This is a genomic window from Pseudomonas sp. MLB6B (genome assembly GCF_054508135.1).
Map to the genome: position 1 here is coordinate 4,264,485 of NZ_CP199313.1, position 56,773 is coordinate 4,321,257.

50 protein-coding genes (2 of these 50 only partly in view) are annotated in these 56,773 nt (G+C 65.0%); 15 read left to right on the forward strand and 35 right to left on the reverse strand.

The features are described 5' to 3' along the window. On the forward strand, window positions 1-519 hold the 3' portion of the coding sequence (gene metR, locus ACSMEV_RS18865; protein ID WP_296263616.1) for a transcriptional regulator MetR. It extends 399 nt beyond the left edge of the window; 519 of the gene's 918 nt are visible here — the last part of the coding sequence; the start codon falls outside the window, past its left edge; its stop codon occupies window positions 517-519. On the opposite strand, the gene ACSMEV_RS18870 is transcribed toward metR, so the two are convergent. After that, on the reverse strand, window positions 503-916 hold the full coding sequence (locus ACSMEV_RS18870) for an NUDIX hydrolase (RefSeq protein ID WP_459206486.1): 414 nt from the start codon (window positions 914-916) through the stop codon (window positions 503-505). The genes metR and ACSMEV_RS18870 overlap by 17 nt on opposite strands. Window positions 917-992: 76 nt before the next feature. Continuing rightward, window positions 993-1,256: a type B 50S ribosomal protein L31 gene (locus tag ACSMEV_RS18875; RefSeq protein WP_459206487.1), complete on the reverse strand. Its 264-nt coding sequence runs from the start codon at window positions 1,254-1,256 to the stop codon at window positions 993-995. Between the two features lie 268 nt (window positions 1,257-1,524). Between ACSMEV_RS18875 and ACSMEV_RS18880 the strand changes: the two genes are divergently transcribed. From ACSMEV_RS18880 to ACSMEV_RS18890, 3 genes are all read left to right on the forward strand, one after another. Further along, entirely contained in the window at window positions 1,525-4,689 is a 3,165-nt protein-coding gene (locus ACSMEV_RS18880; RefSeq protein ID WP_459206488.1) for a transglycosylase domain-containing protein, read from the forward strand. A gap of 87 nt (window positions 4,690-4,776) precedes the next feature. After that, window positions 4,777-5,310 carry a PadR family transcriptional regulator gene (locus ACSMEV_RS18885; protein WP_459206489.1) on the forward strand — a complete coding sequence of 178 codons (534 nt, stop codon included), beginning with the start codon at window positions 4,777-4,779 and terminating at the stop codon, window positions 5,308-5,310. After that, window positions 5,307-6,068, forward strand: coding sequence for a siderophore-interacting protein (locus ACSMEV_RS18890; protein WP_459206490.1), 762 nt, complete (start codon window positions 5,307-5,309; stop codon window positions 6,066-6,068). The genes ACSMEV_RS18885 and ACSMEV_RS18890 overlap by 4 nt, the downstream gene beginning before the upstream one ends. Before the next feature lie 5 nt (window positions 6,069-6,073). Here ACSMEV_RS18890 and ACSMEV_RS18895 read toward each other — a convergent pair whose 3' ends face one another. Together ACSMEV_RS18895 and ACSMEV_RS18900 are read right to left on the reverse strand one after the other, a co-directional pair. After that, window positions 6,074-6,715 (reverse strand): Pr6Pr family membrane protein, encoded by a 642-nt coding sequence (locus tag ACSMEV_RS18895; RefSeq protein ID WP_459206491.1) that lies wholly within the window; start codon window positions 6,713-6,715, stop codon window positions 6,074-6,076. Continuing rightward, window positions 6,715-6,936, reverse strand: coding sequence for a VF530 family protein (locus tag ACSMEV_RS18900; RefSeq protein ID WP_313739891.1), 222 nt, complete (start codon window positions 6,934-6,936; stop codon window positions 6,715-6,717). Before ACSMEV_RS18900 ends, ACSMEV_RS18895 begins: the two co-directional genes overlap by 1 nt. Before the next feature lie 207 nt (window positions 6,937-7,143). Here ACSMEV_RS18900 and ACSMEV_RS18905 point away from each other — a divergent pair, with 207 nt between their 5' ends. The 4 genes from ACSMEV_RS18905 (at window position 7,144) to lon (ending at window position 15,860) form a co-directional block, all read left to right on the forward strand. Then, entirely contained in the window at window positions 7,144-9,186 is a 2,043-nt protein-coding gene (locus ACSMEV_RS18905) for a TonB-dependent receptor (protein WP_459206492.1), read from the forward strand. 221 nt (window positions 9,187-9,407) lie between these two features. Continuing rightward, complete coding sequence (locus tag ACSMEV_RS18910; RefSeq protein WP_459206493.1) at window positions 9,408-10,781, forward strand: carbohydrate porin; 1,374 nt, start codon at window positions 9,408-9,410, stop codon at window positions 10,779-10,781. 34 nt (window positions 10,782-10,815) lie between these two features. After that, window positions 10,816-13,227, forward strand: a complete 2,412-nt coding sequence (locus ACSMEV_RS18915) for a glucose/quinate/shikimate family membrane-bound PQQ-dependent dehydrogenase (protein ID WP_459206494.1) — start codon at window positions 10,816-10,818, stop codon at window positions 13,225-13,227. 209 nt (window positions 13,228-13,436) lie between these two features. Beyond that, window positions 13,437-15,860, forward strand: a complete 2,424-nt coding sequence (lon, locus tag ACSMEV_RS18920; RefSeq protein WP_459206495.1) for an endopeptidase La — start codon at window positions 13,437-13,439, stop codon at window positions 15,858-15,860. Window positions 15,861-16,045: 185 nt separating this feature from the next. Here the strand turns inward: lon and ACSMEV_RS18925 are convergent, their stop codons facing one another. Together ACSMEV_RS18925 and ACSMEV_RS18930 are read right to left on the reverse strand one after the other, a co-directional pair. Continuing rightward, window positions 16,046-16,987 (reverse strand): alpha-xenorhabdolysin family binary toxin subunit B, encoded by a 942-nt coding sequence (locus ACSMEV_RS18925; protein ID WP_459206496.1) that lies wholly within the window; start codon window positions 16,985-16,987, stop codon window positions 16,046-16,048. 3 nt (window positions 16,988-16,990) lie between these two features. Next, window positions 16,991-18,166, reverse strand: a complete 1,176-nt coding sequence (locus tag ACSMEV_RS18930) for an alpha-xenorhabdolysin family binary toxin subunit A (RefSeq protein ID WP_459206497.1) — start codon at window positions 18,164-18,166, stop codon at window positions 16,991-16,993. A 398-nt stretch (window positions 18,167-18,564) separates the two neighbouring features. Here ACSMEV_RS18930 and cmoA point away from each other — a divergent pair, with 398 nt between their 5' ends. Further along, complete coding sequence (gene cmoA, locus ACSMEV_RS18935) at window positions 18,565-19,308, forward strand: carboxy-S-adenosyl-L-methionine synthase CmoA (RefSeq protein WP_459206498.1); 744 nt, start codon at window positions 18,565-18,567, stop codon at window positions 19,306-19,308. Next, window positions 19,305-20,261 carry a tRNA 5-methoxyuridine(34)/uridine 5-oxyacetic acid(34) synthase CmoB gene (gene cmoB / locus ACSMEV_RS18940; RefSeq protein WP_459206499.1) on the forward strand — a complete coding sequence of 319 codons (957 nt, stop codon included), beginning with the start codon at window positions 19,305-19,307 and terminating at the stop codon, window positions 20,259-20,261. Before cmoA ends, cmoB begins: the two co-directional genes overlap by 4 nt. Window positions 20,262-20,267: 6 nt before the next feature. Here the strand turns inward: cmoB and ACSMEV_RS18945 are convergent, their stop codons facing one another. Then, window positions 20,268-21,059 carry a class I SAM-dependent methyltransferase gene (locus tag ACSMEV_RS18945; RefSeq protein WP_459206500.1) on the reverse strand — a complete coding sequence of 264 codons (792 nt, stop codon included), beginning with the start codon at window positions 21,057-21,059 and terminating at the stop codon, window positions 20,268-20,270. A gap of 91 nt (window positions 21,060-21,150) precedes the next feature. Between ACSMEV_RS18945 and ACSMEV_RS18950 the strand changes: the two genes are divergently transcribed. Further along, complete coding sequence (locus tag ACSMEV_RS18950) at window positions 21,151-21,771, forward strand: energy transducer TonB (RefSeq protein WP_459206501.1); 621 nt, start codon at window positions 21,151-21,153, stop codon at window positions 21,769-21,771. A gap of 1 nt (window position 21,772) precedes the next feature. Here the strand turns inward: ACSMEV_RS18950 and ACSMEV_RS18955 are convergent, their stop codons facing one another. From ACSMEV_RS18955 to ppc, 6 genes are all read right to left on the reverse strand, one after another. Continuing rightward, a complete protein-coding gene (locus tag ACSMEV_RS18955) occupies window positions 21,773-22,462 on the reverse strand; it encodes an extensin-like domain-containing protein (RefSeq protein WP_459206502.1) in 690 nt (229 codons plus the stop codon). A gap of 10 nt (window positions 22,463-22,472) precedes the next feature. Next, a complete protein-coding gene (locus tag ACSMEV_RS18960) occupies window positions 22,473-23,327 on the reverse strand; it encodes a DUF72 domain-containing protein (protein ID WP_459206503.1) in 855 nt (284 codons plus the stop codon). An 18-nt stretch (window positions 23,328-23,345) separates the two neighbouring features. After that, window positions 23,346-23,636: a hypothetical protein gene (locus tag ACSMEV_RS18965; RefSeq protein ID WP_459206504.1), complete on the reverse strand. Its 291-nt coding sequence runs from the start codon at window positions 23,634-23,636 to the stop codon at window positions 23,346-23,348. A gap of 144 nt (window positions 23,637-23,780) precedes the next feature. Then, a complete protein-coding gene (gene tsaB, locus ACSMEV_RS18970; RefSeq protein WP_459206505.1) occupies window positions 23,781-24,455 on the reverse strand; it encodes a tRNA (adenosine(37)-N6)-threonylcarbamoyltransferase complex dimerization subunit type 1 TsaB in 675 nt (224 codons plus the stop codon). An 87-nt stretch (window positions 24,456-24,542) separates the two neighbouring features. Continuing rightward, complete coding sequence (gene adk / locus ACSMEV_RS18975) at window positions 24,543-25,190, reverse strand: adenylate kinase (RefSeq protein WP_296263413.1); 648 nt, start codon at window positions 25,188-25,190, stop codon at window positions 24,543-24,545. Between the two features lie 257 nt (window positions 25,191-25,447). After that, the gene (gene ppc / locus ACSMEV_RS18980) at window positions 25,448-28,075 is read right to left on the reverse strand and encodes a phosphoenolpyruvate carboxylase (RefSeq protein WP_459206506.1); all 2,628 of its coding nucleotides are present in this window, start codon (window positions 28,073-28,075) and stop codon (window positions 25,448-25,450) included. Between the two features lie 130 nt (window positions 28,076-28,205). Between ppc and ACSMEV_RS18985 the strand changes: the two genes are divergently transcribed. The 3 genes from ACSMEV_RS18985 to ACSMEV_RS18995 all read left to right on the forward strand — a co-directional run bounded on the left by ACSMEV_RS18985 (window position 28,206) and on the right by ACSMEV_RS18995 (window position 30,147). After that, complete coding sequence (locus tag ACSMEV_RS18985) at window positions 28,206-28,541, forward strand: pilin assembly protein (protein WP_459206507.1); 336 nt, start codon at window positions 28,206-28,208, stop codon at window positions 28,539-28,541. 359 nt (window positions 28,542-28,900) lie between these two features. Next, the gene (locus tag ACSMEV_RS18990; RefSeq protein ID WP_459206508.1) at window positions 28,901-29,314 is read left to right on the forward strand and encodes a DUF4398 domain-containing protein; all 414 of its coding nucleotides are present in this window, start codon (window positions 28,901-28,903) and stop codon (window positions 29,312-29,314) included. Window positions 29,315-29,364: 50 nt separating this feature from the next. Beyond that, entirely contained in the window at window positions 29,365-30,147 is a 783-nt protein-coding gene (locus ACSMEV_RS18995; RefSeq protein ID WP_459206509.1) for an OmpA family protein, read from the forward strand. Between the two features lie 91 nt (window positions 30,148-30,238). On the opposite strand, the gene ACSMEV_RS19000 is transcribed toward ACSMEV_RS18995, so the two are convergent. The 19 genes from ACSMEV_RS19000 to ACSMEV_RS19090 all read right to left on the reverse strand — a co-directional run bounded on the left by ACSMEV_RS19000 (window position 30,239) and on the right by ACSMEV_RS19090 (window position 51,029). Beyond that, the gene (locus ACSMEV_RS19000) at window positions 30,239-30,556 is read right to left on the reverse strand and encodes a hypothetical protein (protein WP_313739872.1); all 318 of its coding nucleotides are present in this window, start codon (window positions 30,554-30,556) and stop codon (window positions 30,239-30,241) included. Continuing rightward, complete coding sequence (locus ACSMEV_RS19005) at window positions 30,553-31,476, reverse strand: alpha/beta hydrolase (protein WP_459206510.1); 924 nt, start codon at window positions 31,474-31,476, stop codon at window positions 30,553-30,555. The genes ACSMEV_RS19000 and ACSMEV_RS19005 overlap by 4 nt, the downstream gene beginning before the upstream one ends. Next, window positions 31,448-32,725, reverse strand: a complete 1,278-nt coding sequence (locus ACSMEV_RS19010) for a flavohemoglobin expression-modulating QEGLA motif protein (protein WP_296263398.1) — start codon at window positions 32,723-32,725, stop codon at window positions 31,448-31,450. The genes ACSMEV_RS19005 and ACSMEV_RS19010 overlap by 29 nt, the downstream gene beginning before the upstream one ends. Window positions 32,726-32,749: 24 nt before the next feature. Then, window positions 32,750-33,301: a hypothetical protein gene (locus ACSMEV_RS19015; protein WP_459206511.1), complete on the reverse strand. Its 552-nt coding sequence runs from the start codon at window positions 33,299-33,301 to the stop codon at window positions 32,750-32,752. 29 nt (window positions 33,302-33,330) lie between these two features. Beyond that, window positions 33,331-34,035 carry a TetR/AcrR family transcriptional regulator gene (locus ACSMEV_RS19020; RefSeq protein WP_459208384.1) on the reverse strand — a complete coding sequence of 235 codons (705 nt, stop codon included), beginning with the start codon at window positions 34,033-34,035 and terminating at the stop codon, window positions 33,331-33,333. 94 nt (window positions 34,036-34,129) lie between these two features. Further along, entirely contained in the window at window positions 34,130-35,632 is a 1,503-nt protein-coding gene (lysS, locus tag ACSMEV_RS19025) for a lysine--tRNA ligase (protein ID WP_459206512.1), read from the reverse strand. Between the two features lie 109 nt (window positions 35,633-35,741). Then, window positions 35,742-36,837, reverse strand: a protein-coding gene (prfB, locus tag ACSMEV_RS19030; RefSeq protein WP_459206513.1) for a peptide chain release factor 2 whose coding sequence is annotated in 2 segments (ribosomal slippage) — window positions 35,742-36,764 and window positions 36,766-36,837 — 1,095 coding nt in all. Because the reading frame shifts where the segments join, the coding sequence is not laid out codon by codon here. Window positions 36,838-36,945: 108 nt separating this feature from the next. After that, complete coding sequence (locus ACSMEV_RS19035; RefSeq protein ID WP_459206514.1) at window positions 36,946-37,950, reverse strand: diguanylate cyclase; 1,005 nt, start codon at window positions 37,948-37,950, stop codon at window positions 36,946-36,948. Between the two features lie 48 nt (window positions 37,951-37,998). After that, window positions 37,999-39,012 (reverse strand): chemotaxis-specific protein-glutamate methyltransferase CheB, encoded by a 1,014-nt coding sequence (gene cheB, locus ACSMEV_RS19040; RefSeq protein ID WP_459206515.1) that lies wholly within the window; start codon window positions 39,010-39,012, stop codon window positions 37,999-38,001. Continuing rightward, complete coding sequence (locus ACSMEV_RS19045; RefSeq protein ID WP_459206516.1) at window positions 39,009-41,288, reverse strand: response regulator; 2,280 nt, start codon at window positions 41,286-41,288, stop codon at window positions 39,009-39,011. The genes cheB and ACSMEV_RS19045 overlap by 4 nt, the downstream gene beginning before the upstream one ends. Beyond that, on the reverse strand, window positions 41,285-41,950 hold the full coding sequence (locus tag ACSMEV_RS19050) for a chemotaxis protein CheW (RefSeq protein WP_459206517.1): 666 nt from the start codon (window positions 41,948-41,950) through the stop codon (window positions 41,285-41,287). The genes ACSMEV_RS19045 and ACSMEV_RS19050 overlap by 4 nt, the downstream gene beginning before the upstream one ends. Next, window positions 41,947-43,377: a CheR family methyltransferase gene (locus ACSMEV_RS19055; protein ID WP_459206518.1), complete on the reverse strand. Its 1,431-nt coding sequence runs from the start codon at window positions 43,375-43,377 to the stop codon at window positions 41,947-41,949. Before ACSMEV_RS19055 ends, ACSMEV_RS19050 begins: the two co-directional genes overlap by 4 nt. Next, window positions 43,374-43,892, reverse strand: a complete 519-nt coding sequence (locus ACSMEV_RS19060) for a chemotaxis protein CheW (protein ID WP_459206519.1) — start codon at window positions 43,890-43,892, stop codon at window positions 43,374-43,376. The genes ACSMEV_RS19055 and ACSMEV_RS19060 overlap by 4 nt, the downstream gene beginning before the upstream one ends. Window positions 43,893-43,898: 6 nt before the next feature. Further along, window positions 43,899-45,521: a methyl-accepting chemotaxis protein gene (locus ACSMEV_RS19065; RefSeq protein WP_459206520.1), complete on the reverse strand. Its 1,623-nt coding sequence runs from the start codon at window positions 45,519-45,521 to the stop codon at window positions 43,899-43,901. Between the two features lie 354 nt (window positions 45,522-45,875). Further along, window positions 45,876-46,841, reverse strand: a complete 966-nt coding sequence (locus ACSMEV_RS19070) for a 2-hydroxyacid dehydrogenase (RefSeq protein WP_459206521.1) — start codon at window positions 46,839-46,841, stop codon at window positions 45,876-45,878. 8 nt (window positions 46,842-46,849) lie between these two features. After that, window positions 46,850-48,142, reverse strand: a complete 1,293-nt coding sequence (locus ACSMEV_RS19075; RefSeq protein WP_459206522.1) for an MFS transporter — start codon at window positions 48,140-48,142, stop codon at window positions 46,850-46,852. A 59-nt stretch (window positions 48,143-48,201) separates the two neighbouring features. Further along, window positions 48,202-49,152: a sugar kinase gene (locus ACSMEV_RS19080; protein ID WP_459206523.1), complete on the reverse strand. Its 951-nt coding sequence runs from the start codon at window positions 49,150-49,152 to the stop codon at window positions 48,202-48,204. Beyond that, a complete protein-coding gene (locus ACSMEV_RS19085) occupies window positions 49,145-49,924 on the reverse strand; it encodes a sugar phosphate isomerase/epimerase family protein (RefSeq protein ID WP_459206524.1) in 780 nt (259 codons plus the stop codon). The genes ACSMEV_RS19080 and ACSMEV_RS19085 overlap by 8 nt, the downstream gene beginning before the upstream one ends. Before the next feature lie 82 nt (window positions 49,925-50,006). Beyond that, the gene (locus ACSMEV_RS19090) at window positions 50,007-51,029 is read right to left on the reverse strand and encodes a LacI family DNA-binding transcriptional regulator (protein WP_459206525.1); all 1,023 of its coding nucleotides are present in this window, start codon (window positions 51,027-51,029) and stop codon (window positions 50,007-50,009) included. Between the two features lie 228 nt (window positions 51,030-51,257). Here ACSMEV_RS19090 and ACSMEV_RS19095 point away from each other — a divergent pair, with 228 nt between their 5' ends. Further along, window positions 51,258-52,694 (forward strand): sensor domain-containing diguanylate cyclase, encoded by a 1,437-nt coding sequence (locus tag ACSMEV_RS19095; protein ID WP_459206526.1) that lies wholly within the window; start codon window positions 51,258-51,260, stop codon window positions 52,692-52,694. A gap of 155 nt (window positions 52,695-52,849) precedes the next feature. Here the strand turns inward: ACSMEV_RS19095 and ACSMEV_RS19100 are convergent, their stop codons facing one another. The 3 genes from ACSMEV_RS19100 to recJ form a co-directional block, all read right to left on the reverse strand. Further along, window positions 52,850-53,593, reverse strand: a complete 744-nt coding sequence (locus tag ACSMEV_RS19100; RefSeq protein ID WP_459206527.1) for a tellurite resistance TerB family protein — start codon at window positions 53,591-53,593, stop codon at window positions 52,850-52,852. A 239-nt stretch (window positions 53,594-53,832) separates the two neighbouring features. Further along, entirely contained in the window at window positions 53,833-54,939 is a 1,107-nt protein-coding gene (locus ACSMEV_RS19105; protein ID WP_459206528.1) for an NADH:flavin oxidoreductase/NADH oxidase, read from the reverse strand. Between the two features lie 162 nt (window positions 54,940-55,101). After that, on the reverse strand, window positions 55,102-56,773 hold the 3' portion of the coding sequence (gene recJ, locus ACSMEV_RS19110) for a single-stranded-DNA-specific exonuclease RecJ (RefSeq protein ID WP_296263366.1). The gene runs 38 nt beyond the window's last position; only the last 1,672 of its 1,710 coding nucleotides appear in the window; its start codon lies off the right edge, out of view — the gene reads right to left on this strand; its stop codon occupies window positions 55,102-55,104.

Consider the following 56,773-nt stretch of genomic DNA (forward strand, 5'->3'; position numbering starts at 1 on the left):
TTGCCGGCCCTGGCTCGTGGCGATCTCGACCTGGTGGTCACCTCCGACCCGCTGGACCTGGCCAACATCACCTACGTGCCGCTGTTCACCTACGAGGCCATGCTCGCGGTAGCCAACCAGCACCCGCTGGCCAGCAAGCCCTACGTGGTGCCCCAGGACCTGATCGACCAGACGCTGATCACCTACCCGGTCGAACGTGACCGGCTGGAAATCTTCACCCGCTTTCTCGAACCTGCCGACATCGAGCCTGCCGCAGTGCGCAACTCCGAACTCACCGTGATGATGATGCAGCTGGTGGCCAGTGGTCGGGGCGTGTGCGGCATGCCGCATTGGGCGCTGCACGAATACAGCGACCGCGGTTACGTGAAGGGCAAGCGCCTGGGTGAGAAGGGTCTGTTCGCGACCTTGTACGCCGCGGTGCGCACCGACATGCTCGATGCGCCCTACATGCGCGACTTCCTGCTGACGGCCAAGGACACCTCCTTCGCCACCCTCGACGGCGTCAGCGCGGCGCGTTGAGGCGCGCGCGGTACAGCGGCAGGATCTGCTCGGCGGTCAGCGGGGCCAGGTCCACGGCGGGTGTGTCATCGGCAGCCAACCACAGCACCTGCTCGATCTCGGCCGCAGGCATCACGGCCTGGGTGGTGAGCACTTCGAACAGCTCGGCCTGCACTTGGCATCCGGGTTCATTGGCGGCCGGCGCGCTGAAACTGCCCAGCGCCACGGCCTGCTCGGGGTCGATGCACAGGCCCAACTCTTCGAGCAGCTCGCGGGCCAGGGCCTGTCTAGGGGTTTCACCGGCGTCGATCTTGCCGCCCGGCTGCATGAAGGCTTGGGTGCCGCGTTTGCGTACCAGCAACGTGCGCTGGTTGGCATCGATCAACAGCGCTGCGGCAACGCGAATGACAGTGGACATGATGGAGCGACCTCGAACGATGGGGCGGGCGAGCTTCCCATGCCCGCCCTCTCCCGGCAACGTCGGTGCGGTCGCTTCACCCGTTGCGCTTGGCTGAAAACCCGGCGAAGCGCTTGTTGAAGCCGGCCACCCGTCCTTCGACCGTGGTTTTGCGCTGCTGGCCGGTGTAGACCGGGTGCGAAGCACTGGAGACGTCCAGGGCCACGTAGGGGTACGTCTGGCCATCGCTGTGCATGTGGGTGCGGTCTGTGCCTACGGTGGAACCGATCAGAAAGTAGACGTCGGCGGCGGTGTCGTGGAACAGCACGGTGCGGTACTGAGGATGGATGTCTGGTTTCAAGGCGAGAGTCTCGAATGATTTATTGATACTATATAACATAATACTCAAGAATCGTTCTCGACAAGTTTTACCCGATTAACGACAACATCCGCCTGCCTGCATGCTGTCTACGCACGAATGAGCGAAATGACGCAAAACCCGCGCAACCTCTGCGAGGCAACGACGGTCACAGTAAGTCGCGACAATCATTGACAAAATTTTCACATCAGCCGCTCACCGTCTAAGCTTCAGACCAGTACGATGAAACCACTCGGTCGGATCTTGAACTATGGGTAAACTGCGGCACACGGAACCTCCCCGAATGGAATCCCCCGATACCGAGCAGGCCTCTACAACCGCGCCAAAGCCCCGCCGTCGGCGTTGGCTGTGGTGGCTGCTGCTGGCCTTGATCCTCCTGCTGGCCGTCGCCGTGGCGGGCAACGCCGTTTACGAGGAGGTCCAAACGTCCAAGCTGCAAGCGCGCACCTTCAGTCGCTTGGCCAGTACCCTGACCTATTCGTTGCAGCCAGGCCCGAGCGACGCGGTGGTCTATCCCGGCGAAGGCCCGTTCGACAAGCGCCTGGGCTACAGCAGCATCGGCGAATTCCTGCCGCGCCTGCTCAAGCGCGACTACGTGATCCAGGCACAGACCCGCTTCTCCCCTGCCCTGATCGATTACGTTGGCCACGGCCTGTTCGTGCCCTACGAAGAAAAAGGCCAGGCCGGGCTGTCGATCACCGATTGCCGCGGCGACATCCTCTACCAGTACAACTACCCGCAGCAGCTCTACCCCACCTTCGCCGACATTCCTCCGGTGATGGTCAAGAGCCTGCTGTTCATCGAGAACCGCGACCTGCTCGACACCCGCAACCTGCAGAGCAACCCCGCCGTGGACTGGCCCCGTTTCGCCAAGGCCGCCTACAGCCAGATCGCCAAGTACCTGGCCCTGCCCGGTCAATCGGCCGGCGGCAGTACGCTGGCCACCCAGCTGGAAAAATACCGCCACTCGCCCGACGGGCTGACCGTGTCGGGCGCCGAAAAGCTGCGGCAGATGTTCTCGGCCAGCGTGCGCGCCTACCAAGGCGGGCCGGACACAACCCTGGCGCGCCAGCGCATCGTGCGCGACTACCTCAACAGCGTGCCGCTCTCGGCCGTGCCCGGCCACGGCGAGGTGCACGGTATGGCCGAGGGTCTGCGGGTCTGGTTCGGTGCCGACTTCGACCAGATCAACGCCTCGCTCAACGGCACCGCCGTCGATGCCAAGAGCCTGGCCGAACGCGGGCTGGCGCTGCGCGAAGTGCTGTCGTTGATCATCGCCCAGCGTCGCCCCTCGCATTATCTGTCCAAAGGGCGGGTGGAGCTTGCCGAACTGGTCGATGCGCACCTGCGCGTACTGGCCGCCAACGGCATCGTCACGCCGCCGCTGGCCGACGCGGCGCTGGCCAGCAAGGCGGTGTACCGCGACTGGGTCGCACAACCGACCATCGTGCCGATCGTCACCAACAAGGGCATCAGCCTGGCGCGCAATCGCCTGGCGGCCATGTTCAGCCGCCCGCTGTACGATCTCGACCGCCTTGATCTGTCCGCTACCAGCACCCTTCAAGCTGGCCTGCAAGTGCAGGTCAGCCAGTACCTGAAGAACCTCGCCGACCCGGCCTTCGCCGCGCAGATCGGTCTGATCGGCCACCGCCTGCTGACCGCCAGCACCACCGACCAGGTCAGCTACAGCTTCACCCTGTTCGAACGCACCGCCGACGGCTCGCGGGTCCGGGTACAGACCGACAGCACCAACCAGCCCTTCGACATCAACGAAGGCAGCAAGCTGGAGCTGGGCTCGACGGCCAAGCTGCGGGTACTCACCACCTACCTGGAAATCATCGCCGAACTGCACGAACGCTACGCCGGTAAGCCGGTGGCCGAGCTGCGCAAGGTCGAGGTGGCGGATCTGGACCGCCTCAGCCGCTGGTCGCTCGATTGGCTGATGCAGAACGGCCGCGACCCGAACCTCGACGCCATGCTCGACGCCGCCTTGGAGCGCAAATACTCGGCCAGCACCGGCGAAGGCTTCTTCACCGGTGGCGGCATGCACCGCTTCAACAACTTCCGCCGTCAGGACGACGGTCGCAACCCCAGCCTCAAGGATGCGTTGCGCGAGTCGATCAACCTGCCGTTCATTCGCCTGATGCGCGACGTGGTGCGCTACGTCACCTACCAGCAGCCCTATAACCGTGAACCGCTGCTCAAGGACGACGCCGACCCGCGGCGCCAGGAGTACCTGGCCCGCTTCGCCGACCGCGAAGGCACCAACTACCTGTTGCGCTTCTGGAAGAAGTACCAGCGCAAGACCTCGCAGCAACGCCTGGACACCTTTCTCGACAGCCTGCGCACCACGCCGCAGCGGCTGGCGGCAGTGCACCGCTATCTGTTCCCCGAGGCGCGCCAGGAAACCTTCAACGCCTTCGTGCGCGCCCACAGCCAGGACAACAAGGCTGCGCTGGCCAAGCTCAACGACGGTCGCCTGGCCGAGATGTACGAAGCCTACGGCCCCGGCAAGTACGACTTGCCCGACCAAGGCTACATCGCCAAAGTGCACCCGCTCGACCTATGGCTGCTCGGCTACCTGCTGAAGAACCCCGGCGCCAGCCAACGCGAGGCGATCAACGCCAGCCGCTTCGAACGCCAGGAGGTCTACGGCTGGCTGTTCAAGAGCCGTCATCAAGGCGCGCGCGACAGCCGCATCCGCACCATGGTCGAAATCGAGGCCTTCCTCGACATCCATCAGCGCTGGAAGCGCGTGGGCTACCCGTTCGACCACCTGGTGCCGTCGCTGGCCACCGCCATCGGCAGTTCCGGCGACCGCCCGGCGGCGTTGTCCGAACTGGTCGGGATCATCCAGAACGATGGTGTGCGCCTGCCCACCCTGCGTATCGACACCCTGCACTTGGCCGCCGACACACCCTATGAAACCAAGCTGGTCAGCGACCCGGACCGCGGTAAACGGATCCTGCCGGTCGAGGTGGCGCGTGCGCTCAAGGGCGCGATGTCGCAAGTGGTCGATGCCGGTACCGCGCGGCGCATCGCCGGCAGCTTCATACGGCAGGACGGCACCGCGCTGGTCATGGGCGGCAAGACCGGCACCGGCGACAACCGCATCGAGAGCTTCGGTGCCGGCGGGCGCTTGATCGGCTCGCGTTCGCTCAACCGCACCGCCACCTTCGTGTTCTTCCTCGGGGACACCCACTTCGGCACCTTGACCGCCTTCGTGCCAGGGCGCTCGGCCGAAGCCTTCACTTTCACCTCGGCGCTGCCGGTGCAGGTGCTCAAAGGCATGGCACCGATTCTAATGCCCTACCTCGAGCCCAATGGCCAGACCGAATGCAAGGCACCCGGATTCATCGCAGCGGGGGCCCTGCGCCCCGGGTCGACGGGGGCAAGTGAGCATCCATCGATCTAGTCGATGATAATCATGCGCATTTAGAACTGACAAAAAGATATATCTTGAGTAATATCTCAAGCTTCTTCTGATGTTCAGGTGCCTTAAATGCGCTCCACTGCTTCCCCAGACCCTTTCGAACGCCGAGGCGGCCGCGGCCCCCGGATGTTCGCAGCGGGCGACCTCAAACTGTTGCTGCTGTCGTTGCTGGCCGATCAGCCCGGTCATGGCTACGACCTGATTCGTCAGATCGAGCAGCTGTTCGATGCTGGCTACAGCCCAAGCCCCGGCGTCATCTACCCCACCTTGAATTTTCTCGAGGAAGCCGAGCTGGTGCGCGGCGAGGCGCAAGGCAGCAAGCGCCTGTACACCGTCACCGAGCAGGGTCGCGAACGCCTGCGCGAGCAGGCAGTGGCCTTGGAGGGCGTGCGTACGCGCATCGAAGTCAGCAAGCGCGCCTTGAACGGGCACGAGCGTCCCGAGCGCATTCATCAGGCCGTCGGCAACCTGCGCCATGCCTTGCACCTGCACAACGGCCATTGGAGCGAAGAGGAAATCGAGCGCGTCAGCCGCCTGCTCAACGACGCCGCCAAGGCCATCGCCAGCGGCCCCCACCCCAAGCCTGAGGAAATGCCGCAATGACAGAGGCCATCTACCGCGTGAACCACACCCTCCATCGCCGTGCACTGCAGGTGCTGAGGGTCACCGACCTGACCCCACGCATGCGCCGCGTCACCCTTGGCGGTGCTGCGCTCGAAGGCTTCGTCAGCCTGGGCAGCGACGACCACGTCAAGCTGCTGTTCGCCAACGACGCAACGCAACAAGCGGCCCTCGACGCCGGCGAACTGGGTGCGGACGCCAGCGCTCGCCCGACGATGCGCGAGTACACGCCCCGGCGCTTCGACCCGCAGGCCCTGGAGCTGGACATCGATTTCGTCCTGCATGGCGACGGCCCGGCCTCGACCTGGGCCGCGCAGGCCGCACCCGGTCAGACCCTGCACATTGCCGGGCCTAGGGCGTCGCTGGTCGTCACCGATGCCTTCGACAACTACCTGTTGATCGGCGACGAAACCGCCATCCCGGCCATCGCCCGGCGTCTGGAGGAACTGCCGGCCGGACGCCGCGCCTCGGTGCTGGTGCAGATCGAAGACGACCAGGAGCGGCAGCCGCTGGACAGCCCGGCGGACGTCGAGGTGATCTGGGTGCTGCGCCATGAGCAGGACCTGGTCGAACGAGTGCGCGCCCTCCCCCTGCCTGCCGGCAGCCTGTACAGCTGGGTAGCGCTGGAAAAGCGCCTAAGCCGCGAGGTCAAGGGAGTGCTGCTGGACAAAGGCGTCGACGAACAGGCGCTAAAGGCCGTGGCCTACTGGCGCGCCGACGACACGCCGGAAGAAGACTGAGCCTTTCAGCCCTGGGCTGGCGCGCGCGCACCGCGCCAGCGGTCCAGGGCGATGAACAACAGGCCCGTGGCGCAGAAGCCGGTCAGCACGCCCAAGGCGTTGAGCATGACCTGGGCATAGCCCAACCGCGCCACATCGATGAACGGGTAGGGATACACGCCGATCTCGAACCCGCGCCACAAGGCGAAGGCGAAATACAGCGCCGGATAAAGACTCCACAACGCCAGATGGCGCAGACGCAGCGTGCCCTTGGGCACCACCCGCCACCAGTACACGACGAACAGCAGCGGCATTACATCGTGCAGCAGCTCGTCGGCCAGCCACTGCCAACCCTCCGGGTGCCACAAGTGCCGCAGCAGCAGGCTGTAGGCCACTGCCACCACCACGATACTCACCGCCACTCCCGTGCTCACCGCCGGTGACAGGAACCAGCGGCGCGTCGCGCTCGTGCGGCCCCAGGCGGCATGGGTGAACACCGAGGCCACCAGGGTGTTGCTCAGTACGGTGAAGTAACCGAACACGTTCACCAAACCACCGATCAGGCTGGCCTCGGCCTGCCATCGGGCCAGCAGCACCAGCCAGACCTGCACGGCCAGGCCCGTCCAGCCCAACACGGCGGCCAGCAGCAGCCAGGGGTGACGAGGCATCAGCGGCCGCGCTGCAGGTTCACGTACAACTGCTCGACCTTGGCGCGGGCCCAAGGCGTCTTGCGCAGGAAGGTCAGGCTCGACTTGATGCTCGGATCGCTCTTGAAGCAACGCACGTCGACCCGCTCGGCCAGGCCCTGCCATTGGTAATGGGCGACCAGCGCGGTGAGGATCTGTTCGAGCGTCTTGCCATGCAGGGCGTTGTGTTCGGGGATGCTCATGGAAGGCTCCGGAAGAAAAGGGGCGCACTGTACACCGCCGACGCGCGCCGTGGTGGATTCAGACCCCAGGCGCGCCGTGCGGTTTCCCAGACAAGCGCCAAGACACTGAGCGAAACACAAACTGCTGGCCAAAGGGCGCGCCGCCATGCTGAAATAGAAACGTTATACTGTAACAATACTGCTATCCTTCAAGGACGTCTCCCTCCCATGCGCCGCTACTCTGTCACGCTCTCACCCCTTGCCGCCGCCCTGTACCTGGCCTCGATGCCGAGCCACGCCGTGGAACTGCAACCCCAGGTCATCACCGCCAACCCATTGGGCAACGCACAACTGGCCGCCCCCAGCACCGTGCTCGAAGGCGATCAATTGTTCCAGCACCAGCATTCGAGCCTCGGCGAAACCCTCAACGGCCAGCCCGGCGTGGCCTCGACCTGGTTCGGCCCGGGCGCCAGTCGCCCGGTGATCCGCGGGCTGGACGGCGACCGCATCCGTATCCTGCGCAACGGCGTGGGCGCACTGGATGCCTCGTCGCTGTCCTACGACCACGCCGTACCGCTGGACCCCAACGTGGTCGAACGCATCGAAATCGTCCGCGGCCCGGCCGCCCTGCTTTACGGCGGCAACGCCATCGGCGGCGTGGTCAACACCTTCGACAACCGCATCCCGGACACGCCCATCGATGGCATCCACGGCGCCGGCGAACTGCGCTATGGCGGCGCCGACACCACACGCAGCCGTGCGGGCAAGCTCGAGGCCGGCGACGGTACCTTCGCCCTGCACCTGGATGCCAACAGCCGTCAGTTCAATGATTTGCGCATCCCTGGCTACGCGCGCAGCGGCAAAGTTCGCGACGCAGACGAGCCAGGCAGCCACGGCCGCCTGGACAACAGCGATGGCCGGCAGGACGGCGGCGCCATCGGCGGTTCCTACCAGTGGGAGCATGGCTATGGCGGGCTGTCGTACAGCCGCTACGACAGCAACTACGGCTCGGTCGCAGAACCCGGCGTGCGTCTGGACATGCAGCAGGACCATTACGCGTTCGCATCCGAGTTGCGCGACCTCGAGGGCCCCTTCATTTCGATGAAGCTCGATGCGGGCTATACCGACTACCAGCACCGCGAAATCGAAGAAGGCGAGGTGCACACCACGTTCAAGAACAAAGGTTACGAAGCACGGCTCGAAGCGCGTCACCAGCCGCTCGGGCCGGTCGAGGGGGTGGTCGGCGCGCAGGTCAGCCGCAACGAATTTTCCGCGCTGGGCGAAGAAGCCTTCGTGCCGCACACCGACACCGACAGCCTGGCGCTGTTCCTGCTCGAACAATGGCAGGCCAGCGAGCGCCTCGACCTGAGCTTCGGCGCTCGTCTTGAACACACTCGGGTCGATCCGGACGCCAAAGGCAACGAGACCTTCGCCAGCGCCGACGGCAGCCGAGCGTTCGATGCGGTGAGCCTGTCGTCGGGCGCGGTGTACCAGCTCGACCCGACCTGGGCGCTGGCCGCCAACCTCGGCTATACCGAGCGCGCACCGACGTTCTACGAGCTGTACGCCGACGGCGCCCACGTGGCCACTGGCGCCTATGAAGTGGGCGATGCCGGGCTAGGCAAGGAAAAAGCCATTTCCGGCGACCTGGCGCTGCGCTTTGACAATGGCACGCACAAGGGCAGCGTGGGCGTGTTCTACAGCCACTTCCGCAACTACATCGGCTTGATCGGCAGCGGCAACCTGCGCGAGGGACATGACCACGACCATGACGACGAAGAGGCTCATGACCATGACGACGAAGGCATCCCGGAATACCTCTACCAAGGCGTACGCGCGCGTTTCTACGGCATCGAGGCACAAGACCGCTGGCAACTGACGCAGAACCGCTACGGCAATTTCGCCCTGGAGCTGTCGGGCGACTACACCCGGGCGAAGAACTTGGACAGTGGCGAGCCACTGCCGCGCATCGCACCGCTGCGCCTGAACAGCGGGCTGGTGTGGTCCCTGGAGCGCTGGCAGGCGCGCCTCGACGTGCAGCACGCCGCCGCGCAGCGCCGCACCCCGGCCAACGAGACCCATACCGGCGGCTACACCACCCTCGGTGCCAGCCTCGACTACCGTTTCGACGTCGGCCAAAGCCAGTGGACCGCCTTCGTGCGCGGTGAAAACCTGACCGACCAGACCGTGCGCTATGCCAGCTCCATCCTGCGCGACGTCGCGCCGGCAGGCGGGCGCAGCGTGGAAGTCGGATTGCGCACCACGTTCTGACCTTCCATCGGCTGCCCCCTGCGCGCCCTGGCGGCGCGCAGCTTGCAAACAGCCATCCGCACTGTTGCACGCCAGGCAACAGTGCCCTGCGACATTTTGTCTTTTTTTCCGCAGCGTTCCTCTATATCCTCCCGGCTAGCTGAAACGCTTCAGCCCCCTGACAATCTGTGTTCCATCGTCGGTGCCCGCCACCCTCGATGCCTTTGGCATTCGTTCTAACCATGACAAGACAGCTTTACCTTCCGAGTTTTCGGGCTCGGCCCTTGCTCGTACCTGCCGCCCTCACGCTCGCCCTGTCCAGCCTCGCCCCCAGCGTACGCGCCGAAGATCACCCTGCGTTCAGCAGCGAGTCGCCTTGGATGTTCGGCGACTGGAACGGCACCCGCAGCCAGCTCAAGGCGCAAGGCTACGACTTCACCTTCGGCTATACCGGTGAGATGGGCAGCAACCTGCGCGGCGGCTACGACCATGACCGCACCGCGCGTTACAGCGACCAGTTCACCTTCGGCAGCCACTTGGACCTGCAGAAGATCCTCGGTTGGCACGCCACCGATCTGCAGTTCACGGTGACCGAACGCAGCGGCCAGAACATCAGCAACGACCGCCTCAACGACCCGCGCGTCGGCGGCTTCACCTCGGCCCAGGAGGTCTGGGGCCGAGGCCAGACTTGGCGGCTGACGCAACTGTGGCTGCGCCAGCAGTACCTGGACGGCGCCCTCGATCTGAAAGTCGGCCGCTTCGGCGAAGGCGAAGACTTCAACAGCTTCCCCTGCGACTTCCAGAACCTGGCGTTCTGCGGTTCGCAGGTGGGCAACTGGGTCGGTGGCATCTGGTACAACTGGCCGGTCAGCCAGTGGGCCATGCGTGCACGCTACAACCTGAGCGACACATTGTTCGCCCAGGTCGGGGTGTTCGAACAGAACCCGTCGAACCTGGAAACCGGCAATGGCTTCAAGCTCAGCGGCAGTGGTACGCAAGGCGCGGTGATGCCCATCGAACTGGTGTGGAGCCCGGTGGTCAATGGCCTTAAAGGGGAGTATCGCGCCGGCTACTACTACAGCAGTGCCAACGCGAACGATGTGCTCAAGGACGAACACGGACAGCCCGCCGCACTCAGTGGCGCCGCCTACCGCAGCAGTGCCAGCAAGCATGGCCTGTGGTTGGGCGTGCAGCAGCAAGTGAGCGCGCAGGCCAGCGATTCGTCTCGCGGCCTGACTCTGTTCGCCAATGCCACGCTGCACGACAAGAAAACCAATGCCATCGACCACTATGTGCAAGCCGGCCTGGTCTACAAAGGCCCCTTCGACGCCCGTGCCAAAGACGACATCGGCTTCGCCGTGGCCGCTGTACACGTCAACCCGGCCTTTCGCAAGAACGCCCGCCTGGCCAACCTGGCCCGCGGCATCGACGACTACGCCAATCCCGGTTTCCTGCCCGTGCAGGACACCGAATACAGCGCCGAACTCTACTACGGCATCCACCTTGCCAACTGGCTCACCCTGCGCCCCAACCTGCAATACATCCGCCACCCCGGCGGTGTCGAGCAGGTCGACGACGCACTGGTGGCCGGGCTGAAACTGCAGAGCAGCTTTTGAACATTTATCACTTTGACACGACGGAGAACCTGCAATGAGCACTGACGGTGCCAAACACGCCTCGCCCTGGCTACCACGGCTGATGGGCGTCCTGCTGTTGCTGATGGGCCTGGCGTTGGTTGCCGGGGGTGTTCGCCTGATTCAGGTGAACGGATCGCTGTATTACATCCTCGCCGGGGTCGGCTTCGCCCTGTCCGGCCTGCTGCTGCTGGCCCGCCGCCGCCTGGGCCTGGGCCTGTACGGCTTGGTCTTGCTGGCCAGCACGGTCTGGGCGCTGAGCGAAGTGGGCCTGGACTGGTGGCAGCTTGTGCCGCGCCTGTCGCTGTGGTTCGCCCTCGGCGTGGTCCTGCTGCTGCCCTGGGCACGACGCCCGCTGGTAGGTTCGGCCGCCGGTGCCAACACCGCGTTGCTGACCGTGGCGGTACTGGCGTCCGGCGCTTGCGCAGTCGCCAGCCAGTTCACTCACCCTGGCGAGATCGCTGGCGAACTGGGCCGCGACAGCAGCGAAATGGCCAGCGCCGCGCCGAACATGCCTGAAGGCGATTGGCAGGCCTATGGCCGTACCGAGTACGGCGATCGTTACTCGCCGCTGCGCCAGATCACTGCGCAGAACGTCAAGCACCTGGAAGAGGCCTGGCGCATCAGCACTGGCGACCTGCCGACCGGCGACGACCCGATCGAGCTGACCAACGAAAACACTCCGCTCAAGGCCAACGGCATGCTCTATGCCTGCACGCCGCACAGCAAGGTGCTGGCGCTGGACCCGGACACCGGCAAGGAAATCTGGCGCTTCGACCCGCAGATCACCAGCCCGAACAAGTCGTTCAAGGGCTTCGCCCACATGACCTGCCGTGGCGTGTCGTACTACGACGAAAACCGCTACGTCAGCCGTGATGGCAGCCCTGCGCCGCAGATTTCCGACGCCGGCAAGCAGGTCGCCCAGGCCTGCCCACGCCGCATCTACCTGCCGACCGCCGATGCCCGTTTGATCGCCCTGAATGCCGACACCGGCAAGGTCTGCGAAGGCTTCGCCAATCAAGGCGCCGTCGACCTGACCCGTGGCCTGGGCCCGTTCACCCCCGGTGGCTACTACTCCACTTCGCCCGTTTCGGTCACCCGCGACCTGGTGATCATCGGCGGCCATGTGACCGACAACGAGTCGACCAACGAGCCGTCCGGCGTGATTCGCGCCTATGACGTGCACGACGGCCGCCTGGTGTGGAACTGGGACAGCAACAAGCCCGAAGACACCGCGCCCCTGGCCGACGGCCAAATGTACACACGCAACTCGGCCAACATGTGGTCCATCGCCAGCGTCGACGAAGAGCTGGGCATGGTCTACCTGCCGCTGGGCAACCAGACCCCCGACCAGTGGGGCGCCGACCGTACCCCCGGTGCCGAGAAGTACAGCGCCGGCCTGGTCGCTCTGGACCTGGCCACCGGCAAGGTACGCTGGAACTACCAGTTCACCCACCACGACCTGTGGGACATGGACGTCGGCAGTCAGCCGACCCTGACCCATCTCAAGACCGACGACGGCGTCAAGCCTGCGGTGATCGTGCCGACCAAACAGGGCAGCCTGTACGTGCTCGACCGCCGCGACGGTACGCCGATCGTGCCGATCCGCGAGATTCCGGTGCCGCAAGGCGCGGTCAAGGGCGACCACACCGCGCCTACCCAGGCCCGCTCCGACCTCAACCTGCTGGGCCCGGACCTGACCGAACAGGCCATGTGGGGCGCTACGCCGTTCGACCAGATGCTGTGCCGCATCCAGTTCCGCGAGCTGCGTTACGAAGGCCAGTACACCCCGCCGTCCGAGCAGGGCTCGCTGGTCTACCCCGGCAACGTGGGCGTGTTCAACTGGGGCGGCGTGTCGGTCGACCCAGTGCGCCAGTTGCTGTTCACTTCGCCGAACTACATGGCCTTCGTGTCGAAGATGATCCCGCGCGAGCAAGTCGATGCCGACAGCAAGCGCGAGAGCGAGACCAGCGGCGTGCAGCCCAACACCGGCGCACCCTACGCGGTCACCATGCACCCGTTCCTGTCGCCGTTCGGCCTGCCGTGCCAGGCACCGGCCTGGGGCTACGTGGCGGCCATCGACCTGTTCACCCACAAAGTGGTGTGGAAGCACAAGAACGGCACCACCCGTGACAGCACCCCGGTGCCGATCGGCCTGCCGGTCGGCGTGCCGAGCATGGGCGGTTCGATGGTCACCGCCGGTGGCGTGGGCTTCCTCAGCGGCACGCTGGACCAGTACCTGCGCGCCTACGACGTGAACAACGGCAAGGAGCTGTGGAAAGGCCGCCTGCCGGCTGGCGGTCAGGCCACGCCCATGACCTACACCGGCAAGGACGGCAAGCAGTACGTGCTGGTCACTGCAGGCGGGCATGGGTCGTTGGGGACCAAGATGGGCGATTACATCATCGCCTACAAGCTGGCCGACTAAACCTCGGCGCCCCGTTCGTGGGGCGCCTTCGCTTACGCAACGTGTCGGACACGCGGCGTAAGCAACCCTGCTTTCAGCTGCGACGGTTCGCTTATCGAACCAGAACCGTCGCCATGCTGCCACGCACTTCTCCGCCCTCGCCTGTTGTTCATTGAAACCAGTGACTGCCTGCCCCATCTAAGCACCATTGCCCATCACGCAGGTGCCCCATGAGCGACCAGCAGGATCATCCGGATCACGACGAAAGCAGCGAAGTCGAGCATATCGAAGCCGACGCCGATGCAGGCCGCTACCTGGCCCTCCCCGGCCAGCAGCTGCCGGACAAAGTCCACGTCATCCCCATCCACAACCGCCCGTTCTTCCCGGCCCAGGTGTTGCCGGTCATCGTCAACGAAGAGCCGTGGGCGGAAACCCTCGACCTGGTCGCCAAGACGCCGCACCATTCCCTGGCGCTGTTCTTCATGGACACCCCGGCCGAAGACCACCGGCACTTCGACACCCAGGCGCTGCCCGAGTACGGCACTCTGGTCAAGGTGCACCACGCTACCCGGGAAAACGGCAAGCTGCAGTTCGTCGCCCAGGGCCTGACCCGCGTGCGCATCCGCACCTGGCTCAAGCACCATCGCCCGCCGTACCTGGTGGAAGTCGAGTACCCACGGCAGCTGTCCGAGCCCACCGACGAGGTCAAGGCCTACGGCATGGCCCTGATCAACGCGATCAAGGAACTGCTGCCGCTCAACCCGCTGTACAGCGAAGAACTGAAGAACTACCTCAACCGCTTCAGCCCCAATGACCCCTCACCGCTCACCGACTTCGCCGCCGCCCTCACCTCCGCCACTGGCAACCAGTTGCAGGAAGTGCTCGACTGCGTGCCCATGCTCAAGCGCATGGAAAAGGTCTTGCCGATACTGCGCAAGGAAGTGGAAGTGGCGCGCTTGCAGAACGAGATCTCCGCCGAGGTCAATCGTCAGGTGGGTGAGCATCAGCGCCAGTTCTTCCTCAAGGAACAGCTCAAGGTCATCCAGCAGGAGCTGGGCCTGAGCAAGGACGACCGCAGCGCCGACCTGGAACAGTTCGAACAGCGCCTGGACGGCAAGACCCTGCCCGAGCAGGCGAAAAAGCGCATCGACGAAGAGATGGGCAAGCTGGCCATCCTGGAAACCGGCTCGCCGGAGTACGCCGTGACCCGCAACTACCTCGACTGGGCCACCGCCCTGCCCTGGGGGGTGTACGGCAAGGACAAGCTCGACCTCAAGCACGCGCGCAAGGTGCTCGATCAGCACCATGCGGGCCTGGACGACATCAAGGAACGCATCCTCGAATTTCTCGCGGTCGGTGCCTGGAAGGGTGAGATCAGCGGCTCCATCGTGTTGCTGGTGGGCCCGCCCGGTGTGGGCAAGACCAGCATCGGCAAGTCCATCGCCCAATCCCTGGGCCGGCCGTTCTACCGCTTCAGCCTGGGCGGCATGCGCGACGAGGCGGAGATCAAGGGCCACCGCCGCACCTACATCGGCGCCCAGCCGGGCAAGCTGGTGCAGGCACTCAAGGATGTGGAGGTGATGAACCCGGTGATCATGCTCGACGAGATCGACAAGATGGGCCAGAGCTACCAGGGCGATCCGGCGTCGGCGCTGCTGGAGACCCTGGACCCGGAACAGAACGTCGATTTCCTCGACCATTACCTGGACCTGCGCCTGGACCTGTCCAAGGTGCTGTTCGTCTGCACCGCCAATACCCTCGACTCCATTCCCGGCCCCTTGCTCGACCGTATGGAAGTGATCCGCCTGTCGGGCTACATCACCGAGGAAAAACTGGCCATCGCCAAGCGCCATCTATGGCCCAAGCAGTTGGCCAAAGCCGGCGTGGCCAAGACCAGCCTGAGCATCAGCGACAGCGCCCTGCGCTTGGTGATCGAGGGCTATGCCCGCGAGGCCGGGGTACGCCAGTTGGAGAAACAACTGGGCAAACTGGTGCGCAAGGCGGTGCTCAAACTGCTGGAGAACCCTGATGCCAAGCTCAAGATCGGCCCCAAAGACCTGGAGCCTACCTTGGGCGTGCCGGTGTTCCGCAGCGAACAAGTGCTGTCGGGTAAGGGCGTGATCACGGGCCTGGCCTGGACCAGCATGGGCGGCGCCACCCTGCCGATCGAAGCGACGCGCATCCACACTTTGAACCGCGGTTTCAAGCTGACCGGCAAGCTGGGCGATGTGATGAAGGAATCGGCAGACATCGCGCTGAGCTATGTCAGCTCGAACCTTGAGCAGTTTGGCGGCGATCCGCGCTTCTTCGACGAAGCGTTCATCCACCTGCATGTGCCCGAGGGCGCTACGCCCAAGGACGGTCCAAGCGCGGGTGTGACCATGGCCAGTGCCTTGCTGTCGCTGGCCCGGGACCAGGCGCCGAAGAAAGGGGTGGCGATGACCGGCGAGCTGACCTTGACTGGGCAGGTGTTGCCCATTGGCGGGGTGCGCGAGAAAGTCATTGCGGCGCGCCGGCAGAAGATTTTCGAGTTGATTCTGCCCGAGGCCAATCGTGGCGATTTTCAGGAGTTACCGGACTATCTGCGCGACGGGCTGACCGTTCACTTTGCACGACGCTATGCTGACGTGGCGAAGGTGCTGTTTCAGCGCTAAATGCATATAACCTTGTGCGGAGCGTGGGCTCAGGCCCACCTCCGCACATTTGCGCAAGACACAGGATTGGCGAACTGATGCTTCGCAGGAAAGCCAGATCGTTGCGCTCGACCTATGTATCGCCGCCGGAGTGCCGCTCCTCAACGCAGGAACATGAGCGGCACGGGGCGTGTTTCAGAACGGTATCAAGCGCTTTCAAAAGCCCTGCGCACAGCCAACAAGTAACCGCGTGCGGACTCTAGGGCTGCCAACAGTTGATCGGTTTCGAGTGCGCCGACGAGCTGGGTGTCCAGCGACTTCCACTGGTCGACGAATACGCTGGCTTGATTCAGCCAGGCCTGACGAAGTTCGATCATCTCTTGGGCGGCTTTATACTCGGTCAGTTGCTCTTGTGTCTTCGCCACTTCAGCTTGAAGGCGCTTGAGTGCCAGCCGCTCCTGGTCCAGCGTAGCGGCACCCTCGGTGATGGCCGTGTTTAATTTGGCAAGTTCACGGCCCTGTCCGAACAACTCCAAGTTCTTGTTCAACCGATTCACCGCCGTCTTGACCAAATCGGGCGTCACGCGTGGGTCGGTAACCGTTTTCAAAAGGATGTCGATTTCCTCATCGCTGGGCAGTTGCCCCCGGATTAACGTGCTGATCGTCGGCGTGTTCAAGACCGCAAGACTTTCCTTGATGGCTTTCAATTGCTCCGCTCGCGAGTCGACGCTCGCTTGTTGCTGGGCCACAGCGTCTTCCTGTTTCTGCAGCTTTTCCTCGATCGGCGTTTTCACCAGCGACAGGTCAGGATCAACGTACGCGCCGACCGCCCGAATCTCGCCCTTGGCGTGTTCGACGCCGGCTTGGAGGCTCTGGCGCAAGCGCAACAAATCCATATCGCAGCCGTTCTCTTCGGAATCAGTAGTGAACCCATCGAGGTCATTATTGAGGAGCACCAGCCCTGCCAACGTTTGACGACGCAGCTCCTTATTGGCATTGGAGACCAGATTCGCCAAGCCCATCAGATCCTCCCGTACCGCCGGTAACAAGTTGGGTATTTCAGTACGATAGATGGTGGAGATGCGTCCACCGGCTGTCAGCAGCACTTTGACGTCCGGAAGATTAACGACTTTCTGCTCAGATTTCATGACTTATTCCTCCAGCTCTGCTTCTAACGCTTCATTAAACAACACGGAAATTTGTTTGGAGATATTTAAAATGGATTCCCAAGGGCGCAGGACACGCTCAAACTGCGCCAGGAACCTCCTTAATGAACCCAGGGTCGACACTTCCCGTGACTTTTTTATCGACGTGTTGACATAGGTTTCAAGCAGCCTCCAGACATCTTCGAGATGCTCGACGGCCGTTTGCACTTCCACCAACCTGAAATTGATGTCTGCGGTACTGGTTTGCAGACTCTCTAAACCGTCCAACCCACTCAGCAGGGCTGATCTTTTGCTTATTAATTCCTTGCGCTCCTCGATCAAGTTATTTTTTTCTTTGCGCACCTGTTCAGCCTGTGCTCCGTATATGCCGCCCGTGATGACAAGTCCGATAGGACCAAATACAATTCCGGTGAATGCGGTGCCCACCAGTCCAGAATAACGCTCCGCCGCCTCTTTGATCGCTTGATCCAATGTTTCCAGCGATTGACCTAGTTTGGCAATGTCACTGCCGAGGTCCTTTTTGTCGATGGCCTTGGCCAGATTCAAGCCCATAGGCTGCAAATTTACAGAAATCGCGTTTCCGAACGTATCGATTAACTTTTTAACGTGCTGGATGCTATTGAGCCGCTCCTGCAGTTCTCCGAGAATTTGACCAAGGTAAATCTCTGACGCGTCCCTGAGCTCATTTGTGACCGTCGCGGGTAATGGGGCGTCGCCCTCCGCCAGCCCGAGATCTTTGTCAATGCTACCCTGCACGGAGGCCGTGAATTTCGCGCCGTCCTCCAAGAATCCCTCAGCAAAGACTTGGAGTTCATTGCCAATCTGCTTGCAACTCTCCTGTATGCCATCCCAGGAGTCCGCATGTTTTCTCAGGTTTTCATGAAAGACGAAAACGTCATCGATCGAAATACCGAACACTTCAAAGTTGGTCAATTCGCTCAGCGTAGTAAAGTCGGGCGGCAACCTCCTCACCGCCAAGACATAACGCCGTATTTGCATGAGATTGGTTTTGCTGAAAATGAAGGCCGGCTCATTCTTCTTGAAGTCCATAATCTGCTTCGGCACCCACTCAGCACGCTGCTCCACGCTCAGCTGTTCGTAGCTTAGCGGCGTCTCTTGTTCCCCCTGCGAGTCAGGGGCGTCTTGCAACAGTTCAATCATTTCCTTGCTCCTTCTAAGTGATTCCGAAATTGGAAACAATCACTCGAATAGCAATCTACGATGTGCAGAGACCGATTAAACTCAGAAAACACACGTTTGACCGCTTGGAAAAGACACTCCCTTTAGCAGGAAAAATGAGAAAGGGAAACGTTGACTCAACACTCATAACTTCCGTTTGAGAGAAACTAATCCAGGCCGGCGTCGCTTTCTTTTCGTCGTTTCTCCCTCCTGTCGTGCGTAAGAGCGGGATGCCCGCACAGCCGGACTGTTCTGCTGGCCGCGAGCCCTGCACGGCAAGACGGTGCTCGTACCCAGACGCACCTGGCCACGACATTTCGCGCGCAGCCGGAGCACATTCGTTAGAATGTGCGCTTTTCAACTTTTCTCACGAGTATGCTGTGAAACAACCTCCCGACCGCCTGTTCGCCCAGCCCCTCGAGCAGGTTTCCGACTTCGTCTTCAACGAAGACGTGGTGCAAGTCTTCCCCGACATGATCAAGCGCTCGGTGCCCGGCTACCCGACCATCGTCGAGAACCTCGGGGTGCTGGCCGCGCGGTTCGCCCAGCCGCATACGGCGCTGTACGACCTCGGCGCCTCGCTGGGGGCGGTCAGCCAAGCCTTGCGTCGGCATGTGCGCAGCGAAGGCTGCCGGGTGATCGCGGTGGACAACTCGGCGCCCATGGTCGAGCGCTGCCGGCAGTACCTGACCGCCCAGGATTCGATGTTCCAGGAACTGTTGCCGGTGCAGGTGATGGAAGCCGACATCCTCGCGCTGCCTCTGGAGCCTGCGTCGGTCGTAGCGATGAACTTCACCCTGCAATTCATCGCACCGCAACAGCGTTTGGAATTGCTGACACGCATCCATCGAGCGCTGCTGCCGGGCGGTGCGTTGATCCTTTCGGAAAAGCTGCTGATGGCCGATCCGCAGGAGCAGGACTTGATCAACGGGCTGCACCTGGATTTCAAGCGGGCCAATGGCTACAGCGAGCTGGAAATCGCCCAGAAACGCAGCGCCATCGAACACGTGATGAAACTCGACACCTTGCAAGCTCATACCGAACGCCTGCACGCCGCCGGCTTCAGCAAGGTCGTGCCCTGGTTCCAATGCCTCAATTTCTCCTCGTTGATAGCCCTGCCATGATCGATCTTTCCCCCCTCGTCCATCGCCTGGCTGGCACCCCTCTACAACGCTGGGCCAACGGCCTGCAAGCGCAGCTCGACGCCAAGCTGGACAAAGGCCACGGCGACCTCGAACGTTGGCGCGGCGCCTTGGCGGCGCTGCCCGCCTTGCAAGCCACCGACATCGACCTGCGCGACGGTCTGCGCCTGGACGGCCCTTGCGACGAGGCCACGCGCACGCAACTGCATGGCGCGTTGATGGGCCTGTCGCCCTGGCGCAAAGGCCCCTTCGAGCTGTTCGGCGTACACGTCGACACCGAATGGCGCTCGGACTGGAAATGGGCACGCATCGCCCCGCATCTGGATCTGGCAGGCAAACGGGTGCTGGATGTGGGCTGTGGCAACGGCTACTACCAGTGGCGCATGCTCGGCGCCGGTGCGCAGACGGTGGTCGGCGTCGATCCCAACTGGCTGTTCTTCTGTCAGTTCCAGGCCGTGCAGCGCTACCTGCCCGAGCACGCCGCCTGGCACCTGCCCTTCGCGCTGGAGGAGCTGCCCGCCCAGCTCGAGGGGTTCGACACGGTGTTCTCCATGGGCGTGTTCTACCACCGCCGCTCGCCCATCGAGCACCTGCTGGCGCTCAAGGACTGCCTGGTCAAAGGCGGCGAGCTGGTACTGGAAACGTTGGTCGTCGAAGGCGACGAGCAGCAGATGCTGGTCCCCGAGGACCGCTACGCGCAGATGCGCAACGTCTGGTTCCTGCCGTCGGTGCCGGCCCTGGAGCGCTTGCTGCGCCGGGCCGGCTTCAGCGACGTGCGCTGCGTGGACGTGAGCGTCACCAGCGTCGAAGAGCAGCGCAGCACCGACTGGATGCGTTACCAGTCCTTGAACGATTTCCTCGATCCGAACGATCACACCCGTACCGTCGAAGGCTTGCCGGCGCCACGCCGTGCGACCCTGTTGGCACGCAAGTAGTGCCCCTCACGCGGCGGGCGCCTTGAGGGTCTTCTTTGGGTAGATGTCGTAGCGACTCGATTTGCCGTCGATGCTGTGGCTGGGCTTGGCACCCTCGATGATCGGCGCCTTGCGCGGGCGCTTGACCACCACCCGGTGGGTGGCCAGGGCCAAAGCGGCGGCCAGGAGCGCCGGCGCATCCGGGTCGTCGCCCACCAAGGGCCGGAACACGCGCATCTCCTTCTTCACCAGCGCGCTCTTGTCGCGGTGCGGAAACATCGGGTCGAGGTAGATCACCTGCGGCGCTTCGCCCTGCCAGCCGCGCAGGTGCTCGATGGCGTTGCCGGTCAGCAGGCGCATGCGCTCCACGATAGGGGCGACTTCGGCGTCCAGCCGGGCCCGTGCCAGACCGTCTTCGAGCAAAGCGGCGATCAGTGGCTGGCGTTCGATGAGGGTCATCTCGCAGCCCAGGCTGGCCAATACAAAAGCGTCCTTGCCCAAACCTGCAGTGGCGTCGAGCACACGCGGGCGAATGCCTTGGGCGATGCCTACGGCCTTGGCGATCATCTGCCCGCTGCCGCCGCCGAACAGGCGCCGATGCGCGGCTTGCCCCTCGACGAAATCGACCCGCACCGGCCCTGGGGCGTCCGGCCCCAACTGCTGGATCTGCAAGCCGTCGCCGCCCACTTGCACGGCAAAGCCTGCCTGCTCGTCGTGCAACGGCAACCCCAGTCGCTGTGCCCATCTGTCCGCCTGGTCCTGAAACGGCGCGGCCAGGGCCTCGACGCGGATTGCTGTGCTGTGCTCTTGCTCGACCATGACCCACTACCCAAAAAATTAATGAAACCTCGGCCGTGGCCGATAGATGCTATATCGCCCATTGTGCCAGAGCGTCCCGCCCGCGACCGCCATGACTGACTCCCTTCCCATCGGCCTGACCTACCTGTCCCCTGTCGGCCACTATGGCCAGCAGAACACCCAGGCCCTGGGCGGCGTCAGTCAGTTGTGGCAGGACTTCTTCGCCAGCGCGATGGCCGAGCAGCAGGCGGTGCCGGTCGATGCCTTCAGCCAGTCGCTGGTGCGATATGACCCGAACAGTGGCGAGCCCTTGGGCGGCACCCGTGCCCTGGAGCTGATCGACGCCCAGCGCACCTGCACCGTGCAGGACCACACCGTCGAGCCACCCGAGCCGTTGTTCCTGCCCAAGGCCGAACTCGAAGCCGCGCTGCTGCCGCCGGCACCCGAGCCCTTCGGCGCCGCCGAGCTGATTGCCCAGCAGCGCGATCTGGACCTGAACAACAGCTGGTTGCGACCTGTCGTGATGGCCCAGGGTCAGGCCCTTGGCGAGCCGAGGCCGGGCCCTTCGCCACGCCCTCTGCACCTGCCGATCGCCGAATTCGAACTGGACTTGCTGGAACCGGCCGCCGAGCCTTTCAGTAAATCGGCCTTGGCCGAACAGGAACAGGCACTGGCCTTCGACCTGCACTGGGCACGCCCCGTGGTGCTGAACAACGTGCGCGCCTACGCCTGATTCAACGGCAGGCTTGCCACAGGCCCATGTCCAGATGGAAGTGGTTGGCGTGGGCGGCATTGTACTCAGGCCCCAGCACCGTGTTGAACGCCTTGCACGCCGCTTGCTGGACCTCGCGCAGGAACTGGGCGTCACGCCCCTCTCCCTTCCAGTCTCGAGCCAGCACGATGCGTCGCCCGTCTTGCAGGCGGAAGCCGCTGATGTCCAGGGCGTTGGCTGTGGCATGCTGGCTCAGGCGCCCCTGCTTGCGGTGGTAGACGTTGCGGCAGGCGAAGCTGCCGAGGTGGTCGACCTGTGCCACCGGCTGGCCATACAGGCGCTGCGCTACCGGCTGCAAGCCGTTGCGCTCGAACAGCGCATAGGCCACGGCCAAGGGGCAGGAAGCCAGAAAGCTGCTGCTCAGGCGGGCCTGCCCGGCCTTGATGCGCCAGACGTTGCGCAGCGGGCAGTTGGCGGTTTCGGGGCTGTCGTCCTGGGCGCGGTAGCGCAGCTGTGACGTTTCCAAGGCCTGGCGGCACAGCGCGGGATCGGCGCGCAGGCGCGACAGCTTGTACGCGGTCAATGCGTTGGGCGGTTGCCTTACGTCCAGCACCGCCCACGGGTTCCAGGCGTCCGGGGGGCGCCAGCCCAGGTGCCAGGCTTGCCCGGCGGCCAGCAACAGGATGAACAGCACAATCCCAAATAGGCGCATGAAGGGTCGCTCAAAGCAGGCCGAGTTGTTCGGCCTCGGGCGCTCGAGGAATCGTCGCCAATGGCGCGAGTCCCGGCAGGCGTTCGCTCAAGCGTTCATGGAAACGCATTGCCAAGGCCGCGGCCAAGTGGTTGTCGGCGGTGTGGAGGAACACGTAAGGATGCTTGCCCTCTTCGATCCAACCCGCGACCTTGTCGATCCACGGTGTCATGAACGGCTCGTTCTCGGCCAACTGCGGGTGGCCGATGAAGCGCACCTGCGGGTGGTCGGTGAAGGCCGCCGGTCGCAGCGGCACGCGCGGCTTCTTCGCCTGCGCTTCGAGCACCGAAGGCGCGGTGGAGGTGCAACTGAACAGCGCCCGGGGGTCGAGGCAGATGCGTTCCACGCCCAGCCCGTGCAGCATGCGGTTCAGCTGCCGTTCTTCGGCGCCGCGGGCGAAGAACGCTTGATGGCGCACCTCCACCGCAACGGTCACGCCGATTTCGCGTAGGAAATGCTCCAGTTCGACCAGGCGCTGCGGTCCGAAGCTGGCCGGGAGTTGTAGCCAATGGGGCGATACCCGTTGCCCCAACGGCGCCAACAGCCGTATGAAATCCGCAGCCGATTCCAGGTTGTCGCGCAGGTCGCCCTCGTGGCTGACTTCACGGGGGAATTTGGCCGTGAAGCGAAAGTCTTCGGGCATGATCTGCGCCCAGCGTTCGAGGGTCTTGGGCGAAGGACGCGCATAGAAGGTGGTGTTGCCCTCTACGGCGTTGAAGACGTGGGCGTAGTGGCCGAGAAACTCGCCTGATTTGGCGTCGTCCGGGTAGAAATAATCGCGCCACGTGCTGTCGGCCCATGACGGGCAACCCAAGTGGTAAGGCATGCCAGGTACGGTCATGGTTCAGATGTACAGGTCGAGCCCGAGCACATCCATATCCCACTCGCTGCTGTAGCCTGCGGTCGCCAAGTAGCTGGCGAGTGCGCTTGCAGTGCGCCGGTCACGGGCGCGGGGAAATATGAGATCTTGCTGGCGAGCGGGCAGGCCACCAGGGCGTTGGCCTTTGGCCAGGGCGACCAGGTCGGCTTCTTCCACGGTTTCGGCTTCTTCCACGCCGTCGTCGACCACAGGCGCCTTGCGCGGTGGCAAGCGCTTGATCGGATACGACTGTGGGGAAAAACCGTCGATACGCATGGGGGCAGACTCGGAGGCAGTAATAGCAATCTAACAGTAATCACGCAGATGGCGTTACTGCCTGACTGATAACTTGACCACAGGTAACAGGGAAGGTTTTACGCGACGGCCAGCAGCCGACGGACGCCCGCCCCTCACCTTGGTTCAACGCGCCTTGGGCGTCGCTACGTTGTCGCGCAGGTAGACAGGTTGCGCCTGGTCGGCCGCGACCGCTTCGCCGCGTGCCCAGGCGAAGCGGGCCAGGGCCAGGATGTCCTGTGCGGTAGGCAGCAGCTGGGCGTCGGCCTGCTCGACGGTGGCAGCCAGGCGCTCGCCATAGCCCCAGCCGGTACCGGCACCGAACCACGTCGCATCGGCAGCCTGCGGCAACGCCACCTGCTCGGGCGGCAACACCGCCTCATGCCCCACCAAGCGCATCTCGCCGTGCTCGGCCCGATAGCAGCCCCAGTAGACCTCGTCCATCCGCGCATCGATGGCCGCTGCCACCTGCTGCGCGCCACAGGCGCGCAACGCACCCTGGGCCAACGCGGCCAGATTGGACACCGGCAGCACCGGCCGCTCGAGGGCGAAACCCAGGCCCTGGACCACGCCGATGGCGATCCGCACGCCGGTGAAAGCGCCTGGGCCACGGCCAAAGGCAATGGCATCCAGAGCGCTCAAGGGCAGGCCGGCTTCGGCCAGGATCCGCTTGATCATCGGCAACAGCTTCTGCGCATGCTGACGCGGAATGACCTCATGGTGGCTGGTGACCTCGCCCGCGTGCAGCAGCGCGACGGAACAGGCTTCGGTGGCGGTATCCAGGGCCAGCAGGGTGGTCATCGAACGGGGTATCCAGGCAAGGGGAAAGGGGCGGCAGTATAAACGACAACGGCCCGCAAGCGGGCCGTGGCGAGACGCGAGGTGTGCTTAGCTCAACGCGGCCAGCACCTTGTCGGTGATAGCCTGCACCGAGCCGACGCCTTCGATGTGGCTGCACTTGGGCTTGCCGTTCTGCGCGGACAGCGCCTGGTAGAACGCTACCAGCGGCTTGGTCTGGGTGTGGTAGACCGACAGGCGATTGCGCACGGTCTCTTCGAGATCGTCTTCGCGCTGGATCAGGTCTTCGCCGGTGGCGTCGTCCTTGCCTTCGACTTTCGGCGGGTTGTACTGGATGTGGTAGGTACGGCCCGAAGCCAGGTGCACGCGGCGGCCGGCCATGCGACCGACGATCTCTTCGTCGTCGACGGCGATCTCGAGCACGTGGTCGATTTCGACACCCGCGTCGCGCATCGCTTCAGCCTGGGGAATGGTGCGCGGGAAGCCGTCGAACAGGCAGCCGTTGGCGCAGTCGGGCTGGGTCAGGCGTTCTTTCACCAGGTTGATGATCAGTTCGTCGGAAACCAGGTCGCCGGCGTCCATGACTTTCTTCAGCTCCAGGCCCAGCGGCGTGCCGGCCTTGACTGCGGCACGCAACATGTCGCCGGTGGAGATCTGTGGAATACCGAACTTTTCGGTGATGAACTTTGCCTGAGTACCTTTGCCGGCCCCGGGAGCTCCCAGCAGAATTACGCGCATCTCGTGCTCCTCATAATTTTTATGTAAATCAATGGATTCGGCTGAACGGGCCAACTCCGGAAAAACGGTCTCGACCGCAAAAGCGGTCAAAAGGCTGCTCAAGATACACAGCGCCCGTCAGCCAGACAAGCATCCCAAAGTGGCAGGAACAGGCCCCTTGCGACCTTGGGTCGCAGGGGTTGCGACCCGTGCAACCCCACTCTGTATGGCCTGGCGCGGCACCCTTATGGGGCACGCCAGGTGATAGTCGGATCAGCTCACCCAGTGTTGCGCAGGCCGGCAGCGATTCCGGCCACGGTCACCAGCAGTGCCTGTTCCAATGGGCTGTCCAGCGCCGCCTCACGGCCTCGGGTACGCGCCAGCAGCTCGGCCTGCAGCCGGTGCAGCGGGTCGAGGTAGGTGTTGCGCAGGCGGATGAACTCCAGGGTTTCCGGGCTGTGCGCCAGTAGCACCGGCTGCCCCGTCAGGCCCAGCACCACCTGGCACGACTGCGACAATAGGTCGCGCAGATGCGCCCCCAATGGCAGCAGATGCGGTTGCACCAGACGTTGGTCGTAGGCTTCGGCGATCTGCGCATCGGCTTTGGCCAGAACCATCTCCAGCATGTCGATGCGCGTGCGGAAGAACGGCCATTGCTCGCGCATCTGCGCCAACAGCTCGCCCTCACCGCGCGCCAACGCATTGCTGAGCGCGGTTTCCCAGCCGAGCCAGGCTGGCAGCATCAGCCGCGTCTGGGTCCAGCCGAAAATCCATGGAATCGCACGCAGGCTCTCGATGCCTCCGGCACGGCGCTTGGCCGGTCGGCTGCCCAACGGCAGGCGACCCAGCTCCTGTTCGGGGGTCGATTGGCGGAAGTACTCGACGAAGTCGGCATGCTCGCGCACCACGCCGCGATAAGCTGCTACCCCGTCGGCCGCCAACCGGTCCATCACCTCGCGCCAGGCCGGCTGCGGCAAGGGCGGCGGCAGCAGGGTCGCCTCCAGCACCGCAGCCAGATAAAGGTTGAGGTTCTGCTCCGCGATACCCGGCAGGCCGAACTTGAAACGGATCATTTCGCCCTGCTCGGTGGTGCGGAAGCGCCCGGCCACCGAGCCCGGCGGCTGCGACAGGATCGCTGCGTGCGCCGGGCCGCCGCCACGCCCTACCGTGCCGCCGCGGCCGTGGAACAAGAGCAGGTCCACGCCATGCGCCTTGCAGATGTCCACCAGGCTTTCCTGGGCCCGGTACTGCGCCCAGGCGGCGGCCGTGGTACCGGCATCCTTGGCCGAATCCGAATAGCCGATCATCACTTCCTGGGGGCCTTGCAGGCCGGCGCGGTAGCTCGGCAGCCGCAGCAACTGCTCGATCACCGGTCCGGCGTGGTCCAGGTCGGCCAGGGTTTCGAACAATGGCACCACACGCATGGCGCGGGTCAGCCCGGCTTCCTTGAGCAGCAACTGTACGGCCAGCACGTCGGACGCCGCGCCGGCCATGGAGATCACGTAGGAGCCGAGCGATGCCGCCGGTGCCGCCGCCACCTCACGGCAAGTCGCGAGCACTTCGGCAGTGTCGTCCTCGGCGCGGAAATGCGCCGGCAGCAACGGCCGCGGATTGGCCAGTTCGGTTTGCAGAAACGCCACGCGCTGCGCTTCGTCCCACTCGGCGTAGTCGCCCACGCCCAGGTAGCGGGTGATTTCGGCCAGCGCATCGCGGTGCCGCGCGGCGTCCTGGCGCACGTCCAGGCGCACCAGGAACAGACCGAAGGTTACCGCCCGGCGCAGGCAGTCGAGCAGTGGACCGTCGGCGATCACGCCCATGCCGCAGGCCTGCAGCGAGTCGTGGCACAGACGCAGGGGCGCGATCAGGTCGTGATTGTCGACCAGCACGTCGGCGCTCGCAGCGTGCGGGCCGCTCAACGACGCCTGGGCCCAGGCGCGGGTCGCGCGCAAGCGTTCGCGCAGTTGCTTGAGCAAGGCACGGTACGGTTCGCGAGCGTCGCCGACCTGCTCGCGCAGGGCCGTGCTGGCGGCCTGCATGGACAGCTCCGCAGCCAGGGCGTCGATGTCGCGCAGGAACAGGTCGGCGGCCATCCAGCGCGCCAGCAGCAGCACCTCACGGGTGACCGGCGCGGTGACGTTGGGGTTGCCGTCGCGGTCGCCGCCCATCCATGAGGCGAAACGGATGGGTGCCGCCTCCAGCGGCAAGCGTTGCCCGGTAGCCGCGAGCAGCGCCTGGTCGACCTGGCGCAGGTGATTGGGGATGGCCTGCCACAGCGAGTGTTCGATGACGGCGAAGCCCCATTTGGCTTCGTCCACAGGCGTTGGCCGGCTGCGGCGGATCTCCTCGGTATGCCAGGCCTCGGCGATCAGCCGTTGCAGGCGCGTGCGCACCTGCTCGCGCTCAGCGTCGGTAAGGTCGCGGTGGTCCTGCACGGCCAGCTGTGCGGCGATGGCGTCGTATTTCTGGATCAGCGTGCGGCGCGCCACTTCGGTGGGATGGGCAGTGAGCACCAGCTCGATGTCCAGCGCGCCCAACTGCGTGGCCAGGGCCTGGGGTTCGTGGCCGGCGGCCTTGAGCCGCTCAAGCAGTTCGGGCAGTACTCGCGACTCGAAGGGGGCTGGCTGGTCGTCGCCACGGCGGTGGATCAGCTGGTACTGCTCGGCGATGTTGGCCAGGTTTAGGAACTGGTTGAACGCTCGCGCGACCGGCAAGAGTTCGTCGTCCTCGAGCGCGTCGAGGGTCGCGCTCAACTGCTGGTCGGCACCGCCGCGGTCGGCTTTGGCGCTGTGGCGGATGGCTTCGATCTTGCGCAGAAAATCATCGCCGTGCTGCTGACGAATCGTTTCACCCAGTAGCTCCCCCAACACATGGACATCTTCACGCAAGCGCACATCGATATCGGTCATCGGCCTTTCTCCGGTCCTGGAAACAGCTCGTGACCAAGAGTGCCCACGCCGGCCGCGCCAAGGCAAGCGCAACTAACCCGCGCTGGCGCCTCTCTGAAACAGTGTCATGCCCAAATCCCCGGAGGTGATCATGAAAATCCGCGAATTGGCCCAGCATTGGGAACACACCGCCAAAGGCTCGCTGAGCCCGACCGGTCATGTCCTGCATCTGGACCCGGAAGCCGAAGCGCGCCTGGCCGCGCTGGTGGAGATGTACCCCAAGCGTACGGCTCAGGAGCTGTTGGGCGAGTTGGTCGGCGCGGCCCTGGAAGAGCTGGAGGCGAGCTTTCCCTATGTCAAAGGCACGCAGGTGATCGCCACGGACGAGGAAGGCGATCCGTTGTATGAAGACGTTGGCGCCACGCCACGTTTTCTGGCGCTGGCCCGTGAGCATTTGCGCCGGCCTGAAGAGCCTGAAGCGCTATGAGCGCGGTAGTGGCGGTAGAGGTCGAAGGCGAGCGGAAACCGGGCGGTGCCGGCTTGCGAAAAGCTCAGAGGGGCCTCGTATAGGGCCGCTTTGCGGCCCATCGCGGCTGAAGCCGCTCCTACAGTTGGGCACTCGCCAGAGCTCATTTCGCAGTGGTTAGTTCCATGAAAAACGCCTGACCAATCAGTCAGATAAAAAGGTCGTTAGCGCGCGAATTTATCGGAACTATTCAAAAAACGGCCCGGTCACACCCAGTAGCCATCACGGCAGAACCCTGTAAACACGGGCGTTGCGGCGCTCGATACGACCAGGGAAACAGCGATAGATCCGTCGGACATCGTCGTTATCAGGAGTGACCAATGGAGTTGACCACCATGAAGACCCGCATCGCAAAATCCTCTTCCTTCAACGTGCGCGGGCTCAAGCTGGCAGCACTGGCCCTGGGCAGCAGCCTGGTTCTGGCCGGTTGCGCTGGCAAGCCCCCGACCGAGCAGTATGCCGTGACCCAGTCGGCGGTGAACTCTGCGGTCAGCGCTGGCGGCACCGAGTTCGCGGCAGTGGAAATGAAAGCTGCCCAGGACAAGTTCAAGAAAGCCGAAATCGCCATGCACGACAAGAAGTACGAAGACGCCAAAGTCCTTGCCGAGCAGGCCGAATGGGACGCCCGCGTAGCCGAGCGCAAAGCTCAGGCCGCCAAAGCCCAGAAAGCCGTACAGGACGCTCGTCAAGGGGTCCAGGACGTACGTGAAGAAGGTCTGCGCGCCGCGCAATAAGCGCCGCTCCACCCTCTCCAGACTTCGTTAACGATCAAAGGAAGAACACAATGCGCAAACACGTCATGATCCCTGCCCTTCTGGCCCTGAGCGTCGGTCTCGCAGCTTGCTCGCACGATCCGAACCCTAACCTGGAAGCAGCTCGTACCAACTTCTCGGCCCTGCAGAGCGATCCGCAGTCGAGCAAAGTCGCCGCCCTGGAAACCAAGGACGCGCAAGACTTCCTGAACAAGGCCGACAAAGCCTACCTGGACCGTGAAGACGACAAGAAAGTCGACCAACTGGCCTACCTGACCAACCAGCGCGTCGAAGTCGCCAAGCAGACCATCGCCCTGCGCACCGCTGAAGGCGAGCTGAAAGGCGCCGCTGCCGAGCGCGCCAAAGCCCGTCTGGACGCTCGTGACGCACAGATCAAGAAACTGCAGAACGAGCTGAACGCCAAGCAGACCGACCGTGGCACCCTGGTGACCTTCGGCGACGTGCTGTTCGATTTCAACAAGGCCCAGCTCAAGCCTAGCGCCCTGCCGAACATCACCAAGCTGGCCCAGTTCCTGTCCGAGAACCCAGAGCGCAAAGTGATCGTCGAAGGCTACACCGATAGCGTCGGTTCGCAGAGCTACAACCTGTCGCTGTCCGACCGCCGTGCCGGCGCCGTCAGCACTGCCCTGGTCCGTGCCGGTGTCGACCCATCGCGCATCGTTTCGCAAGGCTACGGCAAGGAATACCCGATCGCCGACAACTCCAGCAACTCGGGCCGTGCCCAGAACCGTCGTGTGGAAGTCACCATTTCCAACGACAACCAGCCAGTGAAAGCGCGCTCCACCATGCGCTAAGCCCTACGGCTGAAAATAAAAACCCTGCCTCGATGGCAGGGTTTTTTTATGCCTGCGCCACACAGGCGAATGCGCAGCGGCGCCAATCGGCTCAGGGTTGCGCAGGCGCCGCCGTGCAACGCACGGCGCGCTTGCGGTTGTCCACCAGCACTCCAGTGAGGCCCTTCTGCTGGGTGTCGAACAGCACCAGCACACCGTCGATGCACTGCGCCACCTGATCGGCCGGGGCCAGCGACACCTTGTAGTCCTCGCCGGGCAGGGTCTTGAGCATGGTGTAGTCCTGCAACAGCAAGGCGTCTTCAGGTTTGGCGAAATGCAGGTAGCCGTAGTACCACAGCGCACCGACCGTCACGGCGATGCTGCCAATCCCGGTGAGGATCAGCGGGATGGCGTTACGTTCTTCACTCATTGCGGGCTCTTCGGCTCTGGATAATTGGGCACTTCAGCAAGGCGCCGCAGCCCGTTGAAACGGTAGGGATCGTCGAGGAAGCGCAGCATCACCTCACGCCAGTTGGGGTCGGCGAAGGTCTGTACGTGACCGCCACGGGTCAGTTGCAGCACCCTCGGCGCGGGCGCGTGCTGGTACAGGCGGATGCCGTTGTCCAGCGGCACGAGGGTGTCGTCGATGCTGTGGAAGAACAGCTTGGGCGGACTGTCGAGCCGCACGATGGAACGGATCGCGCTGTCGCCGTCGGGCACCAGCCAGGCCAGCGGCACTTGCAACGGCCAGGTCAGCCAGGACGTGCCGAGCGCATAGCGGCCAACGTCGCGGTAGCTGGCCGGAACGCCGTCGAACACCAGTGCGCTGAAGCGCTGGCGCTGCTCGGGATGGGCCGCCAGGTAATGGATGGCCATGGCGCCGCCCAGGCTCTGCCCCAGCAGGTAGCGCGGCTTGCCCTGCACCTCGGGCGCCTGGTTGAGCCAATCCAGCGCTGCGGCGATGTCCTGATACACCGCAGGCAGGCTCGGAGTACCTTGCGACAAGCCGTAGCCGCGGTAGTCGACCATCAACACCTGGTAGCCCTGCTCGGGCAGCCAGTAGCTGCCGCCCAGGTGCCCGGCCAGGTTGCCGCCGTTGCCGTGCAGATGCAGCACCGTACCTTTGACCATCACCCCGGCCTTGGCCGGCAGCCACCAGGCATGCAAGCGCACGCCGTCGGCGGTGGTCAGGGTAAGGTCGCGCCAGGCGATCTTCGCCCGTTCCGGGGTGAAGGGTTGGCCGGGTTCGGGGTAGAACAGCAGGCTGCTGCACCCGCCGACCAGCGACAGGGTCGAGGCCAGAGCCAGGGTGCGCAGACGCTCAGAGAATGTTCGCGTAGTCGGCTTCAATGCGGTCGAGGCTCAGGTGGTTGAGGAAGTTGGAGAAGCACATCCAGGCAGCCAGCGCGTTGATGTCGCGGAACTGCTCGGGCAGGTATTTGGGCGGCTCCACCAAACCCTCTTCGACCAGTTGGCGCAAGGTGCGCATGTCTTCGAGGGTGGTCTTGCCGCAGAACAGCAAGGGAATCTGTTCGAGCTTGCCCTTCTTCACGGCCAACTGAATGTAGTTGTAAACCATGATGAAGCCCTTGAGGTAGGACAGGTCCTTGGTGAACGGCAGGCCATTGGGCACCGACCCGCGGAACACACGGCTGGCGTTGCTGTAGCTCTGGCCGAGGTCGAAGCCCTGCTCGCGGAAGAAGGCGTACACCTGCATGAAGTCGGCGCCCTGCTCGACCATGTGGATGGCCCGGGTGCGGTTGGCCAGCTTGCGCAGGCGGCTGGGGTAGGAGGCGAAGGCGATCACTTCCATGAGGATCGCCAGGCCTTCTTGGGTCACGGTCGACGAGGGCGGGCCTTTGGCCAGGAAGGTGCAGATCGGCTGGTTCAAGCCGTTCAGGGTGGTGCCCACGTGCACCAGCCCTTCGTGCACTTCCAGGGCGCGCACGTCGCGGCTGTTGAACAGCGCGTCGGCGCGTACCTTGATGTAGTCGGCACCGGCTGCGGCGTCGGCCACGATACCGTCGGACTCGAACACACGGATGGTGCTTTCCGCCTCGCCGAACACTTTGTTCAGACGCCGCTGGAGAATCTCCACCGCTTCCTTGGCGGTGAGGTTCTTGGGCTCGTCCTTCAAATCGCCGCGGCCATCGATGTTGTCCAGGTAGTCGGACAGCATCAGGCCCAAGTCGGCCAGGGTCGGGTCGCCGGCATGGAAAGCGTCGGAAGCGGCGCCGTACAGCTCTTGGGAAATCAGGCCGAAATCCTCGGTGCCGCGCGCTTCGAGCATGCGCACCACCATGCGGTACTCCTTGCACATGCGCCGCATGATCTGCCCGACCGGGTTGAACTGGCCCAGGCGCCGGGTGATGTCGCGCTCGATGCTCTGGAACTCGGCCTTGACCGCATTGGAATCGAAGCCCAGCGGGCGGTTCTGGTAATAGGCACGGTCCACTGCCGGCGGCACTGTGCCGTTGTGCTCGATGAACGCCTGCTTGATGCCGTCGTCCCACTTCACCGCATCGAGCACGCGAATTGGCGTCTGCGCCGCGACGATGCGGTCGGACAGCGCACGGATGGTCTGTTGGTACTCGTCCACGACGGACTCCTTGGGGGCGAACGCTTAGGGGCGGACGCGCTGGAAGCGCGCGGCTTCCACGAACACGTCGGAATTGGCCGGATCGTCCAGATAGGACATCACTTGCGCTGCTGGGCTGTCGATGTGCAGGGCTGGGCCGCTCTCGTCGTCATCGCCGGGCGTACGGCTGCGCCCGCTCAACGCGTGCTGCTCGACCGCCTGGCGCAGTTGCTCGGGGTCGAGACTGTAGAGCAGCAGTTGCTGCTCGGCGTTCAGCTCGAAGCCGCCGATGACGAAGCCCTGCCCCGCTGCCTCCGGCGCCGGACCCGAGACGTACCAGCGGTTGGCATGCTGCGCGACGCTGAAGCGATAGGTCAGCGCCGGCTTGCCCTTGGGCCGTGCCACGGCCTGGTAAGCGCCGCCCTTGGTTTGACTGATGGTCAAGGTCAGCGGCTCGCCCCAGGCGTCCTTGCTACGCCATTGCCCGAGCAGGGCCTTGGGCGCGGCCTGGGCGCCGGGCACGGGGTGTTCGAAGGTGTCCAGGCAGCCGCCCAACAGCAGCAACGACATCGCCAACAGCACAGGCCAGGGTTTCATCGGGCTCTCCTTGAAAGGGTCGGGGGCGCTCAACCTGCCGCCAGCACCAGGTGCAGGAAACGGCTGAGAATGGCGAGCATCTGCGCTTCGCTCTGGGCATCGGTCTGCTCGAGCAGCCCTCGATATTCCATCTGCTCGATGATGGCCGTCAACATCAGCGCGTCCTGCTCCGGCTGGGGCGAGCCGATCACCTGCAGCAACTGGTGCGCGCCATGCAGCAGGATCTGCTCGTGGGCCCTGACCAGTTCGGCCAGGCGCGGGCACAGCAGCGCCTCCTGGCGAAAGGCCTGTTCGGCAATGAGGTAGTCGCGGCGGCCCTGCAACTGGCGCGTCACGTAATCGACTGCCATGCGCGCCACCTCGTCGGCCAACTGGGCACGGGCCGCCGCGCCGCCATCGCCACGGGCGATCATCTCGCGCAAGATGATTTCGGTGCTGGCCCAGCGGGTGGCCATGTAGTCGGCGCTGCGCGCGACGTACTGGGCGAAGGTATCGGTCAGCAGGTCTTCGATGTCTTTGAAGTAATAGGTGGTGGCCGACAGCGGCACCTGCGCCTCGGCGGCCACGGCGCGGTGGCGCACGCCACGCACGCCGTCGCGCACGACGATGCGCATGGCGGCGTCGAGAATCTGCTGGCGGCGCTGTTCGCTGCCCTGGCGCACGGTCTTGCGCCCTTGGTACTGGACGCTTTCGGCGACCGCACTGGCGATGCCGGCGGCGCCTGGGTGGGGCATGGCGGGGGTCATTGAGCAATCTCCTGTAACGAAGCCCGGCGCACCTACGACATACACAGGCAATAAAAAGCCGCCTCGAAAGGCGGCTGGTTCGTCAAGCCTGCGGGCGCATGTGCGGGAATAGGATGACGTCGCGGATCGACGGGGAGTTGGTCAGCAGCATCACCAGGCGGTCGATGCCGATGCCCTCGCCCGCCGTCGGCGGCATGCCGTACTCCAATGCGCGCACGAAGTCGGCGTCGAAGTGCATGGCTTCGTCGTCGCCGGCGTCTTTTTCGGCCACCTGGGCCAGGAAGCGCTCGGCCTGGTCTTCGGCATCGTTGAGCTCGGAGTAGGCGTTGGCGATTTCGCGGCCGCCGATGAACAGCTCGAAACGGTCGGTGACCGCCGGGTTGTCATCGTTGCGACGCGCCAGAGGCGAGACCTCGAACGGGTACTCGGTGATGAAGTGCGGCTGTTCCAGCTTGTGCTCGACCAGCTCTTCGAAAATCATCACCTGAAGCTTGCCCAGGCCTTCGTGACCGAGCACCTTGGCACCGGCCTCTTTGGCGATCGTGCGGGCGCGCTCGACGTCTTGCAGGTCGGCGGCGGTGAGGTCCGGGTTGTACTTGAGGATCGAATCGAACACCGACAGGCGCACGAACGGCTCGCCGAAGTGGAACACCTTGTCGCCGTACGGCACGTCGGTGCTGCCCAGCACTTTCTGCGCCAACTCGCGGAACAGCTCTTCGGTCAGGTCCATGTTGTCGCGGTAGTCGGCGTAGGCCTGGTAGAACTCGAGCATGGTGAACTCGGGGTTGTGCCGGGTCGAGACGCCTTCGTTACGGAAGTTGCGGTTGATCTCGAAGACTTTCTCGAAACCGCCCACCACCAGGCGCTTCAGGTACAGCTCCGGCGCGATGCGCAGGAACATGGCCATGTCCAGGGCATTGTGGTGGGTCTCGAACGGCTTGGCCGCCGCGCCGCCGGGAATGGTCTGCAGCATCGGCGTCTCGACTTCGAGGAAGTCGCGCTCGATGAGGAACTGACGGATGTGCGAAATAACCTGCGAGCGTACGCGGAAGGTATGGCGGGTGTCTTCGTTGACCATCAGGTCGACGTAGCGCTGGCGGTAGCGCTGCTCGGTGTCGGTCAGGCCGTGGTGCTTGTCCGGCAGCGGGCGCAGGGATTTGGTCAGCAGGCGCACGTCGGTCATCTCGACGTACAGATCGCCTTTGCCGGAACGGGCCAGGGTGCCTTCGGCGCTGATGATGTCGCCCAGGTCCCAGGTCTTCACGGCGGCCAGGGTCTCGGCTGGCAGGGTCTTGCGGTTGACATAGACCTGGATGCGCCCGGTCATGTCCTGGATCACCATGAACGAGCCACGGTTGAGCATGATGCGACCGGCGACCTTGACCGGAATCGCTGCGGCTTCCAAGGCTTCCTTGGTCTGGTCGGCGTACTGCTTCTGCAGGTCGTCGCAGTAGCTGTCGCGGCGGAAGTCGTTGGGGAAGGCCTGGCCCTTGGCGCGTTCGGCTGCCAGCTTTTCCTTGCGCAGGGCGATGAGGGCGTTTTCTTCCTGTTGCAGGTCTTGGGCTTCGGTCTTGAGGTCGCTCATTTCGTCATTCTTTCCATCAGGTGTTCGTGGCCCTCGCGGGTGAGGGATCGCCGGGTCGCCGGACCGCCTGGCCGGCACGCGGCGACGGTACCGGCCAGGGGCTGCAGACTTACAGGCCCTGCTTGAGGCTGGCTTCCAGATACTGGTCGATGTCGCCGTCCAGCACCTTGTTGCAGTCGCTTCGCTCGACGCCGGTACGCAGGTCCTTGATGCGCGAGTCATCCAGCACGTACGAGCGGATCTGGTGGCCCCAGCCGATGTCCGATTTGCTGTCTTCCAGCGCCTGGGACGCGGCGTTGCGCTTCTGCATCTCCAGTTCGTACAACTTGGCCCGCAGCATCTTCATGGCGGTGTCCTTGTTGGCGTGCTGGGAGCGTTCGTTCTGGCAGGCCACCACGGTGTTGGTCGGCACGTGGGTGATCCGCACCGCCGAGTCGGTGGTGTTGACGTGCTGGCCACCGGCACCGGAGGAGCGGTAGGTGTCGACGCGCAGGTCCGACGGGTTGATGTCGATCTCGACCTTGTCGTCGATCTCGGGAGACACGAACACGGCCGAGAACGAGGTGTGACGACGGGCACCGGAGTCGAACGGGCTCTTGCGCACCAGACGGTGCACGCCGATCTCGGTGCGCAGCCAACCGAAGGCGTACTCGCCCTTGATGTGCACGGTGGCGCCCTTGATGCCGGCGACCTCGCCTTCGGACAGCTCGATGATGGTGGCATCGAAGCCGCGCTTGTCGGCCCAGCGCAGGTACATGCGCAGCAGGATGTTGGCCCAGTCCTGCGCTTCGGTGCCGCCGGAGCCTGCCTGGATGTCGACGTAGGCGTTGTTCATGTCCATTTCGCCGCTGAACATGCGGCGGAATTCGAGCTTGGCCAGCTCGGTCTCCAGGCCGTCCAGCTCGGCGACCACATCGGCGACAGCGCCTTCATCGTCTTCCTCGACGGCCATGTCGAGCAGGTCCTTGCAGTCGGCCAAGCCGCCAGACATCTTGTCCAGGGTCTCGACCACCTGCATCAGCATGGCGCGCTCACGGCCCAGGGCCTGGGCGTACTCGGGCTTGTTCCAGACGTTGGGGTCTTCCAGCTCGCGATTGACTTCGATCAGGCGGTCATGCTTGTGATCGTAGTCAAAGATACCCCCGAATCGACTGGGACCGCTCGGTGAGGTCCTTGATGGTATTGAGGATCGGTTGGATTTCCATGGTCGGGGGCTCTCGTGCGGGATTCGGTGAAAAGCCGGAGAGTATAAACGACTCTGCCGGCTGGCGGCAGGCCATCCGGCGCTGCGCATCATCGATCCAGGCCGCGCCTCAGGCCACCACGACCCGATTGCGGCCCTCGGCCTTGGCCTGGTACAGCCCCTTGTCCGCCGCCGAAATCAACTGCCGACAATGGCTGCCGATTTCCGGCGTCTGGGTGGCCAGCCCGATGCTCACGGTCAGCCGCGCGTCGGGTTGCGGGCGGGTGTGGGCGATGTCCAGGGCCAGCACGGTCTGGCGCAGTTTCTCGGCGACCAGGCGCGCGCCGCCCGGCGAAGTGTTGGGCAGCACCAGGGCGAACTCTTCGCCCCCGTAGCGGGCCGGCAGGTCGCTGGGGCGCGAGCAGGAGCGGCGGATGGCGTCGGCCACCTGGCGCAGCGCCTCGTCGCCGGCCAGGTGGCCGAAGGTGTCGTTGAAGGCCTTGAAGTAGTCGACGTCGATCATCAGTAGCGACAACTGCTGCTGTTCGCGCATGGCGCGGCGCCATTCCAGCTCCAGGTACTCGTCGAAGTGGCGGCGGTTCGACAATGCGGTCAGCCCGTCGGAGTTCATCAGCCGCTGCAGCATCAGGTTGGTGTCGAGCAGTTGCTGCTGGCTCACGCGCAGGGCGCGGTAGGCTTCGTCGCGTTGCAGCAAGGTCATGTAGGAGCGCGAGTGGTAGCGGATGCGCGCCACCAGCTCGATGGTGTCGGGCAGCTTGACCAAGTAGTCGTTGGCGCCAGCGGCGAAGGCCGCGCTTTTCACCAGCGGGTCTTCCTTGGTCGACAGGACGATGATCGGGATGTCCTGGGTGGCCGGGTTGTTGCGGTATTCGCGCACCAGGGTCAGGCCGTCGAGGCCCGGCATGATCAGGTCCTGCAGGATCACCGTGGGCTTGATGCGGATGGCCTGGGCCACTGCCTGGTGCGGGTCGGCGCAGAAGTGGAAGTCGATGTTGTCTTCCTGGGCCAGCCCGCGGCGTACCGCCTCGCCGATCATGGCCTGGTCGTCGACCAGCAGCACCATCGCCGAATTCTCGTCGGCGCCGTTGAAGCCCTCCAGCTGTAACTCACTCATGCCTGTTCACCTGGCCTGTACCGATGTCACGGCACGACTCAACTATCGTCATTTTGAAAAGATTTCCGTCAGGCGCCCGGCGATGCGTTCCAACGGGCGGATTTCCACAGCGGCACCGATCGCCGCCGCAGCTTTGGGCATGCCATACACGGCGCTGCTCTGCTGGTCCTGGGCCAAGGTCAGGAAACCGTGCTCGCGCATCAGTTTCAGGCCCTGGGCGCCGTCGCGGCCCATGCCGGTGAGCAGCACCCCGACCGCATCGCCGCTCCAGTAGCGCGCCACGCTTTCGAAGAACACGTCGATCGACGGCCGGTAGATCTCGTTGACCGGCTCGGGCGTATAGGCCAGCGTGCCGTTCTGCAACAGCCGCAGGTGATGGTTGGTGCCGGCCAGCAGCACTTGCCCCGGCTGCGGCGTCTCGCCCTCCTGGGCCAGACGCACCGGCAGGCCCGAGGCTCCGGCCAGCCAGTCGGCCATGCCGCTGGCGAACACTTGATCCACATGCTGGACCAACACGATGGCCGCCGAGAAATTCTTCGGCAGCCCCTTGAGCAGTACCTCCAGCGCGGCCGGCCCGCCGGCCGACGAGCCGATCGCCACCAAGGTGCGGCGTTGCGTGTCCTGACGCGGTGCGGTGGTGACCGTGCGCGCGGTTGCAGGCTTTTGCTGGCCGATCAGCCAACTGATGTTGAGGATCTTGCGCAACAAGGGCGCCGCGGCTTCGCGCGGATCGCCTGCGCCCAGCGCGGGCGTGTCCACCACATCCAGCGCGCCGTGGCCCATGGCTTCGAACACGCGGTGCACGTTCTGCTTGCGGTCCACCGTGACGATGACGATGGCGCAGGGGGTCTGCGCCATGATCAGCCGCGTGGCCTCCACCCCGTCCATGACCGGCATGATCAGGTCCATCAACAGCAGGTCCGGCGTCTGCTCCAGGCAACGCGTGACCGCCTCGGCGCCGTTGCTGGCCACCCACACCACCTGGTGCGCCGGTTCCAGGGCAATGGCGCGGCGCAGGGCCTCCACGGCCATGGGCATGTCGTTGACGATGGCGATCTTCATCCCTGGGCTTCTCCAATGAGCTCGACCACCGCATCCAGCAGCGCATCATCATGGAAGCTGGCTTTGGCCAGGTAGTAGTCGGCACCAGCGTCCAGCCCGCGGCGACGGTCCTCTTCGCGGTCCTTGTACGACACCACCATCACGGGCAATGACTGCAACCGATTGTCGCGCCGCACCAGGGTCACCAACTCGATGCCGTCCATGCGCGGCATGTCGATGTCAGTGATCAGCAAATCGAAATCGTCGCTGCGCAGGGCGTTCCAGCCGTCCATGCCGTCCACCGCCACGGCCACCTCATATCCGCGGTTGCCGAGCAGCTTGCGCTGCAGCTCGCGCACGGTCAGCGAATCGTCGACCACCAGCACGCGCTTGCGCGCCTGGCCCGGCCCTTGCGCGCCGCGTTCGATGCGCTCCAGGCGCCCGGTGGTGAGCAGCTTTTCCACCGAGCGCAGCAGGTCTTCGACGTCGATGATCAGCACCACCGAGCCGTCGTCGAGCAAGGCGCCGGAGGAAATGTCCTGGACCTTGCCCAGGCGCGGGTCGAGCGGCATCACCACCAGCACCCGCTCGCCGACCAGGCGCTCGACGGCCACGCCATACAACTGGTCATGCTCGCGAATCACCACTACCCGCAGGCTGCTCCGCTCGTCTTGCGCAGGCGGGCGATTGAGCAACTGACTGGCCGCGACCAGGCCGATGTGGCGGTCTTCGTGCCAGAAGTGCTGGCGCCCTTCGATCTGCACGATGGCCTCGGCCGGCACGTCGAGGGTGCGTTCGATGTGTACCAGCGGGAAGGCGTAGGCTTCGCCGCCGACCTCCACCACCAGACTGCGCACCACCGACAGCGTCAGCGGCACCTCGATATGGAAGCGACAGCCCTGCCCCGGCGTGTGGCTCAGGGCGATGGCTCCACGCAGGTTGCGCACCATGTGCTGCACCGCATCCAGGCCGACGCCGCGGCCCGACACCTCGGTGACCTGGTCGCGCAGGCTGAAGCCGGGCAGGAACAGGAAGCTGAGCAGTTCCTCCTCGCTCATCTGCGCCACGGTCTCGGCTGGCGACAGGGCGCGGGTGACGATGCTGCGACGCAGGCGTTCCAGATCGATGCCGGCGCCGTCGTCGGTCAGCTCCAGCACCAGCAGACCGGCCTGATGCGAAGCGCGCAGACGGATCTCCCCCGCTTCGGGCTTGCCGGCGCGCAGACGCTGCTCGGGCGCTTCGATGCCGTGGTCGACGGCATTGCGCAGCAGATGGGTCAAAGGCGCATCGAGCTTCTCCAACACCTCGCGATCGACCTGGGTCTTCTCGCCGTCGATCTGCAAGCTCACCTGCTTGCCCAGCGAACGGCCCAGGTCGCGGACCATGCGGCCCTGGCCGGTGAGCACGTCGGCGAAGGGGCGCATGCGACAGGCCAGCGCGGTATCGTAGAGCAGTTGCGCGCGTTGGCTGGCCTGCCAGCCGAACTCGTCGAGGTCGGCGGCCTGCTGGGCGAGGATCTGCTGGGTTTCGACCAGCATGCTTTGGGTCTGCGCCAGCGCTTCGAGCACCTCGGGGCTTTGCCCGCCACTTTCGAGCTGCGCCTTGAGCCCTTCGAGGGCGCGCAGACCTTGGCCGTGCATGCGTTTGAGGCGCTGCAGGGTGGCCAGGTAGGGCTTGAGCCGTTGGGTTTCCACCAGCGACTTGCTCGACAGGTCGAGCAGGCTGTTGAGCCGGTCGGCGGTAACCCGCAACACGCGCTCGCCGCCCTCCCCCGCGCTACGTCGTGGTCCCGGCTCGACGCTGGGCTCGGCCGGTGCACGCGCCGGCCCGGCCACACTGGGCGTGGGTAGCGCAGGCGCAGACGTCTGCATGGGCGGCGGTAGGTGGCGGCCGGCAGCGGCCTGGGCTGCCGGATCGAGCAGGCTGGCCATCTGGCCGAGGAACGGCGCGACCGCCGTCGCTGCCGCCGTGTCGCCAGGGGTGGCGATACGCATCAGCAGGTCGGTGCCCTGCAACAAGGCATCGATGTGCTCGGGGCGCAGCAGCAAGCGCCCTTCCTGCGCCGCCACCAGGCAGTCCTCCATCACATGAGCGACGCTGACCCCGGCATCGATGCCGACGATCCGCGCCGCGCCCTTGAGCGAGTGCGCCGCACGCATGCAGGCTTCGAGCTGGTCGGCCTGGGTCGGGCTGCGCTCCAGGGCCATCAGGCCGGCGCTGAGCACCTGAGTCTGCGCCTCGGCTTCCAGGCCGAAGAGTTCGAGCAACGAGGCATCGCGCATTTGCTCGGGGGTCATGACAGGCTCCGGTCGACGGCCGACAACAACTGGCGCTCATCGAGGATGCGCACGCTGCGGCCCCGCCACTGCAACACGGCCAAGGTGAATTCGGCGCCGTTGCGGTCGCTGTGCAGGCGCGCCGGGTCGAGCCGATGGATGCCGTCCACCTCATCGACCGGCAACACCACCGGCCCACCTTCGGCCGAGAGGATGAGCATGCGCGGCAGGCTGCGCGTGGCGCGCTCCATGGCAGGCGCAGGCGCCAGCCCCAGAAGCTGGGTGAGCGACAGGCACGGCACCAGCGCGCCACGCACGTTGACCACGCCTTGCAAGGCCCGCGCGCGCTGGTGCGGCAAGGCATGCACGCGTTGGGTGGGTGCGATTTCGGCCAGGCACGCGGTGGCCAACGCCATCCACTCCTCGCCCAGGCGCAGCAGCAGCATCGAACGGCCGCTGTCCTCCTCCATGGGGAGCGGCGGATCGAGCTGCTCGTCGGCCATCAGCGCATAACGGTCGAGCAACCGCGTGGCCGCCTCGGCATAGACCTCGCAGTTGCGGCAGTGGATGTGCCGGGCGAGCAGCGGGCATTGCTTGTCGCCCTGCACCCCAATGCGGTTCCAGCAATCGTCGATGAGCTGGTCGGTTTGTGCCACTACGTTCAGAACATCCATCTCGCTCATCCGTCAGCCCTCCGGCCGGCGCGCGCGGCACGCTCCTGCAAGCGCCGCGCGCCGCTGTGGTCGCCCTGCGCGGCGAGCAATGCGGCCAGGTGCATCAGCGCTTCGGAGTGCTGCGGTTCCAGATACAACGTCTTGCGGTAATGCGCCAGGGCCTGCACGGTATCGCCCTCGGTGTCGCTGAGCAGGCCCAGCCAGTAATAGACCTGGGCCTTGGGCGCGAACTGGCGCAGGTACTGTTCGCAACTGACGCGGGCTTGACGGCTGTCGCCGGCATTGGCCTGCGCTGCGATGTGTGCCAGCAGGGCAGCTTCGTTCTGCGTTGGCGTGCTCGCGGTCGGCGCGCTGGGGTGGGCCAAGCGCGGCGTTGCCGCAACCTGCGCTCGGGCCGAATCGGATCGAGACGCACTTGGTCGGACCGTTTCGGAGAGGGTGGCGCCAGACCGGGTCGCGCCAGACCGGGTCGCGCCAGACCGGGTCGCGCCAGACCGGGTCGCGCCAGACCGGGTCGCGCCAGACCGGGTCGCGCCAGACCGGGTCGCGCCAGACCGAGCAGGCTGCGCAGGTAGTGCCTGTTGCAGCGACTGGGCCTGGCCGGGCACGGTGCGTGGTAGCGGACATTGCGCGGCAGTGGGCGTCTGCTCGCGCACATAGGCGAAGGATTGGGCGATGCCCGCCGGGCGCATGCCCAGACGCGCCAGCAGGCTGCCCTCGGCCGGGCCGATGAACAGCACGCCGTTGGCCGCCATCAGGCGCTTGAGCACTTCGAACACACGCTGTTGGGTGGGCAGGTCGAAATAGATCAGCAGGTTGCGGCAGAAGACGAAGTCGTACAGGCCCTCGCGCGACAACAGCGCCGGGTCGAGGACATTGCCCACTTGCAGGGTCACCTGACGCCGTACCCGCTCGTGCAACCGCTGGCCCCCTTCGCACTCATCGAAATGGCGAGCCTTGAAGGCCTGCTCGCCGCCGCGGAACGAATTGCGTCCATACAGCGCCTGCTCGGCCTTGGCGATGGACAACGGGCTGATGTCCAGCGCATCGATGCTGAAGCTGTCCGGCGTAAGACCGCCATCGAGCAGGGCCATGGCGATGGAATAGGGTTCCTCGCCGGTCGAGCACGGCAGGCTGAGCAACCGCAGCGGCCGTTCCCGGCCCGCCTCGGCCAAGCGCTTGCGGGCCAGGCTCAGCAGGGCTGCGAAGGACTCGGCATAGCGGAAGAACCAGGTCTCGGGAACGATCACCGCCTCGATCAGCGCCTGTTGCTCGGCGGCCGACTGCTGCAAGCGCAGCCAATAGTCGTCGAGGTCGTGGGCCTGTACCGCCACGCAGCGCTGCTGCAAGGCCCGTTCGACCATGGCGGCGCCGACCGAGTCGACGTCCAGGCCGATGCGCTGCTGCAGGAAACGGAAGAAACGCGTGTCGTTCATCGCCTGCCCTCGGCGCCGACCCGCGGGAACAGCAACTGGCGCACGGCGTCGGTCAGCAGGTCGTTGACCTGGATGCGCTGCACCAGGCCACGCTCGTCCTCGCGGACCGGCCCCAGGTAGGTGGCGTCGGGATTGTCCAGCCCATAGGGCTGGAACTCGTCGGCGTGACAGCGCAGGGTGTCGCTGGCCTGCTCGAGGATCAGGCCCAGTTGCAGGTCGCGGCCATCGCCCGGCCGGTAGTGCACACGCACCAGGCGCGTGCTGGTGCGCTGCTGCGAAGGTGTGGCGAAGGTCAGTTGCGCCAGATCGATCACCGGCACCAGCACGCCGCGATGGGCGAACACCCCGGCCACCCAGGCTGGAGCCCGGGCAATGGGCTTGAGCGGGCGGTGGTGCAGGACCTCGATCACTTCGCGCACGTCCAGGGCGAAGCGCTCGGCATTGAGCCGAAACAGCAGGTACAGGTTGCCCTTGCCGGTGCGCGCAGGCGCCACGCGATCATGCGAGTCGGTCATGGCGGCTCAGACTTTGAACCGCGAGACGCCGCCGCGCAGGCCGGCGGCCACCTGGCTCAGCTCGTCGATGGCGAAGCTCGCCTGGCGCAGCGATTCCACGGTCTGCGTGCTGGCATCGCTGAGCTGGGCCAGCGCCTGGTTGATCTGCTCGGCGCCGGTGGCCTGGGCCTGCATGCCTTCGTTGACCATCAGCACACGCGGCGCCAGGGCCTGCACCTGCTGGATGATCTGCGTCAACTGCTCGCCGACCTGGGTGACTTCGAACATGCCGCGGCGCACCTCTTCGGAGAACTTGTCCATGCCCATGACTCCGGCCGACACCGCCGACTGGATCTCGCGCACCATCTGCTCGATGTCGTAGGTGGCCACGGCTGTCTGGTCGGCCAGGCGCCGCACTTCGGTGGCGACCACGGCGAAACCGCGGCCGTACTCACCGGCTTTTTCGGCTTCGATGGCGGCATTGAGCGACAGCAGGTTGGTCTGGTCAGCGACCTTGACGATGGTCACCACCACTTGATTGATGTTGCCGGCCTTCTCGTTGAGGATGCCCAGCTTGGCGTTGACCAGCTCGGCCGCGCCCATCACCTGGTGCATGGTGTCCTCCATGCGCGCCACGCCCTGCTGCCCGGCGCCCGCCAGGCTCGAAGCCTGGTCGGCGGCGTTGGTCACTTCGCTCATGGTGCGCACCAGGTCGCGCGAGGTAGCGGCGATTTCCCGCGAGGTGGCGCCGATCTCGGTGGTGGTGGCCGCAGTTTCGGTGGCGGTGGCCTGCTGCTGCTTGGAGGTGGCGGCGATCTCGGTCACCGAGGTGGTCACCTGCACCGAAGAACGCTGGGCCTGGGCCACCAGGTTGGCGAGGGCCTCGGCCATCTCGTTGAAACCGGTCTCGATGACGCCGAACTCGTCGCGCCGCGCCAGGTTCAGGCGCATGCTCAAGTCCCCCGAGCGCAGACGGTCGAGGGCCTGCACGATCTTGTGCATGGGGTCGAAGATCGCGCGCATCAGCAACAGCCCGCAGATGCCGGCGGCCATGATCGCCAGCACCAGCGACACGCTCATGCTGAACTTGGCCGTGGCCACGGCATCGACGATGTCGCGCGAGGCATCGTTGGCGCGGTCGCGGTTGCGCTCGATGACTTCGTTGAGGTGTTTGCGCCCTTCGGCCCAGGCCGGCGTGAGCACCTCGATGATCAGCCGCTCGGCCTCGGCGTAGTTCTGCTCGCGGTAGGTCTGCAACACTTGCCCGACCAGCTCCACGTAGCGCTGCTGCATCGCCACGAAGGCATCGAAACTGGCGCGGTCTTCGGGCGTACGGATGGTCTGCTGGTAGTTGGCCATCGATTGCTGCAAGCGCTGCTCGAAACTCTTGAACATCTCCACGTCGGCCGTCGTGATCTCACGATGACGCGACAACCCGACCAACTGCTGGCTGCTGACGTAGCTGTCGACCCAGGCGCTGCGGATCATCGAGCTGTAGTACACGCCCGGAATGCTGTCCGAACCCACCGCCTCCTCGCTGGACTCGATGGCCATCAGGCGCGAGTAGGCGGCCACGATCATCAGCAGCATGATGGCGATGATCACGGCGAAACTCGCCAGGATCCGTTGGCGCATGGTCCAGTTCTTCACGTTCAGCCCTCGGCGACACTCTAGGAGCGGGAAAAATCGCCAGAGTATAGCCCAGCCTTCCTACACGTTTGCGCGATAGTTCTTACGACTCGCGCCTCTTATTCCTTACGGAATCGGGCCAAGCCGTGATGAACAGTGGCGTGCGCGAGCAGAACTTGATGTGCCGATCAAGATAAAAAACATGGCAGGTAGCCAGTATCCTGCGCGTCGGCGTGTCGATGCCGCAGCCGACACGTGAGCCGTAGCCGCCCAGGGTCGAGCACGCTGCGAGCCGATCATCGGACTTGCCTGCGAACGGCACCTCGCAGGGGGGCAAGGCGGTGCACACATGTGCACCGCCACCCTCTTGCAGCCTCAGAACGGGTTGACCCAATACCTCGGCCGCTCCCCGGCCAAGGCCCCGAGCAGATTGTCCACCGCGCAGCGGGCCATCGCTTCACGGGTTTCGTGGGTCGCCGAGCCGATGTGCGGCGTCGCCACCACGTTGTTCAACTGCAACAGCGGCGAGTCGGCCGGCAGCGGCTCCTGCTCGAAGACGTCCAAGCCCGCGCCGCCGATGCGTCCATCGCGCAAGGCCTCGATCAACGCCGCTTCGTCGACCACGCGCCCGCGGGCGATGTTCACCAGAATCGCCCCGGGCTTCATCAGCGCCAGTTCCCGGGCGCCGATGAGGCCTTCGGTGCTGGCGCTCAAGGGTACGGTCAGGCAGACGAAGTCGGCTTCGCCCAGCAACGCGTCGAGGCTGCGATAGCGTGCCCCGTGGCGTGCCTCGGCGTCGGGCTTGCGCTGGTTGCTGTGGTACAGCACGCGCATGCCGAAGCCGGCGGCGGCCCGTCGCGCCAAGGCGTCGCCGATGCGGCCCATGCCGACGATGCCGAGGGTCTTGCCTTGCACGTCGGTGCCGAAATGCGCCGGCCCCAGGCTCTTATGCCAATGGCCGTCGCGCACCCAGTTGGCCAGCTCCACGACCCGCCGTGCGCTGGCCAGGAGCAGCGCGAAGCCCGTGTCGGCGGTGGTTTCGGTGAGTACGTCCGGGGTGTGGGTGAGCATCACCTTGCGCCGCGTCAGGTCGGGGATGTCGTAGTTGTCCACGCCCACCGAGATGCTCGACACTACTTGCAGGTCTGGCGCCAGGTCCAGCAAGTCGCCGCGCAAGGGCAGGCTGGCGCCGAGCAGGCCGTGGGCGCCTGGCAAGGCATCGCGCAGGCGGGCCGGCCCATCGCTGGCGGTGAGGTCCACCTGGGTGACGGCGACGTGCCGTTCCAGCCGCTCGAGCAGCGCAGGGGACAGCGTTTTGTACACGACGATACGTTTGTTCATGTCAGTTCCTAATGGCTGGTCGCCAGCGGTGCGGCGCCCATGGCGTCGCGCCTGGCGCCATGGGGCGGTTTGAAGGCGGCGGTCAGCGCCACGGCGAGCAGCAGCGCCCCGGCCATGAACAGGTACGAACTACCCGGCCCGCCAGTGATGCCGTTGAGGTAGCCCACCAGCCACGACCCGCCGAACGAGCCCAGCGCGCCCATGCTGTTGATCAAAGCCATGGCGCCGCCGGCGACGTTGCTCGGCAGGATTTCCGGCACGATGGCGAAGAACGGCCCATAAGGCGCATACATGCACGCACCCGCGATGACCAGCAACGCGTACGACAGCCAGAAATGCTCGGTGCCCAATGCGTAGGAGCCATAGAACGCCACGGCCGCGATCAGCAGCGGCGGCCAGACGAAACGCTTGCGCACTTGCAGCCGGTCCGAGGCCCAGGACACGCCGACCATCGCCAGCACGGCCGCAAGGTACGGCACCGAGGCCAGCCAGCCCGCTGCGACGATGTCGACCTGGGCAGCCTGCTTGAGGATCGACGGCAGCCACAGCACGAAGCCGTACACACCGATGCTCCAGCAGCAGTACTGCAGCGACAGGAGGATCACCTGGGGCGAGCGGAAGGCCTCGCGGTAGTTCTTCACCGGTTTCAGCCCCTGCTGCTCGTCGGCCAACGCCTGTGCCAAGCGCGCTTTGTCTTGCTCGCCGAGCCATTTCGCCTGGGCCGGCCGATCGTCCACCAGATGCCACCAGACGAAGGCCCAGAGCACCGCCGGCAAGCCTTCGATGATGAACATCCAGCGCCAGTCCAGGTGCTTGATCAGGTAGCCGGACACCACTGACATCCAGAGGATGGTCACCGGGTTGCCGAGCATCAGGAAGGTGTTGGCCCGCGAGCGCTCGGCGCGGGTGAACCAATGGCACAGGTACACCAGCATCGCCGGCATCACCACCGCCTCCACCACGCCGAGCAGGAAGCGGATGGCGATCAGCAGGTAGACGTTGCTGACCATACCGGTGAGGGTGGCCAGGCCGCCCCAGAGGATCAGGCTGACGAAGATCAGCTTCTTGACGCTGCCCTTCTGCGCGTAGAGCGCACCGGGCACCTGGAAGAAGAAATAGCCCAGGAAGAATAGCGCCCCCAGCAGCGAAGAGAGCGCCGGGGTGATCTGCAGGTCGTCGGCCATCCCTGAGGCCGCAGCGAAGCCGTAGTTGGCGCGGTCCAGGTAGGCCAGGCTGTAGGTGATGAAGACGATGGGAATCAGGTACCACCAGCGCCGCGGCGCGAGTTTGTTCGAGTGCATGGCATTGCTCCTGAGCGAATTGTTGTTGTCTCAGCAGGCCGGCGAGCCGGCGATGTTCATCAGGCGCTGGCGCGCAACTCATGGGCGGCCAGTTCTTCGCGCAGCGGCAGGCCCTCCATGTCGCCCAGGCTCTGTACGGCGCGGCTGCCGCACCAGTTGCCGCGGGCCACGGCCTGCGCCAGGGGCAGGCCGTCGAGCAGCGCACTGATCACGCCCACGGCGAAGGCGTCGCCGGCACCGACGGTGTCGATGACCTTGGCCACCGGTACCGGGGCGACCAGGCCTTCGCCGGCTGCGTCGCGGTAGTAGGCACCCTGCTCACCCAGCTTGATCGCCACGCGCTGCACACCTTGGTCGAGGTAGAACGCGGCGATGTCGGCGGGCGTGGTCCAGCCGGTCAGCACCCGGCCTTCCTCGAGGCCCGGCAGCACCCAATGCGCCTTGATCGCCAGGGCGTTGATCTCGCGCACCATGGTCTGGCGGTCCGGCCACAAGGACGGACGCAGGTTGGGGTCGAAGGAAACGCTCGCGCCCGCTGCGCGCATACGCTCGATCAGCGCATGGGACAGCTGCCGGCAACGCTCGGACAGGGCCGGGACGATGCCGGTGGCGTGCAGGTGGCGTGCCTGGGGCAAGGCGTCGTCCAGATCTTCGATCGACAACTTGCTCGCCGCCGATCCGGCGCGGAAGTATTCGACCGCCGGATCGCCACCGTCGTCGCGACGGGCCTTGAGCTGGAAGCCGGTGGGATGGCAGGGATCGACCGCCACCTGGCTGCAGTCCAGGCCTTCGCGGCGCAGGCTGGCGAGCACGAAGCGGCCCAGCGCATCGTCCCCCACACGACTGAGCCAGCGCACCCGCCAGCCCAGACGCGCCAGGCCGATCGCCACGTTGCTGTCAGCGCCGGCGATACGCCGGCCGAAGGTCTCCACTTGGTCCAGGTCGCCCGTTTGCTGGGCCACGAACATCGCCATGGTTTCGCCGAAACACAGCACGTCATGCTCAGGCATGGCTCACCTCCGGTTGGGTACCGAGCCTTGCCAGTGCGCTGGCGTGCAGACGGGTCACGGCGGTGAGGTCGGCGCCGACCAGCGGATATTCCACGGCCCGCGGCACTCCTGGCGGAAAACACGCGAACAAGCGCTGCCAGTCCGACAGTTCGCTCGGCTGCGGCGGTACGGCGACCAGGCGGCCATCGGAGTGGCGCGCCACTGCCTTGCAATGCACGTAGCGCACCCAGCCCCCCAGGTGACGCGCCGCATGCGCGGCCGATTCGCCTTGCCATTGCCAGTTGCCGATATCGAAGGTCATGCCTACCGGCAGTGCAGCCTGTTGTGCGCGCTGGAAGAAGCTCAACAGCCCCTCGAGCCGACCGCCATGCGCGGTCTGGTCGTTTTCCACCAGCAGCAGTGGGTCGCCCGGCTTGAGCCACGGGCCAAGGTCGGCCAGGTCGCACTCGGCGCGGAAATGCCCGAGCGATACCTTGAGTGCGACGGCGCCCAAGGCCCGAGCCGTGGCCAGAGCCTGTGGCAACTGCGGATCGGGTCTGCCATGGCGCGTCCATAACTCTAGAGGCGCCGAGTACAGGCATTCCAGGCCGCGGCTGGCGATCATGGCCTTGAGCAAGGCAGTGTCGGGCGGTTCGGTGAACAATTCTTCGCGCAGTTCGACGCGATCGACGCCAGCGTCGGCCAGCACGTCGACGAAAGCGGCCTGACCACGCGTGCGCACCTGTTCGGCGCCGTAGCTGGAAAGGCTGATGGAAACAGGATTGGGCTGCATTGTTATTGTCCTCGTCTGCTTCGGATGAAACCGGTTTCATTTTTAGCGCAGCGGCAGGCTGCGGTGTGTCATTGCAATCTCGTCAAGGGGTAAGGGAGGTGGAACCACGCACGATCAGCTGCGCTTTGAAATCCAAGCGTCGCGCTGACCCTTCACTGCCGCGCAGGCGTTCGAGCAGGCACTCGAACGCGGCCGCGCCGATGCGCTCGGTGGGTTGGGCCAGGGCGGTGATGCCAGGGCCGACCAGCGGACACCAGTCCAGTTCGTCGATGGCGACCAGGCCCAGGTCGCGGCCCAACGCCCGCCCTGTCGCCTGCAAGGCGCGGGTCACGGCCAGCGTAGCGACGCCATTGAATGTGAGCAGCGCCTGGGGGCCGTGCCGGTCGCTGGCTAGATGCTGCTCGAGCGCTTGCGGCAATTGGGCATCGAGGCTCAGCACGCGGCCGCGCATATCGGCGCGCCGTTGCAAGGAGGCGGTGAAGGCCTGCACGCGCTCATGCCGCGAACTGGTGCCGTCCAGCGGTTCGCCGACGGCGACGATGTCGCGGTAGCCCTGGGCCTGGAGGTGGTCCAGGGCCTGCTCGACGACGTCGATGTTGTCCAGCCCGACCATGTCGACCTGCAGATCAGCCAGTTGCCGATCCACCAGCACCATGGGCAGGCGGCGGTGCAGGTCGAGCAACTGGCGGGGCTGGTGGCCGAGGGTGTTCACGATCAAGCCTTCGACGTTGTAGGACTGCAGCGCTTCCAGGTGGTGACGCTCCTGCTCGTCGTCGCGGTTGGTGTTGCACAGCATCAGGCTGTAGCCGTGCTGGCGGCAGGCCGTTTCCACACCGCGGATCACTGCGACGGAATAGGGATTGAGAATGTCGGCGACCAGCATGCCGATCAGGCGCGTCTGTCCGCGCTTGAGGCCACGGGCCATCTGGTTGGGGCGGTAGCCCAGGTGCTGGATCACCTCGTCCAGGCGCCGGGCGGTGGCCTCGGCCAGCAACTGCCGGTCGCCGCCGATGAAGCGCGACACGGTGGCTTTGGACACACCGGCGGCTTTGGCGACCTGGCTGATGGTGACCCGAGGCTGGGTCGGAGGTGACAACGTATTCATTGCGAGCCTTATTGGCGTTGTAATGGGCAAATGAAACCGGTTTCAATACAGCAAATGTTTGAAGGTTCGTCAATCTATCTTTGGGCACATGCTGCATTCGGGCGCAATCCCCGCACCAAAACAGGACCCTCGACCGCTAAGGCTGTGTCGAGCTGCGAGATTGTCTTTTGAAATGGCGTTGTTTCCGACAGAATTCTTCGTAGCCCTGAGCCGCGAGTGGATTTTCTCATGATGAGTTTCGTTCGAGTCGGATACGGGTTGCGTTGGAGTCTGCCGTTGCTGGCGTTCATCGGCGCTTTCCTTCTGGGCTGGATTTTGCTGCAGCGTTTCGACGCGGATGCTCGGCGCATCGAGCAGATACGCACCGGCGAAGTGGCGACCACTTTTGCAGTGGCGGTGGAAAAAGTGCTCGAGCGGACGCTGACGGCCAACCGCACATTGGCGGTGATGGTCTATCAGGGGCACGGCCGTGTGCCGGACTTCACCGCCCTCGCGCATTTTCTGCTGCCGCTGTACAAGGGCGCCTATGCGTTTTCGCTAGCCCCGCAAGGCATCATCCGCCAGGTCGAGCCGCTGGACCGCAACTTGATCGTGCGCGACCACGACCTGCTCGAGTTCTACGACCGCAAGCAGGTCTTGGCAGCGCTGGACCCCAAGTCGCCTCGCCTGCAGTTCACCGGGCCGTTCACCTTGATCCAAGGACCGTTGGGCGCCATTGGCATGCTCCCAGTATTTCTACCGGATGCCGGTGGAAAACCGCGCTTCTGGGGCTATACGGTCGTCACCCTGACACTGCCCGAGGCGTTGGAAGACGCCAACTTGCCTGCCATCGAGGCTCAAGGCTATGCCTATGTGCTGTCGGGCATGGATGCCGAAACCGGCGAGCGTCGCGTACTGCTGCGCTCGCAAGAGGCACCGGTCGCGGGGCTGTGCCGCGATGTCGAGATCGGCGCCACGACGTGGAGCCTATGTGTCGCGCCGTTGCGCTCGACAGCGGCGGATGCCCGGCATTACTTCGAGTTCGGTTTGATCCTGCTGGGCAGCGCCTCGCTCGCCTGGCTGATGCATGCCCTGCTGAGCCTGCGCCAACGCCGTGCCGAACTGCTGCATCAGGCGCTGATCGACCCGCTCACCGGCCTGGCCAATCGCAGGCTGATGCTGCGGCGCCTGGAACAGGCCGCGCAGCGCAGCCGACGGCAAGGCAAGCGCTTTGCCTTGGCGTTGCTGGACCTGGACGGTTTCAAAGGCGTCAACGACCGCTTCGGCCATGGGCAAGGCGACCGGGTATTGATCACGGTCGCCCAGCGGTTGCAAGGCAAGGTGCGCAGTTACGACACGCTGGCACGACTGGGCGGCGACGAGTTCGTGTTGATTCTGGAGGATCTGTCCGGACGCGCCGAGTGCCGCACCATTCTCGATCGAGTGATCGCCGCCGTACGCGAGCCGATTGCCCTGGAGGGTGGCACCGGGCAAGTGCGTGCCAGCGTCGGCGTGAGGCTATGCGAACACGTCTGTGACGTTGACAGTGACAGCTTGCTCAAAGCGGCGGATGCCGCCATGTACCACGCCAAGCACTTGGGCAAGGACCGTTACATATTCGCCGATGAGATCGAAGCGCCAATGCCCGAGACGGGTTGGGAGGGCCACTCGCCTCCGCACGCGTGATCGGGCGCGGTCCAGCGATGGACCCTTTGCACGGCGAACCGAGGCTCTGGCTCAACGCCTTGGCTGCGCGATTGGCGCTCACGAAGACGATAGCGGTGCGAATGCAAGCATGAGCCAGACCCATGGGACAGGTTCGGGGGTCTAGGCCCGCACGATCACTGCGCACCGGCCAGGTGCGCCTGGTTTTCCAATTCTTGACGCAAGGCCGGATCGAGGCGCAGTTGCCGGGCCAGCTCATCGAGGTAGGCGCGCTCCATGAAGTTTTCCTGATCGACCACCATCAGGCTGGCGAGGAACATCTCGGCGGCCATCTCTGGGGTCTGCGCCGCTTGCGCCACTGTGGCCGGATCGAGCGGCTTGGCCAGTTCGGCCTGGAGCCATTGGCGCACTTCGGCATCGCCGTCCAGACGGCTGAATTCACCTTCGATCAAGGCGCGTTCGCGATCGTCGACATGGCCATCGGCCTTGGCTGCCGCTACAAGTGCCTGGAGAATCGCCTGGCTGTGCTGTTCGGCTTGATCAGCAGGGACACGGTCGAGGGTTTGCGGCTCACGGGGCGCAGTGTTGCCGGCAGTGACTTGGCCGGTCTGACTGGCCTGGTTGGCCTGCCAGGCGCCATAGGCCTTGTAGGCCAGCATGCCGAGCGCGGCCAGGCCGCCGTAGGTAATGGCTTTGCCGCCCATCTTGCGGGTTTTCTTGCCGCCGAGCAGCGCGCCCAATGCACCCGCGCCGAGCGCCTTGCCACCTACACCGGAGAGCAAGCCGCCGAGCCCGGCGCCCAATCCGCCCCCCAGGCCCGCGCCGCCACCGGTATGCGTACCGCTCGTTTTGCCGGCGTGTTGCTGGAGCAAGTCCTGGCCGGATTTGAGCAGTTGATCGAGCAGACCGCGTGTATTCATGGCAAATCTCCATAGACGGGATGAGGTATGCCAGGTAGGACTTGGGTGGCCCGATGGGCGTTCAGGAGTTGGCGCCAAGCGGCGGGAAAATTTGCTTCGAGATGTTGCTTGTGGACCGAGCGAGCGCTGTCGAGGGCCTGGGACTTGGAAGACGCCGGAGCGCAGCCAAGCACTCGATTGCAGACGTGGGTTCGAAGCGCTGCGTGGTGGGTCAGGGCCGCAGTGCGGCCCGCCCTCGATCAATCCCTCAGATCGGACTCATGGATCGGGCTGGACCGGCTGGTCGCGCGCTGGTACTGCGCAGGCCATGTCGCTTGGTGGCCGCCCAGGTCGTCATCGGCATGCAGGGGCCAGTACGGGTCGCGCAGCAGCTCGCGGGCCAGGAAGATCAGGTCGGCCTGACCGGTGCGCAAGATGTGCTCGGCCTGGGCGGGCTCGGTGATCATGCCCACGGTACCTGTAGGGATCTCCGCTTCCTTGCGCACGGATTCGGCGAAACGAGTCTGGTAACCCGGGCCGGTGGGGATTTCGGCGTTGGCCGAAGTGCCACCGGAAGACACGTCGATCAGATCGACGCCCATGGCCCGCAGGCGCCGCGCCAGTTCCACGGTTTCCTCGGGATTCCAGCCGTCTTCCACCCAGTCGGTGGCCGACACGCGTACGAACAGCGGCAACTCGGCTGGCCAGGCGTCGCGCATGGCCTGGGTGATTTCTAGGGTCAGGCGGATGCGGTTTTCGAACGAGCCGCCGTAGCTGTCACGGCGCTGGTTGCTCAGGGGCGAGAGGAACTGGTGCAGCAGGTAGCCGTGCGCAGCGTGCACTTCGACCACCTTGAAGCCTGCGGTCAGGGCGCGGTGCGTGGCGTCGACGAAGGCTTGGACGATATCGGCGATCTCAGCCTCGCTCAGTTCACGCGGCGCGGCATGCTCGGGGTCGAAAGCGATCGGCGACGGGCCTACGGTCTGCCAGCCGCCCTCGCCTTCCGGCACGCTGCCGTGTTCGCCGGTCCATGGGCGATGGGTACTGGCCTTGCGCCCGGCGTGGGCCAGTTGCAGACCCGGCACGGCGCCTTGTGCGGTGATGAAGCGGGTGATGCGCTGCAACGGCGCGATCTGCTCATCGTTCCACAACCCCAGATCGCCGGCCGTGATGCGGCCATCGGCGGTGACGGCGGTCGCTTCGGCGATCACCAGCCCGGCACCACCGACGGCGCGGCTGCCCAGATGCACCAGGTGCCAGTCGTTGGCCAGGCCGTCGGCCGACGAATACTGGCACATGGGCGAGACGACGATGCGGTTGGGCAACGTCAGTTGACGCAGGGTGTAGGGCTCAAGCAACAGGCTCATGGACAGACCTCCCAAGGGCTCCAAGGTTATGCGGCGCCGGGGACGCGTCTGACGACCGCCCCCACTACCGCTCTCAGAAACTAGACCTGTCCGGGCAGGCCAATGGTTCCACCGGATTGCCTACCCCGCCGCCACGTGGCACGAGCTGCACACCAGACCCTGTCAGCGCGCTTCGATGTGGGCGATCAGCAACTGCACGCTTTCGTTGCCGCGAAACTCGTTGACGTCCAGTTTGTAGGCCAGCTCCACCCAACGCACGCCGGGGTTGGGCCACACCTCGCGGTCCACGCCGAAGGCGATGCCGTCCAGGCGCAGCGACCCGCACTCGCTCTTGAGCACTACCTTCAGGTGCCGCTCGCCGACGATGCGTTGCTCCACCAGCTCGAACACCCCGTGGAACAGCGGCTCGGGAAAGTGCTGCCCCCAAGGCCCGGCATTGCGCAGGGCGCGGGCCAGTTCAAGGTGGAATTCCTCCACCGCCAGGGTGCCGTCGGACAACAGCCGCCCGGTCAGGTCGTCTTCGACCAGTTGCCGGCGCACCTCCTCGTCGAAGGCCTGGGCGAAGGTGGCGAAATGTTCGGCCGGCAGAGTCAGCCCCGCGGCCATGGCGTGGCCGCCGAACTTGCTGATCAGCGCCGGATGACGGGCCGCGACCGCATCCAGCGCATCGCGGATGTGGAAGCCCGGCACCGAGCGCGCCGAGCCTTTGTACAGACCGTCGCCGGCGTCGGCGAAGGCGATGGTCGGGCGGTGATAGCGCTCTTTCAGGCGCGAGGCGAGGATGCCGATCACGCCCTGGTGCCAGTCCGCGTCGAACAGGCACAGGCCGTAGGGCATGTCGTCCAGCGAGAGGTCCTTGAGCTGGGCCAGGGCTTCGCGCTGCATGCCTTGCTCGATGCTCTTGCGGTCCTGGTTAAGGCCGTCGAGCTCCTGGGCCATGGCCAGTGCCGTGGCCGGGTCTTCGCAGAGCAGGCATTCGATGCCCAGGCTCATGTCGTCCAGGCGACCGGCGGCGTTCAGCCGTGGGCCGAGGATGAAGCCGAGGTCGGTGGAGGTGAGGCGACGATGGTCGCGGCGCGCCACTTCCAGGATGGCCTTCAGGCCTGGGCGCGCCCGCCCTGCCCTGATCCGCTCCAGGCCCTGGTGCACGAGGATGCGGTTGTTGGCATCGAGCGGCACCACGTCGGCCACGCTGCCCAGCGCCACCAGGTCGAGCAGCTCGCCGATGTTCGGCTGCGGCTGATGCTCGTAGCGGCCCAAGCTGCGCAGGCGGGCGCGCAAAGCCATCAGCACATAGAAGATCACCCCGACGCCGGCCAGCGCCTTGCTGGGAAACTCGCAGCCCGGCTGGTTGGGGTTGACGATGGCGTCGGCCGCAGGCAATTGTGCGCCCGGCAAGTGGTGGTCGGTGACCAGCACCGTGAGGCCCGCCGCCTTGGCCGCCGCCACGCCCTCGACGCTGGAGATGCCGTTGTCCACGGTGATCAGCATCTGCGGCTGGCGCTGCAGGGCGACCTCGACGATTTCCGGAGTCAGGCCATAGCCGTATTCGAAACGGTTGGGCACCAGGTAATCGACGTGGGCGGCGCCCAGCAGACGCAAGCCCAGCACCCCGACCGTGCTGGCGGTGGCGCCATCGGCATCGAAGTCGCCGACGATCAACAGGCGCTGGCCCTGGTCGATGGCCGTCACCAGCAGGTCGACCGCAGCGTCGATCCCCTTGAGCTGCTGGTACGGCAGCAGGCGCGCCAGGCTCTTGTCCAGTTCGGCCTCGCTCTGCACGCCGCGGGCGGCGTACAGGCGGGTCAGCAGGGGCGGCAGGTTGCCCAGCACA

Coding starts and splice junctions, on each gene's coding strand:
- ppc (WP_459206506.1), bottom strand. CDS start 28,075: ATGACCGATATCGATGTGCGCTTGCGTGAAGATGTCCATGTGTTGGGG.
- ACSMEV_RS18915 (WP_459206494.1), top strand. CDS start 10,816: ATGAGCACTGACGGTGCCAAACACGCCTCGCCCTGGCTACCACGGCTG.
- ACSMEV_RS18890 (WP_459206490.1), top strand. CDS start 5,307: ATGACAGAGGCCATCTACCGCGTGAACCACACCCTCCATCGCCGTGCA.
- ACSMEV_RS18885 (WP_459206489.1), top strand. CDS start 4,777: ATGCGCTCCACTGCTTCCCCAGACCCTTTCGAACGCCGAGGCGGCCGC.
- ACSMEV_RS18880 (WP_459206488.1), top strand. CDS start 1,525: ATGGGTAAACTGCGGCACACGGAACCTCCCCGAATGGAATCCCCCGAT.
- ACSMEV_RS19070 (WP_459206521.1), bottom strand. CDS start 46,841: ATGAACAAACGTATCGTCGTGTACAAAACGCTGTCCCCTGCGCTGCTC.
- ACSMEV_RS18900 (WP_313739891.1), bottom strand. CDS start 6,936: ATGAGCATCCCCGAACACAACGCCCTGCATGGCAAGACGCTCGAACAG.
- ACSMEV_RS19020 (WP_459208384.1), bottom strand. CDS start 34,035: ATGCCCCACCCAGGCGCCGCCGGCATCGCCAGTGCGGTCGCCGAAAGC.
- ACSMEV_RS19080 (WP_459206523.1), bottom strand. CDS start 49,152: ATGCCTGAGCATGACGTGCTGTGTTTCGGCGAAACCATGGCGATGTTC.
- ACSMEV_RS19100 (WP_459206527.1), bottom strand. CDS start 53,593: ATGAATACACGCGGTCTGCTCGATCAACTGCTCAAATCCGGCCAGGAC.
- ACSMEV_RS18960 (WP_459206503.1), bottom strand. CDS start 23,327: ATGCCTTACCACTTGGGTTGCCCGTCATGGGCCGACAGCACGTGGCGC.
- ACSMEV_RS18930 (WP_459206497.1), bottom strand. CDS start 18,166: ATGATTGAACTGTTGCAAGACGCCCCTGACTCGCAGGGGGAACAAGAG.
- ACSMEV_RS18965 (WP_459206504.1), bottom strand. CDS start 23,636: ATGCGTATCGACGGTTTTTCCCCACAGTCGTATCCGATCAAGCGCTTG.
- ACSMEV_RS18925 (WP_459206496.1), bottom strand. CDS start 16,987: ATGAAATCTGAGCAGAAAGTCGTTAATCTTCCGGACGTCAAAGTGCTG.
- ACSMEV_RS19055 (WP_459206518.1), bottom strand. CDS start 43,377: ATGAACGACACGCGTTTCTTCCGTTTCCTGCAGCAGCGCATCGGCCTG.
- ACSMEV_RS19050 (WP_459206517.1), bottom strand. CDS start 41,950: ATGAGCGAGATGGATGTTCTGAACGTAGTGGCACAAACCGACCAGCTC.
- ACSMEV_RS18910 (WP_459206493.1), top strand. CDS start 9,408: ATGACAAGACAGCTTTACCTTCCGAGTTTTCGGGCTCGGCCCTTGCTC.
- lon (WP_459206495.1), top strand. CDS start 13,437: ATGAGCGACCAGCAGGATCATCCGGATCACGACGAAAGCAGCGAAGTC.
- ACSMEV_RS18995 (WP_459206509.1), top strand. CDS start 29,365: ATGCGCAAACACGTCATGATCCCTGCCCTTCTGGCCCTGAGCGTCGGT.
- ACSMEV_RS18990 (WP_459206508.1), top strand. CDS start 28,901: ATGGAGTTGACCACCATGAAGACCCGCATCGCAAAATCCTCTTCCTTC.
- ACSMEV_RS19085 (WP_459206524.1), bottom strand. CDS start 49,924: ATGCAGCCCAATCCTGTTTCCATCAGCCTTTCCAGCTACGGCGCCGAA.
- ACSMEV_RS18945 (WP_459206500.1), bottom strand. CDS start 21,059: ATGGTCGAGCAAGAGCACAGCACAGCAATCCGCGTCGAGGCCCTGGCC.
- ACSMEV_RS18905 (WP_459206492.1), top strand. CDS start 7,144: ATGCGCCGCTACTCTGTCACGCTCTCACCCCTTGCCGCCGCCCTGTAC.
- cheB (WP_459206515.1), bottom strand. CDS start 39,012: ATGAAGATCGCCATCGTCAACGACATGCCCATGGCCGTGGAGGCCCTG.
- ACSMEV_RS19045 (WP_459206516.1), bottom strand. CDS start 41,288: ATGACCCCCGAGCAAATGCGCGATGCCTCGTTGCTCGAACTCTTCGGC.
- cmoB (WP_459206499.1), top strand. CDS start 19,305: ATGATCGATCTTTCCCCCCTCGTCCATCGCCTGGCTGGCACCCCTCTA.
- ACSMEV_RS19015 (WP_459206511.1), bottom strand. CDS start 33,301: ATGAAACCCTGGCCTGTGCTGTTGGCGATGTCGTTGCTGCTGTTGGGC.
- ACSMEV_RS19095 (WP_459206526.1), top strand. CDS start 51,258: ATGATGAGTTTCGTTCGAGTCGGATACGGGTTGCGTTGGAGTCTGCCG.
- ACSMEV_RS18955 (WP_459206502.1), bottom strand. CDS start 22,462: ATGCGCCTATTTGGGATTGTGCTGTTCATCCTGTTGCTGGCCGCCGGG.
- ACSMEV_RS18950 (WP_459206501.1), top strand. CDS start 21,151: ATGACTGACTCCCTTCCCATCGGCCTGACCTACCTGTCCCCTGTCGGC.
- ACSMEV_RS18870 (WP_459206486.1), bottom strand. CDS start 916: ATGTCCACTGTCATTCGCGTTGCCGCAGCGCTGTTGATCGATGCCAAC.
- lysS (WP_459206512.1), bottom strand. CDS start 35,632: ATGAGCGACCTCAAGACCGAAGCCCAAGACCTGCAACAGGAAGAAAAC.
- ACSMEV_RS18985 (WP_459206507.1), top strand. CDS start 28,206: ATGAAAATCCGCGAATTGGCCCAGCATTGGGAACACACCGCCAAAGGC.
- ACSMEV_RS19105 (WP_459206528.1), bottom strand. CDS start 54,939: ATGAGCCTGTTGCTTGAGCCCTACACCCTGCGTCAACTGACGTTGCCC.
- adk (WP_296263413.1), bottom strand. CDS start 25,190: ATGCGCGTAATTCTGCTGGGAGCTCCCGGGGCCGGCAAAGGTACTCAG.
- tsaB (WP_459206505.1), bottom strand. CDS start 24,455: ATGACCACCCTGCTGGCCCTGGATACCGCCACCGAAGCCTGTTCCGTC.
- ACSMEV_RS19060 (WP_459206519.1), bottom strand. CDS start 43,892: ATGACCGACTCGCATGATCGCGTGGCGCCTGCGCGCACCGGCAAGGGC.
- ACSMEV_RS18895 (WP_459206491.1), bottom strand. CDS start 6,715: ATGCCTCGTCACCCCTGGCTGCTGCTGGCCGCCGTGTTGGGCTGGACG.
- ACSMEV_RS19000 (WP_313739872.1), bottom strand. CDS start 30,556: ATGAGTGAAGAACGTAACGCCATCCCGCTGATCCTCACCGGGATTGGC.
- ACSMEV_RS19090 (WP_459206525.1), bottom strand. CDS start 51,029: ATGAATACGTTGTCACCTCCGACCCAGCCTCGGGTCACCATCAGCCAG.
- ACSMEV_RS19035 (WP_459206514.1), bottom strand. CDS start 37,950: ATGAGTGAGTTACAGCTGGAGGGCTTCAACGGCGCCGACGAGAATTCG.
- ACSMEV_RS19075 (WP_459206522.1), bottom strand. CDS start 48,142: ATGCACTCGAACAAACTCGCGCCGCGGCGCTGGTGGTACCTGATTCCC.